The 52,268-nt window shown below is 52.3% G+C and carries 69 protein-coding genes and 1 pseudogene (1 of these 70 running past the window's edge); 46 read left to right on the top strand and 24 right to left on the bottom strand.

Annotation, left to right across the window (positions count from 1 at the left end; translation table 11 throughout):
- The 22 genes from rpsC to rplQ form a co-directional block, all read left to right on the top strand.
- A protein-coding gene (gene rpsC, locus ACEYDX_RS03735) for a 30S ribosomal protein S3 (RefSeq protein ID WP_373740688.1) crosses the window boundary here: on the top strand, nucleotides 1-597 show its 3' portion. 99 nt of this gene lie to the left of the window's left edge; only the last 597 of its 696 coding nucleotides appear in the window; its start codon lies off the left edge, out of view; the stop codon is at nucleotides 595-597.
- A complete protein-coding gene (rplP, locus tag ACEYDX_RS03730) occupies nucleotides 581-997 on the top strand; it encodes a 50S ribosomal protein L16 (protein ID WP_373740687.1) in 417 nt (138 codons plus the stop codon). Before rpsC ends, rplP begins: the two co-directional genes overlap by 17 nt.
- Nucleotides 997-1,188 (top strand): 50S ribosomal protein L29, encoded by a 192-nt coding sequence (gene rpmC / locus ACEYDX_RS03725; RefSeq protein ID WP_373740686.1) that lies wholly within the window; start codon nucleotides 997-999, stop codon nucleotides 1,186-1,188. The genes rplP and rpmC overlap by 1 nt, the downstream gene beginning before the upstream one ends.
- Nucleotides 1,188-1,451 carry a 30S ribosomal protein S17 gene (rpsQ, locus tag ACEYDX_RS03720; RefSeq protein ID WP_373740685.1) on the top strand — a complete coding sequence of 88 codons (264 nt, stop codon included), beginning with the start codon at nucleotides 1,188-1,190 and terminating at the stop codon, nucleotides 1,449-1,451. The genes rpmC and rpsQ overlap by 1 nt, the downstream gene beginning before the upstream one ends.
- A 218-nt stretch (nucleotides 1,452-1,669) precedes the next feature.
- Nucleotides 1,670-2,038, top strand: coding sequence for a 50S ribosomal protein L14 (gene rplN, locus ACEYDX_RS03715; RefSeq protein ID WP_373740684.1), 369 nt, complete (start codon nucleotides 1,670-1,672; stop codon nucleotides 2,036-2,038).
- Nucleotides 2,039-2,050: 12 nt separating this feature from the next.
- The gene (rplX, locus tag ACEYDX_RS03710; protein WP_373740683.1) at nucleotides 2,051-2,374 is read left to right on the top strand and encodes a 50S ribosomal protein L24; all 324 of its coding nucleotides are present in this window, start codon (nucleotides 2,051-2,053) and stop codon (nucleotides 2,372-2,374) included.
- A 12-nt stretch (nucleotides 2,375-2,386) separates the two neighbouring features.
- Nucleotides 2,387-2,926, top strand: a complete 540-nt coding sequence (gene rplE, locus ACEYDX_RS03705; RefSeq protein WP_373740719.1) for a 50S ribosomal protein L5 — start codon at nucleotides 2,387-2,389, stop codon at nucleotides 2,924-2,926.
- 2 nt (nucleotides 2,927-2,928) lie between these two features.
- Nucleotides 2,929-3,234 (top strand): 30S ribosomal protein S14, encoded by a 306-nt coding sequence (gene rpsN / locus ACEYDX_RS03700; RefSeq protein ID WP_373740682.1) that lies wholly within the window; start codon nucleotides 2,929-2,931, stop codon nucleotides 3,232-3,234.
- Between the two features lie 15 nt (nucleotides 3,235-3,249).
- Nucleotides 3,250-3,642, top strand: coding sequence for a 30S ribosomal protein S8 (gene rpsH / locus ACEYDX_RS03695; RefSeq protein ID WP_373740681.1), 393 nt, complete (start codon nucleotides 3,250-3,252; stop codon nucleotides 3,640-3,642).
- A gap of 15 nt (nucleotides 3,643-3,657) precedes the next feature.
- A complete protein-coding gene (gene rplF / locus ACEYDX_RS03690) occupies nucleotides 3,658-4,191 on the top strand; it encodes a 50S ribosomal protein L6 (protein ID WP_373740680.1) in 534 nt (177 codons plus the stop codon).
- A 12-nt stretch (nucleotides 4,192-4,203) separates the two neighbouring features.
- Nucleotides 4,204-4,557: a 50S ribosomal protein L18 gene (gene rplR / locus ACEYDX_RS03685; RefSeq protein ID WP_373740679.1), complete on the top strand. Its 354-nt coding sequence runs from the start codon at nucleotides 4,204-4,206 to the stop codon at nucleotides 4,555-4,557.
- 17 nt (nucleotides 4,558-4,574) lie between these two features.
- Nucleotides 4,575-5,093: a 30S ribosomal protein S5 gene (gene rpsE, locus ACEYDX_RS03680; protein ID WP_373740678.1), complete on the top strand. Its 519-nt coding sequence runs from the start codon at nucleotides 4,575-4,577 to the stop codon at nucleotides 5,091-5,093.
- A complete protein-coding gene (gene rpmD, locus ACEYDX_RS03675) occupies nucleotides 5,086-5,271 on the top strand; it encodes a 50S ribosomal protein L30 (RefSeq protein WP_373740677.1) in 186 nt (61 codons plus the stop codon). Before rpsE ends, rpmD begins: the two co-directional genes overlap by 8 nt.
- A gap of 1 nt (nucleotide 5,272) precedes the next feature.
- The gene (rplO, locus tag ACEYDX_RS03670; protein ID WP_373740676.1) at nucleotides 5,273-5,704 is read left to right on the top strand and encodes a 50S ribosomal protein L15; all 432 of its coding nucleotides are present in this window, start codon (nucleotides 5,273-5,275) and stop codon (nucleotides 5,702-5,704) included.
- Between the two features lie 16 nt (nucleotides 5,705-5,720).
- Complete coding sequence (gene secY / locus ACEYDX_RS03665) at nucleotides 5,721-7,031, top strand: preprotein translocase subunit SecY (protein ID WP_373740675.1); 1,311 nt, start codon at nucleotides 5,721-5,723, stop codon at nucleotides 7,029-7,031.
- Between the two features lie 4 nt (nucleotides 7,032-7,035).
- The gene (gene infA / locus ACEYDX_RS03660; RefSeq protein ID WP_373740674.1) at nucleotides 7,036-7,254 is read left to right on the top strand and encodes a translation initiation factor IF-1; all 219 of its coding nucleotides are present in this window, start codon (nucleotides 7,036-7,038) and stop codon (nucleotides 7,252-7,254) included.
- Nucleotides 7,255-7,274: 20 nt separating this feature from the next.
- Nucleotides 7,275-7,388, top strand: a complete 114-nt coding sequence (rpmJ, locus tag ACEYDX_RS03655) for a 50S ribosomal protein L36 (protein WP_003697674.1) — start codon at nucleotides 7,275-7,277, stop codon at nucleotides 7,386-7,388.
- A 57-nt stretch (nucleotides 7,389-7,445) separates the two neighbouring features.
- Nucleotides 7,446-7,808: a 30S ribosomal protein S13 gene (gene rpsM / locus ACEYDX_RS03650; RefSeq protein WP_373740673.1), complete on the top strand. Its 363-nt coding sequence runs from the start codon at nucleotides 7,446-7,448 to the stop codon at nucleotides 7,806-7,808.
- A gap of 18 nt (nucleotides 7,809-7,826) precedes the next feature.
- Nucleotides 7,827-8,222 (top strand): 30S ribosomal protein S11, encoded by a 396-nt coding sequence (rpsK, locus tag ACEYDX_RS03645; RefSeq protein ID WP_373740672.1) that lies wholly within the window; start codon nucleotides 7,827-7,829, stop codon nucleotides 8,220-8,222.
- An 18-nt stretch (nucleotides 8,223-8,240) separates the two neighbouring features.
- The gene (rpsD, locus tag ACEYDX_RS03640) at nucleotides 8,241-8,861 is read left to right on the top strand and encodes a 30S ribosomal protein S4 (protein ID WP_373740671.1); all 621 of its coding nucleotides are present in this window, start codon (nucleotides 8,241-8,243) and stop codon (nucleotides 8,859-8,861) included.
- Nucleotides 8,862-8,886: 25 nt separating this feature from the next.
- Nucleotides 8,887-9,873, top strand: a complete 987-nt coding sequence (locus ACEYDX_RS03635; RefSeq protein WP_373740670.1) for a DNA-directed RNA polymerase subunit alpha — start codon at nucleotides 8,887-8,889, stop codon at nucleotides 9,871-9,873.
- A 24-nt stretch (nucleotides 9,874-9,897) separates the two neighbouring features.
- On the top strand, nucleotides 9,898-10,275 hold the full coding sequence (gene rplQ, locus ACEYDX_RS03630) for a 50S ribosomal protein L17 (protein WP_373740669.1): 378 nt from the start codon (nucleotides 9,898-9,900) through the stop codon (nucleotides 10,273-10,275).
- A gap of 328 nt (nucleotides 10,276-10,603) precedes the next feature.
- Here the strand turns inward: rplQ and ACEYDX_RS03625 are convergent, their stop codons facing one another.
- Together ACEYDX_RS03625 and ACEYDX_RS03620 are read right to left on the bottom strand one after the other, a co-directional pair.
- On the bottom strand, nucleotides 10,604-11,548 hold the full coding sequence (locus ACEYDX_RS03625) for an ABC transporter ATP-binding protein (RefSeq protein WP_373740718.1): 945 nt from the start codon (nucleotides 11,546-11,548) through the stop codon (nucleotides 10,604-10,606).
- An 88-nt stretch (nucleotides 11,549-11,636) separates the two neighbouring features.
- Nucleotides 11,637-12,518, bottom strand: coding sequence for an NUDIX domain-containing protein (locus tag ACEYDX_RS03620; protein ID WP_373740668.1), 882 nt, complete (start codon nucleotides 12,516-12,518; stop codon nucleotides 11,637-11,639).
- 294 nt (nucleotides 12,519-12,812) lie between these two features.
- Between ACEYDX_RS03620 and ACEYDX_RS03615 the strand changes: the two genes are divergently transcribed.
- From ACEYDX_RS03615 to rlmH, 5 genes are all read left to right on the top strand, one after another.
- Nucleotides 12,813-13,394 carry a beta-class carbonic anhydrase gene (locus ACEYDX_RS03615; RefSeq protein ID WP_373740717.1) on the top strand — a complete coding sequence of 194 codons (582 nt, stop codon included), beginning with the start codon at nucleotides 12,813-12,815 and terminating at the stop codon, nucleotides 13,392-13,394.
- On the top strand, nucleotides 13,387-13,992 hold the full coding sequence (gene nadD, locus ACEYDX_RS03610; RefSeq protein ID WP_373740667.1) for a nicotinate-nucleotide adenylyltransferase: 606 nt from the start codon (nucleotides 13,387-13,389) through the stop codon (nucleotides 13,990-13,992). The genes ACEYDX_RS03615 and nadD overlap by 8 nt, the downstream gene beginning before the upstream one ends.
- Before the next feature lie 147 nt (nucleotides 13,993-14,139).
- Nucleotides 14,140-14,529: a ribosome silencing factor gene (rsfS, locus tag ACEYDX_RS03605; RefSeq protein WP_373740666.1), complete on the top strand. Its 390-nt coding sequence runs from the start codon at nucleotides 14,140-14,142 to the stop codon at nucleotides 14,527-14,529.
- Between the two features lie 32 nt (nucleotides 14,530-14,561).
- Nucleotides 14,562-14,924, top strand: coding sequence for an MliC family protein (locus ACEYDX_RS03600; RefSeq protein WP_373740665.1), 363 nt, complete (start codon nucleotides 14,562-14,564; stop codon nucleotides 14,922-14,924).
- Between the two features lie 210 nt (nucleotides 14,925-15,134).
- Nucleotides 15,135-15,605, top strand: coding sequence for a 23S rRNA (pseudouridine(1915)-N(3))-methyltransferase RlmH (gene rlmH, locus ACEYDX_RS03595; RefSeq protein WP_373740664.1), 471 nt, complete (start codon nucleotides 15,135-15,137; stop codon nucleotides 15,603-15,605).
- Between the two features lie 834 nt (nucleotides 15,606-16,439).
- Here the strand turns inward: rlmH and ACEYDX_RS03590 are convergent.
- The 8 genes from ACEYDX_RS03590 to ACEYDX_RS03555 all read right to left on the bottom strand — a co-directional run bounded on the left by ACEYDX_RS03590 (nucleotide 16,440) and on the right by ACEYDX_RS03555 (nucleotide 23,654).
- Nucleotides 16,440-16,973: an alpha/beta hydrolase gene (locus ACEYDX_RS03590; RefSeq protein ID WP_373740716.1), complete on the bottom strand. Its 534-nt coding sequence runs from the start codon at nucleotides 16,971-16,973 to the stop codon at nucleotides 16,440-16,442.
- A 41-nt stretch (nucleotides 16,974-17,014) separates the two neighbouring features.
- Entirely contained in the window at nucleotides 17,015-17,479 is a 465-nt protein-coding gene (locus ACEYDX_RS03585) for a hypothetical protein (RefSeq protein ID WP_373740663.1), read from the bottom strand.
- Nucleotides 17,476-18,003 (bottom strand): hypothetical protein, encoded by a 528-nt coding sequence (locus ACEYDX_RS03580; protein WP_373740662.1) that lies wholly within the window; start codon nucleotides 18,001-18,003, stop codon nucleotides 17,476-17,478. The genes ACEYDX_RS03585 and ACEYDX_RS03580 overlap by 4 nt, the downstream gene beginning before the upstream one ends.
- 219 nt (nucleotides 18,004-18,222) lie before the next feature.
- Nucleotides 18,223-19,755, bottom strand: coding sequence for an aspartate aminotransferase family protein (locus ACEYDX_RS03575; RefSeq protein WP_373740661.1), 1,533 nt, complete (start codon nucleotides 19,753-19,755; stop codon nucleotides 18,223-18,225).
- A 1-nt stretch (nucleotide 19,756) separates the two neighbouring features.
- Nucleotides 19,757-21,127: a diaminobutyrate--2-oxoglutarate transaminase gene (locus ACEYDX_RS03570; protein ID WP_373740660.1), complete on the bottom strand. Its 1,371-nt coding sequence runs from the start codon at nucleotides 21,125-21,127 to the stop codon at nucleotides 19,757-19,759.
- Between the two features lie 307 nt (nucleotides 21,128-21,434).
- The gene (locus ACEYDX_RS03565) at nucleotides 21,435-21,962 is read right to left on the bottom strand and encodes a hypothetical protein (protein WP_373740659.1); all 528 of its coding nucleotides are present in this window, start codon (nucleotides 21,960-21,962) and stop codon (nucleotides 21,435-21,437) included.
- 29 nt (nucleotides 21,963-21,991) lie between these two features.
- Nucleotides 21,992-22,768 carry an exodeoxyribonuclease III gene (locus ACEYDX_RS03560; RefSeq protein WP_373740658.1) on the bottom strand — a complete coding sequence of 259 codons (777 nt, stop codon included), beginning with the start codon at nucleotides 22,766-22,768 and terminating at the stop codon, nucleotides 21,992-21,994.
- Between the two features lie 130 nt (nucleotides 22,769-22,898).
- Nucleotides 22,899-23,654, bottom strand: coding sequence for a transferrin-binding protein-like solute binding protein (locus ACEYDX_RS03555; protein ID WP_373740657.1), 756 nt, complete (start codon nucleotides 23,652-23,654; stop codon nucleotides 22,899-22,901).
- A gap of 274 nt (nucleotides 23,655-23,928) precedes the next feature.
- Here ACEYDX_RS03555 and pyrE point away from each other — a divergent pair, with 274 nt between their 5' ends.
- The 4 genes from pyrE (at nucleotide 23,929) to ACEYDX_RS03535 (ending at nucleotide 26,881) form a co-directional block, all read left to right on the top strand.
- Complete coding sequence (pyrE, locus tag ACEYDX_RS03550; RefSeq protein ID WP_373740656.1) at nucleotides 23,929-24,585, top strand: orotate phosphoribosyltransferase; 657 nt, start codon at nucleotides 23,929-23,931, stop codon at nucleotides 24,583-24,585.
- A gap of 168 nt (nucleotides 24,586-24,753) precedes the next feature.
- The gene (locus ACEYDX_RS03545) at nucleotides 24,754-25,149 is read left to right on the top strand and encodes an MJ0042-type zinc finger domain-containing protein (RefSeq protein WP_373740655.1); all 396 of its coding nucleotides are present in this window, start codon (nucleotides 24,754-24,756) and stop codon (nucleotides 25,147-25,149) included.
- Nucleotides 25,150-25,156: 7 nt separating this feature from the next.
- Nucleotides 25,157-26,470: an amino-acid N-acetyltransferase gene (gene argA, locus ACEYDX_RS03540; RefSeq protein WP_373740654.1), complete on the top strand. Its 1,314-nt coding sequence runs from the start codon at nucleotides 25,157-25,159 to the stop codon at nucleotides 26,468-26,470.
- Nucleotides 26,471-26,608: 138 nt separating this feature from the next.
- The gene (locus ACEYDX_RS03535; protein WP_373740653.1) at nucleotides 26,609-26,881 is read left to right on the top strand and encodes an oxidative damage protection protein; all 273 of its coding nucleotides are present in this window, start codon (nucleotides 26,609-26,611) and stop codon (nucleotides 26,879-26,881) included.
- Between the two features lie 770 nt (nucleotides 26,882-27,651).
- Here ACEYDX_RS03535 and ACEYDX_RS03530 read toward each other — a convergent pair.
- From ACEYDX_RS03530 to ACEYDX_RS03475, 12 genes and pseudogenes are all read right to left on the bottom strand, one after another.
- Nucleotides 27,652-28,491 (bottom strand): VacJ family lipoprotein, encoded by an 840-nt coding sequence (locus tag ACEYDX_RS03530; RefSeq protein ID WP_373740652.1) that lies wholly within the window; start codon nucleotides 28,489-28,491, stop codon nucleotides 27,652-27,654.
- Nucleotides 28,476-28,751: a lipid asymmetry maintenance protein MlaB gene (locus ACEYDX_RS03525; RefSeq protein WP_373740715.1), complete on the bottom strand. Its 276-nt coding sequence runs from the start codon at nucleotides 28,749-28,751 to the stop codon at nucleotides 28,476-28,478. The genes ACEYDX_RS03530 and ACEYDX_RS03525 overlap by 16 nt, the downstream gene beginning before the upstream one ends.
- A gap of 293 nt (nucleotides 28,752-29,044) precedes the next feature.
- A complete protein-coding gene (locus tag ACEYDX_RS03520) occupies nucleotides 29,045-29,644 on the bottom strand; it encodes a phospholipid-binding protein MlaC (RefSeq protein ID WP_373740651.1) in 600 nt (199 codons plus the stop codon).
- A gap of 68 nt (nucleotides 29,645-29,712) precedes the next feature.
- Entirely contained in the window at nucleotides 29,713-30,228 is a 516-nt protein-coding gene (gene mlaD, locus ACEYDX_RS03515; RefSeq protein WP_373740650.1) for an outer membrane lipid asymmetry maintenance protein MlaD, read from the bottom strand.
- A 16-nt stretch (nucleotides 30,229-30,244) separates the two neighbouring features.
- The gene (gene mlaE / locus ACEYDX_RS03510) at nucleotides 30,245-31,021 is read right to left on the bottom strand and encodes a lipid asymmetry maintenance ABC transporter permease subunit MlaE (protein ID WP_373740714.1); all 777 of its coding nucleotides are present in this window, start codon (nucleotides 31,019-31,021) and stop codon (nucleotides 30,245-30,247) included.
- A gap of 251 nt (nucleotides 31,022-31,272) precedes the next feature.
- Entirely contained in the window at nucleotides 31,273-31,500 is a 228-nt protein-coding gene (locus tag ACEYDX_RS03505) for a hypothetical protein (protein ID WP_373740649.1), read from the bottom strand.
- 104 nt (nucleotides 31,501-31,604) lie between these two features.
- Nucleotides 31,605-32,409: pseudogene (locus ACEYDX_RS03500) on the bottom strand (ABC transporter ATP-binding protein).
- Between the two features lie 314 nt (nucleotides 32,410-32,723).
- Nucleotides 32,724-33,656, bottom strand: a complete 933-nt coding sequence (locus ACEYDX_RS03495) for a hydrogen peroxide-inducible genes activator (RefSeq protein ID WP_373740648.1) — start codon at nucleotides 33,654-33,656, stop codon at nucleotides 32,724-32,726.
- A gap of 3 nt (nucleotides 33,657-33,659) precedes the next feature.
- Entirely contained in the window at nucleotides 33,660-33,926 is a 267-nt protein-coding gene (gene minE, locus ACEYDX_RS03490) for a cell division topological specificity factor MinE (RefSeq protein ID WP_373740647.1), read from the bottom strand.
- Between the two features lie 4 nt (nucleotides 33,927-33,930).
- On the bottom strand, nucleotides 33,931-34,740 hold the full coding sequence (minD, locus tag ACEYDX_RS03485; RefSeq protein WP_373740646.1) for a septum site-determining protein MinD: 810 nt from the start codon (nucleotides 34,738-34,740) through the stop codon (nucleotides 33,931-33,933).
- A gap of 126 nt (nucleotides 34,741-34,866) precedes the next feature.
- Nucleotides 34,867-35,577 carry a septum site-determining protein MinC gene (minC, locus tag ACEYDX_RS03480; RefSeq protein ID WP_373740645.1) on the bottom strand — a complete coding sequence of 237 codons (711 nt, stop codon included), beginning with the start codon at nucleotides 35,575-35,577 and terminating at the stop codon, nucleotides 34,867-34,869.
- Nucleotides 35,578-35,818: 241 nt separating this feature from the next.
- Nucleotides 35,819-36,448, bottom strand: coding sequence for a 5-formyltetrahydrofolate cyclo-ligase (locus tag ACEYDX_RS03475; protein ID WP_373740644.1), 630 nt, complete (start codon nucleotides 36,446-36,448; stop codon nucleotides 35,819-35,821).
- Between the two features lie 212 nt (nucleotides 36,449-36,660).
- Here ACEYDX_RS03475 and ACEYDX_RS03470 point away from each other — a divergent pair, with 212 nt between their 5' ends.
- The 4 genes from ACEYDX_RS03470 to pyrH all read left to right on the top strand — a co-directional run bounded on the left by ACEYDX_RS03470 (nucleotide 36,661) and on the right by pyrH (nucleotide 39,786).
- The gene (locus tag ACEYDX_RS03470; protein ID WP_373740643.1) at nucleotides 36,661-36,903 is read left to right on the top strand and encodes a hypothetical protein; all 243 of its coding nucleotides are present in this window, start codon (nucleotides 36,661-36,663) and stop codon (nucleotides 36,901-36,903) included.
- 135 nt (nucleotides 36,904-37,038) lie between these two features.
- Nucleotides 37,039-37,770, top strand: a complete 732-nt coding sequence (rpsB, locus tag ACEYDX_RS03465) for a 30S ribosomal protein S2 (RefSeq protein WP_373740642.1) — start codon at nucleotides 37,039-37,041, stop codon at nucleotides 37,768-37,770.
- A 124-nt stretch (nucleotides 37,771-37,894) separates the two neighbouring features.
- On the top strand, nucleotides 37,895-38,749 hold the full coding sequence (gene tsf / locus ACEYDX_RS03460) for a translation elongation factor Ts (protein ID WP_373740641.1): 855 nt from the start codon (nucleotides 37,895-37,897) through the stop codon (nucleotides 38,747-38,749).
- Nucleotides 38,750-39,066: 317 nt separating this feature from the next.
- Nucleotides 39,067-39,786 carry a UMP kinase gene (gene pyrH / locus ACEYDX_RS03455; RefSeq protein WP_373740640.1) on the top strand — a complete coding sequence of 240 codons (720 nt, stop codon included), beginning with the start codon at nucleotides 39,067-39,069 and terminating at the stop codon, nucleotides 39,784-39,786.
- Between the two features lie 63 nt (nucleotides 39,787-39,849).
- On the opposite strand, the gene ACEYDX_RS03450 is transcribed toward pyrH, so the two are convergent.
- Nucleotides 39,850-40,131, bottom strand: coding sequence for a hypothetical protein (locus ACEYDX_RS03450; RefSeq protein ID WP_373740639.1), 282 nt, complete (start codon nucleotides 40,129-40,131; stop codon nucleotides 39,850-39,852).
- A gap of 321 nt (nucleotides 40,132-40,452) precedes the next feature.
- Here ACEYDX_RS03450 and ACEYDX_RS03445 point away from each other — a divergent pair, with 321 nt between their 5' ends.
- The 11 genes from ACEYDX_RS03445 to lpxA all read left to right on the top strand — a co-directional run bounded on the left by ACEYDX_RS03445 (nucleotide 40,453) and on the right by lpxA (nucleotide 51,979).
- The gene (locus ACEYDX_RS03445; protein ID WP_373740638.1) at nucleotides 40,453-40,836 is read left to right on the top strand and encodes a helix-turn-helix domain-containing protein; all 384 of its coding nucleotides are present in this window, start codon (nucleotides 40,453-40,455) and stop codon (nucleotides 40,834-40,836) included.
- 191 nt (nucleotides 40,837-41,027) lie between these two features.
- Nucleotides 41,028-41,585, top strand: a complete 558-nt coding sequence (frr, locus tag ACEYDX_RS03440) for a ribosome recycling factor (RefSeq protein WP_373740637.1) — start codon at nucleotides 41,028-41,030, stop codon at nucleotides 41,583-41,585.
- 235 nt (nucleotides 41,586-41,820) lie between these two features.
- A complete protein-coding gene (locus ACEYDX_RS03435; RefSeq protein WP_373740636.1) occupies nucleotides 41,821-42,570 on the top strand; it encodes an isoprenyl transferase in 750 nt (249 codons plus the stop codon).
- 166 nt (nucleotides 42,571-42,736) lie between these two features.
- On the top strand, nucleotides 42,737-43,531 hold the full coding sequence (locus tag ACEYDX_RS03430) for a phosphatidate cytidylyltransferase (RefSeq protein WP_373740635.1): 795 nt from the start codon (nucleotides 42,737-42,739) through the stop codon (nucleotides 43,529-43,531).
- Between the two features lie 62 nt (nucleotides 43,532-43,593).
- On the top strand, nucleotides 43,594-44,829 hold the full coding sequence (gene ispC, locus ACEYDX_RS03425; RefSeq protein WP_373740713.1) for a 1-deoxy-D-xylulose-5-phosphate reductoisomerase: 1,236 nt from the start codon (nucleotides 43,594-43,596) through the stop codon (nucleotides 44,827-44,829).
- Nucleotides 44,830-45,109: 280 nt separating this feature from the next.
- Nucleotides 45,110-46,447, top strand: coding sequence for an RIP metalloprotease RseP (gene rseP, locus ACEYDX_RS03420; protein WP_373740634.1), 1,338 nt, complete (start codon nucleotides 45,110-45,112; stop codon nucleotides 46,445-46,447).
- Between the two features lie 3 nt (nucleotides 46,448-46,450).
- A complete protein-coding gene (gene bamA / locus ACEYDX_RS03415) occupies nucleotides 46,451-48,847 on the top strand; it encodes an outer membrane protein assembly factor BamA (protein WP_373740633.1) in 2,397 nt (798 codons plus the stop codon).
- A 154-nt stretch (nucleotides 48,848-49,001) separates the two neighbouring features.
- Nucleotides 49,002-49,514 (top strand): OmpH family outer membrane protein, encoded by a 513-nt coding sequence (locus ACEYDX_RS03410; RefSeq protein WP_373740632.1) that lies wholly within the window; start codon nucleotides 49,002-49,004, stop codon nucleotides 49,512-49,514.
- Between the two features lie 124 nt (nucleotides 49,515-49,638).
- A complete protein-coding gene (gene lpxD / locus ACEYDX_RS03405; protein WP_373740631.1) occupies nucleotides 49,639-50,682 on the top strand; it encodes a UDP-3-O-(3-hydroxymyristoyl)glucosamine N-acyltransferase in 1,044 nt (347 codons plus the stop codon).
- A gap of 12 nt (nucleotides 50,683-50,694) precedes the next feature.
- Nucleotides 50,695-51,153 carry a 3-hydroxyacyl-ACP dehydratase FabZ gene (gene fabZ, locus ACEYDX_RS03400; RefSeq protein ID WP_373740630.1) on the top strand — a complete coding sequence of 153 codons (459 nt, stop codon included), beginning with the start codon at nucleotides 50,695-50,697 and terminating at the stop codon, nucleotides 51,151-51,153.
- Nucleotides 51,154-51,199: 46 nt separating this feature from the next.
- On the top strand, nucleotides 51,200-51,979 hold the full coding sequence (gene lpxA / locus ACEYDX_RS03395; protein WP_373740629.1) for an acyl-ACP--UDP-N-acetylglucosamine O-acyltransferase: 780 nt from the start codon (nucleotides 51,200-51,202) through the stop codon (nucleotides 51,977-51,979).
- 163 nt (nucleotides 51,980-52,142) lie between these two features.
- On the opposite strand, the gene ACEYDX_RS03390 is transcribed toward lpxA, so the two are convergent.
- The coding region (locus ACEYDX_RS03390) for a transposase (RefSeq protein ID WP_373740712.1) at nucleotides 52,143-52,268 on the bottom strand (126 nt) is incomplete at its 5' end.

The raw sequence follows: 52,268 nt of genomic DNA, 5'->3' as shown, positions 1-52,268 counted from the left end.
AAACAAGATATTGATGTTCGCAATTATTTGCGCAAGCGTTTGGCTGGTGCGTCTGTAGGACGTGTTGTTATTGAACGTCCTGCAAAATCAGCTCGCATCACAATTCATTCTGCCCGTCCTGGAGTAGTAATTGGTCGTAAGGGTGAAGATATTGAAATTCTGAAACGTGACTTGCAAGCTCTAATGGGTGTGCCGGTTCATGTAAATATTGAAGAAATCCGTAAGCCTGAGTTAGATGCACAAATCATTGCTGATGGTATCGCTCAACAACTTGAAAAACGTGTTCAATTTCGCCGAGCTATGAAGCGGGCCATGCAAAACGCAATGCGTGTGGGTGCTAAAGGTATTAAAATCATGACCTCCGGCCGTCTGAATGGTGCTGATATTGCGCGTAGCGAATGGTATCGTGAAGGGCGTGTACCGTTGCATACCTTACGTGCTAATGTTGATTATGCGACTAGTGAGGCACATACAACGTATGGTGTATTGGGGTTGAAGGTTTGGGTGTATACAGAGGGTAACGAGAAGTCTTCTGCAAAGCCTGAACAAGAAAAGAAACAAAGAAAGGTAGGTGGTCGTCATGCTGCAACCAACTAGACTGAAATACCGTAAGCAGCATAAAGGCCGCAATACTGGTATTGCTACTCGTGGCAATAAAGTAAGTTTTGGTGAGTTTGGTTTAAAAGCTGTTGGTCGTGGTCGTTTGACTGCTCGCCAGATTGAGGCTGCTCGTCGTACAATGACTCGTCATATTAAACGTGGTGGCCGAATTTGGATTCGAGTGTTCCCTGATAAGCCGATTACCGAAAAGCCTATTCAAGTTCGTATGGGTGGTGGTAAAGGTTCCGTGGAATATTACGTTGCTGAAGTTAGGCCTGGTAAAGTACTTTATGAAATGGATGGTGTTCCTGAGTCATTGGCTCGGGAGGCATTTGAACTGGCCGCTGCCAAGTTACCTATCCCAACAGTTTTTGTAGTTAGACAGGTAGGTCAATAATGAAAGCAAATGAATTAAAAGATAAGTCAGTTGAGCAGTTAAATGCAGATCTGCTTGATTTGCTGAAAACCCAGTTTGGCCTTCGTATGCAAAATGCAACAGGGCAATTGGGGAAAACCAGTGAATTGAAGCGAGTGCGTCGTGATATTTCCCGAATTAAAACTGTTTTAACGGAAAAAGGTGCTAAGTGATGAACGAAACTAAAAATATTCGTACTTTGCAAGGCAAGGTGGTAAGCGATAAAATGGATAAAACCGTAACTGTTTTAGTTGAAAGAAAAGTAAAACATCCGCTTTATGGTAAAATTATCCGCCGTTCAACTAAGATTCATGCTCATGATGAACAAAATCGATACTGCATCGGTGATATAGTTGTCATTGCTGAAGCTCGGCCTTTGTCAAAAACCAAATCTTGGGTAGTACAAGAACTGGTAGAGCAAGCCCATTCTATTTAAATAATTTGGTAAAATATAGAAGCGAGGTATTGCAAGTATTAAAAAAAACTTGTATGCTTCGTTTCTTAATATTTTTCAATTTCTCTGAAAGTTTCTTCCCTTCGGGATCCAAGACTGGTTTACTAGAACCAAATATGGTTTCAGAATTTCATTGCTTAAGATTGTAGTTGAGATATCTGAAAAAGGTAAATTAAGTTGGTGTTTTTTAAGGTAAAAATATGATTCAAATGCAGACCATCTTAGATGTGGCTGATAACTCTGGTGCGCGTCGAGTGATGTGCATAAAGGTGTTGGGTGGATCTAAGCGTCGCTATGCTTTGGTAGGCGACATTATTAAAGTTGCAGTTAAGGATGCAGCACCGCGTGGCCGTGTGAAAAAGGGTGATGTATATAGTGCTGTTGTGGTGCGTACTGCAAAAGGTGTTCGCCGACCGGATGGGGCGTTGATTAAATTTGATAATAATGCAGCGGTATTATTAAATAATAAATTGGAGCCGCTGGGGACTCGTATTTTTGGTCCTGTAACGCGTGAGTTGCGTACTGAGCGCTTTATGAAAATTGTATCACTTGCGCCTGAGGTGTTATAAGGAAGATTGAATATGAATAAAATTATGAAAGGCGATCAGGTTGTTATTATTGCTGGTAAGGATAAAGGTAAGCGTGGTCAAGTAGTCCGTATTCTGGGTGATAAGATCATTGTTGATGGGGTTAATGTTGTAAAACGTCATCAAAAGCCTAATCCTATGCGTGGAATCGAAGGTGGTATCATTTTGAAAAATATGCCTTTAGCTGTTTCGAATGTTGCTATCTTTAACCCTGATAGTCAAAAAGCAGATCGTGTTGGTATTAAATTGGTTGAAGTTGAAGGTAAGATTAGGCGCGTTCGTATTTTCAAATCTACGGGTGCTGAGATTGGTGCTTAAGGAGTTTCGATGATGACACGTTTAAAAGAATTTTATGTTGAAACAGTTGTTCCTGAGCTGATAAAACAATTTGGTTATAAGTCCGTTATGGAAGTGCCTCGTATTGAGAAAATCACCCTTAATATGGGAGTTGGCGAGGCTGTTGCAGATAAAAAAGTAATGGATCATGCTGTTGCAGATTTGGAAAAAATTTCAGGTCAGAAGCCTGTAATTACGGTAGCTCGTAAATCCATTGCTGGCTTTAAAATCCGTGATAATTATCCTGTTGGGTGCAAAGTTACCTTAAGGCGCGAGCGGATGTTTGAGTTTTTTGATCGTTTGGTAACAATTGCATTGCCTCGTGTCCGTGATTTTCGTGGAGTAAATGGAAAATCATTTGATGGGCGCGGCAATTACAACATGGGAATACGTGAACAGATCATTTTCCCAGAAATTGAATATGATAAAATTGATACTTTGCGTGGTCTGAATATTACAATTACTACAACTGCTAAAACAGATGAGGAAGCAAAAGCTTTATTGTCATTGTTTAAGTTTCCCTTTAAAGGATAGTCATGGCTAAAAAAGCACTTATTAATCGTGAATTGAAACGAATTGCTCTAGCAAAAAAATATGCTGTAAAGCGTGACGCTATTTTTGCTATTATCAATGATTCTAATGCTACTGATGAAGAACGTTTTGAAGCTCGTTTGAAGTTTCAATCCATTCCACGAAATGCAGCTCCAGTCCGTCAGCGGCGGCGTTGTGCACTCACTGGTCGTCCTCGTGGGACTTTCAGGAAGTTTGGTTTGGGTCGTATTAAAATCCGTGAAATCGCTATGCGTGGTGAGATTCCGGGTGTTGTTAAAGCTAGCTGGTAATAGGGGTTGAAATAAATGAGTATGCATGATCCTATTTCCGATATGTTAACTCGTATCCGAAATGCCCAACGTGCTAATAAAGCTTCGGTTATGATGCCTTCCTCAAAGTTAAAATGTGCAATTGCAAAAGTTTTAAAAGAAGAAGGTTACATTGAAGATTTTGCTGTTACTTTGGATACTAAATCAATTTTAGATATTCAATTAAAATATTATGCTGGCCGTCCTGTTATTGAAAAGATTCAGCGGATATCGCGTCCTGGTCTCCGTATTTATAAGGCATCTGATAAGATTCCGAGTGTTATGAATGGCTTGGGAATTGCTATCGTAAGTACGTCTAAAGGTGTGATGACTGATCGAAAAGCCCGTGCTGAAGGTGTTGGTGGCGAGCTGTTGTGCATCGTTGCTTAAGTGGTGGAGATTAATATGTCACGTGTAGCAAAAAATCCAGTAACCGTTCCTGCTGGGGTTGAAGTTAAATTTGGAACTGACTCTATAATGGTTAAAGGCAAAAATGGTGAGCTCATTTTGCCATTAGTTGACGATGTTAAAATTGAATTTGTTGATGGAAATTTGACTTTTGTACCAGTTAATACCTCTAAACAAGCAAATGCTATGTCTGGTACCCTTCGTGCCTTGGTCAATAATATGGTTAAAGGGGTTTCAGAGGGATTTGAGAGAAGGCTGCAGTTGATAGGTGTAGGTTATCGCGCGCAAGCGCAGGGTAAAATTTTAAATCTTTCTTTAGGTTTTTCTCATCCAATTGTCTATGAAATGCCAAATGGGATTTCTGTTCAGACACCTAGTCAAACTGAAATTGTATTAACTGGGGCTGATAAACAAATGATTGGTCAGGTTGCTGCTGAAATTCGAGCATTCCGTTCCCCTGAGCCATATAAGGGTAAAGGTGTTCGTTATGTTGGAGAGGTGGTAGTAATGAAAGAAGCCAAGAAAAAATAATTGAGGTTTTGAATGAATAAGCATGCAATTCGACTGCGTAGAGCACGTAAAACTCGTCTACGTATTGCAGATTTAAAAATGGTTAGACTTTGTGTATTTCGCACTAACAATCATATTTATGCCCAAATTATTAGTCCGGAGGGTGATAAGGTATTAGCGCAAGCATCTACTCTTGAGTTGGATGTGCGTACAACTGTTAAATCTGGTGGTAATATTGGAGCAGCAGCTTTGATTGGTCAGCGCATAGCTGAAAAAGCAAAAGCTGTTGGTGTAAATAAAGTTGCTTTTGACCGTTCTGGTTTTCAATATCATGGTCGTGTAAAAGCTTTGGCTGATGCCGCTCGTGAAAATGGTTTGAGCTTTTAAGATTTTGGAGAATTTACATGGCAAAACATGAAATTGAAGAGCGTGGTGATGGTTTAATTGAGAAAATGGTTGCTGTAAATCGTGTAACCAAAGTTGTCAAAGGTGGCCGTATTATGGCTTTTTCTGCGCTAACAGTTGTTGGTGATGGAGATGGTCGAGTTGGTATGGGTAAGGGTAAATCTAAAGAGGTGCCTGTTGCTGTCCAAAAGGCAATGGATCAGGCTCGTCGTTCTATGATTAAAGTACCCTTAAAAAATGGTACCATTCATCATCAAGTAATTGGTAAACATGGAGCAACTCGTGTTTTTATGCAACCTGCTAAAGAAGGTAGCGGTGTTAAAGCAGGTGGTCCTATGCGTTTAGTGTTTGATGTGTTGGGAGTACATAATATTTCCGCAAAAGTGCATGGTTCGACTAACCCTTATAATATTGTTCGTGCAACTTTGGATGGATTATCTAAATTGTATACCCCTTCTGATGTGGCTGCAAAGCGTGGTTTAACAGTTGAGGAAATTTTAGGAGTTCAGCATGACTGAGCATAAAAAAATTAAAGTTACTTTAGTTAAAAGCTTAATTGGTACTGTGAAAGCTCATCGTGCTTGTGCTTATGGTCTTGGGTTACGTCATAGACAGCATACTGTTGAAGTGGTTGATACACCTGAAAACCGCGGGATGATTAATAAAATTAATTACCTTTTAAAAGTGGAGTTGTAATATGTTTTTGAATACTATTCAGCCTGCTGATGGGGCAATGCATCAATCAAAACGTCTAGGGCGTGGTATTGGAAGTGGCTTAGGAAAAACTGGTGGTCGTGGACACAAAGGTCAAAAAAGCCGTTCTGGTGGTTTTCACAAAGTTGGCTTTGAGGGTGGACAGATGCCTCTTCAGCGTCGTTTACCTAAGCGTGGTTTTAAATCTATTACGGCTACTGTTAGTGCAGAAGTTCGCTTAAGTGAATTAGTATCTGTATCTTTGGATGAAATAGATTTATTTGTATTAAAACAAGTTGGATTGGTTCAGCCAAAAGTAAGTTTTGTGAAAGTAATTGCTTCAGGAGAAATTTCCAAACCAATAGTTTTAAAAGGTATTAAAGTTACAAAAGGTGCCTTAGCTGCCATTGAGGCTGCTGGTGGCCGTGTTGAGTAATTAAGGTGTTGATGTTGTGGCTAGTCAACAAAAACCGTCAAATGCATTTAAGTTTGCTGATTTAAAAAAGCGATTATTCTTCTTACTTGGAGCCTTAGTTGTTTTTCGTATTGGGGCTCATATCCCAGTACCAGGTGTTGATGCAGTTGCACTGGCTAAGCTATATGAAAGCGCTGGAAGTGGAATTCTCGGCATGTTGAACATGTTTTCAGGTGGTTCACTTGAGCGCTTTAGTATATTTGCGATTGGTATTATGCCTTATATTTCAGCATCAATTATTATACAATTGGCTTCTGAAATAATTCCTTCTTTAAAGGCTTTGAAAAAAGAAGGGGAAGTGGGTAGAAAGATCATTACGAAATATACAAGGTATGCTACTGTTCTGTTGGCCGTATTTCAGAGCTTAGGAGTTGCTACGTTTGTTTTTCAACAAAATATTGTAGTTGCTAATAAGTTTGAGTTTTATACCTCGACTGTTATCTGTTTAGTTACTGGAACAATGTTTCTTATGTGGCTTGGTGAGCAAATTACGGAGAGAGGAATAGGAAATGGTATATCTTTAATTATTACTGCTGGTATTAGTGCTAGTATTCCATCAGGGATTATGCAGTTATGGACATTAGTCAATAATGCTTCTATGCATATGTTAACAGCAATTTCAATAGTACTTGGAACATTGTTGTTGGTTTATGTCGTTGTTTATTTTGAAAGTGCACAACGTAAGATTCCAGTTCATTATGCAAAGCGTCAATTTGGTGGGCTTGGTCATACTCAGAATACTCATATGCCTTTTAAGTTAAATATGGCTGGTGTCATTCCTCCGATTTTTGCATCAAGTATTATATTATTTCCATCTACGTTGTTAAGTTGGTTTGGTTCTGGTAATACAGAAAGTTGGTTGCACCAAATTGCTGGTTGGTTACAACATGGAAAACCAATATATATTATTCTATTTGCGGCAACTATTGTTTTCTTCTGTTATTTTTATACGGCTCTTGTTTTCAGTCCAAAAGAAATGGCAGAAAATCTTAAAAAAAGTGGTGCTTTTGTGCCGAGTATTCGTCCAGGGGAGAAGACATCTAAGTATTTGGAAGGTGTTGTTTTACGTTTAACATTGTTTGGGGCGCTTTATATAACAGTTATATGTCTGATTCCTGAGCTATTAACGACTGTGTTTAATATCCCATTTTATTTGGGCGGGACATCCCTATTAATTATGGTGGTTGTAACAATGGATTTTCATACTCAGGTTAATTCATATAGGATGGCACAACAATATGAAAGTTTAACAATGTATCGTGATATGAAATCACTAACGCGTAAATAAAACTATGGCTAAAGAAGATATTATTCAAATGCAGGGTGAAATTTTAGAAACTTTGCCTAATGCAACTTTTAAAGTTAAGCTCGAAAATGATCATGTTGTTTTAGGGTATATATCAGGTAAGATGCGTATGCACTATATTCGTATTTCTCCAGGTGATAAAGTTACAGTTGAATTAACGCCATATGATTTAACTCGTGCCCGTATTGTCTTCAGAGCAAGATAAATTTGATAAAGGAAAATAAAATGCGTGTACAACCTTCAGTAAAAAAGATTTGTCGTAACTGTAAGATTATTCGTCGTAATCGTGTTGTTCGAGTAATTTGTACTGATCCCCGTCATAAGCAACGCCAAGGTTGATTTTTTGATTGTATTTTGTATTGTAGTGACAAACTTTTGCCCGTTTAAGGAAAAATTATGGCTCGTATTGCAGGGGTAAATATCCCTAATAATGCCCATATCGTAATTGGTCTTCAGGCTATTTACGGTATTGGTACTACTCGTGCTAAATTGATTTGTGAAGCAGCAGGTATTGTGCTGAGTACCAAAGTAAAAGATTTAGACGAATCACAACTTGAAGCTTTGCGTGAGCAAGTTTCTAAATATGAAGTAGAAGGCGATTTGCGTCGCGAAGTGACAATGAGCATTAAACGATTGATGGATATGGGTTGTTATCGTGGCTTCCGTCATCGTCGTGGTTTGCCGTGCCGTGGGCAGCGTACCCGTACTAATGCTCGTACTCGTAAAGGTCCGCGTAAAGCAATTGCCGGTAAGAAATAATTTTTAAGGATTTGATTAATGGCTAAAGCAAACACAGCTTCGCGTGTACGCAAAAAAGTTCGCAAGACCGTAAGTGAAGGTATTGTTCATGTTCATGCATCGTTTAATAATACCATCATTACCATTACGGACCGTCAAGGCAATGCATTATCTTGGGCTACCTCTGGCGGTGCTGGTTTTAAAGGTTCGCGTAAAAGTACACCATTTGCTGCGCAGGTAGCAGCAGAAACAGCTGGCAAAGTTGCCCAAGAGTATGGCGTTAAAAATTTAGAAGTTCGCATAAAAGGACCTGGTCCTGGTCGTGAATCTTCTGTTCGTGCGCTCAACGCTCTTGGTTTTAAGATTACCAGCATTACCGACGTTACTCCGTTGCCTCATAACGGTTGCCGTCCGCCTAAGAAACGTCGTATTTAACTTGGAGTGATTTGAAACATGGCACGTTATATTGGCCCTAAATGTAAATTGGCACGCCGCGAAGGTACGGATTTGTTTTTGAAGAGTGCCAGACGCTCTTTAGAATCGAAATGTAAAATGGAGTCTGCACCAGGTCAGCATGGTGCTAAAAAACCGCGTTTGTCAGACTATGGTTTACAACTGCGTGAAAAACAGAAAATCCGCCGTATTTATGGTGTATTGGAGCGTCAATTCCGTCGTTATTTTGCAGAAGCGGACCGCAGAAAAGGTTCTACTGGAGAATTGTTACTTCAGTTGTTAGAATCCCGATTGGATAATGTGGTATATCGTATGGGATTCGGTTCTACCCGTGCAGAAGCCCGTCAATTGGTATCTCATAAGGCTATTACGGTTAATGGGCAAGTAGTCAATATCCCTTCTTTTCAAGTTAGAGCAGGTGATGTTGTAGCTGTTCGGGAAAAGGCTAAAAAACAGGTACGTATCCAGGAAGCTTTGAATTTAGCAACTCAAATAGGATTGCCGGGATGGGTTTCTGTTGATACTGCAAAATTGGAAGGTATATTTAAAAATATGCCAGATCGTTCAGAATTATCTGGCGATATTAATGAACAGCTGGTGGTAGAGTTCTACTCTAAATAATGCTAGCTCAATGAGGGACAGTTAAATGCAAAATAGCACTTCCGAATTTTTGAAACCTCGTCAAATTGATGTAGACACTTTGTCTACTACTCGTGCAAAAGTTTCAATGCAGCCTTTTGAACGTGGTTTCGGTCATACATTGGGTAATGCTTTGCGTCGTATCTTACTGTCGTCCATGACTGGCTTTGCTCCTACTGAAGTAGTAATTAGTGGTGTTCTGCATGAATATTCTACCGTTGATGGTGTTCAAGAGGATGTCGTAGACATTCTCTTGAATATTAAAGGTATCGTATTTAAGATGCATGGTCGAAGTCAAGTTCAATTGACTTTGAAAAAAACAGGTTCTGGGGTAGTTGTTGCCGGTGATATTGAGTTGCCGCACGATGTTGAGATTGTTAATCCCGATTATGTTATTTGCCATCTGTCCGAAAATGGACATATTGAGATGGAAATCAAAGTAGAGCAAGGTCGTGGTTATCAATCTGTGTCAGGACGTCGCGTACTGCGTGATGACCATAAACAGATTGGTGCCATTCAGTTGGATGCGAGCTTTTCGCCCATCAGCCGCGTTAGTTTTGATGTTGAACCTGCGCGCGTAGAGCAGCGTACGGATTTAGATAAGTTGGTTTTGGATATTGAAACTGATGGTTCTATTGATCCTGAAGAAGCTGTCCGTAGTGCTGCCCGTATTTTGATTGACCAGATGTCTATTTTTGCTGATTTGCAAGGTACGCCTGTTGAGGAAGTTGAGGAAAAAGCCCCTCCAATTGATCCAATTTTGTTGCGTCCGGTAGATGATTTGGAATTGACTGTACGTTCGGCGAATTGTTTGAAAGCTGAAGATATTTACTATATCGGCGATTTGATTCAGCGTACTGAAACTGAGCTTCTCAAAACACCGAACTTAGGGCGTAAGTCTTTAAATGAAATTAAAGAAGTCTTGGCCTCTAAAGGTTTGACACTGGGTTCTAAGTTGGAAGCTTGGCCGCCTGTGGGCTTGGAAAAGCCATAAGTTTGAAGATTAAAGGATAATGACATGCGTCATCGTAATGGTAACCGAAAATTAAACCGTACAAGCAGTCATCGTGCTGCGATGTTGCGTAATATGGCTAATTCGCTGTTGACTCACGAGACTATCGTGACTACTTTGCCGAAGGCTAAAGAATTGCGCCGTGTGGTTGAGCCCTTGATTACTTTGGGTAAAAAACCTTCTTTGGCTAACCGTCGTTTGGCTTTTAACCGTACCCGTGATCGTGATGTGGTTGTAAAGCTGTTTGACGAACTTGGTCCGCGTTTTACTGCGCGTAACGGTGGTTATATCCGTATTCTTAAATACGGTTTCCGCAAAGGCGACAATGCACCTTTGGCATTGGTTGAATTGGTTGAAAAAGCCACTGTAGTCGAAGCTGAATAATTTATAACTGAATAATTTATAAATTGTTTGTATGCTAAAACCGTTAGAGGATTCTCTAACGGTTTTTTTGCTGATTTGTTACTTTATTAAGATCAAGAATGGTAAACGCAGGCCGTCTGAAACAATTATTTGGCTGGTTATGTGTGGGAAAATTGATGCAAGCCGTTGTTGCTTGAATGTAAGTGTTTGTATGATGTTAGGGTAATCCTAATCAGCTGGACATTATCTAATTTAAATAGAACTTCCTTTGAGAAAGAATGACGGTTGTTGAGCTTGAAATCCCTGTATTCTGTCAGTTAATCATTTGGTAGATTCTGGCTTTTCTATTTTAAAACCATACGATTTCCGTTTCATTAAGCCATATATTCAGCGCGGTTTGCTTATTGAGCTGTGTGAACATCGGATTGTGCAGATCTGTACGGATAATGATGGAGCCGTACTTAGGGTGCTGCACAGTGATTTTGCTGCCATGGGTTTGTTGTTCGGTATGTAACAGGGGAAGAGGAAGGGAGTTGTCGTGGTTGAATACGATTGCCTTTTGAGGGATGTAGCGCTCTGCGGTTGTATTATCCAAACCTAAGAGTTCGGCGACACGGAGACTTGAAGGGTGGCTTACTATTTCTGCCGGCGAACCGCATTGCAGAATACGTCCCTCGTGCATAAGTGCAATCGAATCGGCGGCTGACAGAGCTTCTTCGGCATCATGTGTAACCATTAATGCCGGAATATTCAGTTGTCGGATGCGTGTGATTGTTTGATTGCGTAAAAGATGCCGCAGGTGCATATCGAGGCCGGAAAATGCTTCGTCGAGCAATAACAGGTTTGGATTGGTAATCAGGGCGCGGGCAAGGGCGGTACGCTGCTGTTCTCCGCCTGAAAGTTTTTCGGGACGGCGGTGGCTTTCGTTTTGCAGCCCGACTTCCGCCAATGCCTGTTCCGCCCGCTGCATGGCTTCGGCTCGAGGAATGCCGCGCAGTTTCAGCCCGAACGCAACATTCTCTGCAGCGGTAAGGTGCGGAAACAGGGCATAGTCTTGAAACATCAGTGAAATGTTGCGCTTTTCAGGCGGCATGCGCGTGATGTCGAGACCGTTTAGCGTAATGCTGCCGCTGTCTGGTGTTTCCAGTCCGGCAATCATTTTCAGAAGTGTGGATTTGCCGCAACCGGATTGGCCGAGCACGGCCAAAATGCGGCCGGATTCGAGGTGGAAACTGATGTTGTCCGCAACGGTTTTGCCGGAAAACGATTTGCAGAGTTCGGTGATTCGGAGCATGGCGTTCGGATTCGTTGGATAGGGGTTGTAGCGGAGCAGCATTTTCAGACGGCCTGAACAAGCGGTCAGGCCGTCTGAAAAACAGGTTTTATTTCCAAGCCAATCCGTGCAGCCACCCGGCCAACGGATGTGCGGCATCAATCAGACCGAAGCGCAGCATGGCGTTGAGCGTGGCCATTTGCGCATCGTCCATCAGTTTGCCCGCGCACATGGCCGCGGCGAGCGTGTCCAAATCCATCAGCTCGAAGCCCGCCACTTCGCCGTCTTGGTTTTCAGGGCGGATGCCCGCGGGGATTTCGATGTCGAAAACGTGCAGCACTTCGTAATGCAGGCCGCGTGATACGGCACGGCAGCTCAACAGGCGGCATTGCTCCTGTGCGTGCCGCATCAGGTTTTCGTCCAAGCCCGCTTCTTCGGCACTTTCGCGCAGCATGGCCGTCTGAACGCTTTCGCCCGCAGTGATGCCGCCGCCGACCAGATTGTCGAGTTTGTCGGGATCGACGGCTTTGAACGGGCTGCGGCGGCCGATCCAGAATTTCCATGTTCCGCCGTCGCAGGTCAGGCCGTTGACGTGGATGGCGCGGCTCATCAGTCCGAGCGGACGGAAAGCGGCGCGTTCGAGTGCAAACAGCACACCGCCGCCGCCATCGCGCACGTCGAACCGCTCGTCGCGCCAACCTTTGAGCAGGCCGAGTTCCTGCCACCGCCGCGCCATGTTTTGCAGGCTGTCGCCGAGCGCGAGCCAGCCGTCGGCGGACAGATGCAGGCCGTCTGAATCTTCCGACAGGGTTTCCGTCCAATCCTGCTGCACGCGTTGCGCCCATGTTTCGTTCAGACGGCCCAGACGCAGGCCGTTGAGCCAAAGCGGCAGCCATGTCTGCCGCTGCCAGTCGGAATAAGAATGCGCCCACGGCAGCAGCAGGTCGAGTTCTGCGGCGGTGAGCGTGCGGTGGAATGACGGTGTGAACATAGGGCCGCCGTGCGGTAATGGGACGTTTGGATTGTATCGCCGCGGCCGAGGTTTGAAAACAGGGCCGCCGCGCCGCCCAAACTGCCGGCCATGCTGCTTGTGCAACGGCAATGCCAAGGTTTTCAGACGGCATCGGGCCGTCCGAATGCCGTTGTAGCCGTATGGGGAAACACATGCACCGACAGGCCGTCTGAAAATCTTTTCAGACGGCCTGTGCAGATGTGGTCCGAAACATCCCACACCCGCCGCAGCAAACGCTATAATCGGGCAAACCCAATACCGGAGCCTTCCCGCATGAGCGAATTGAGCAGCATCCTCAGCCACAACGAACAGTTCGTCGAAACCGGCGAATACGCCAAATATTTCACCGACAAATTCCCCGGCCGCGGGCTGGCGATTCTGTCGTGCATGGACACGCGCATGGTCGAGCTGCTGCCCGCCGCGCTCGGCCTGAAAAACGGCGATGTCAAACTCATCAAAAACGCAGGCGCCGTCGTTACCCACCCGTGGGGGTCGGTCATGCGCAGCCTGCTGGTGTCGGTGTTTGAGCTGAAAGTGAAGGAAATCATGGTGATTGCCCACCACGACTGCGGCATGCGCGGGCTGAACGCCGAGCAGTTCCTCGAAAAAACCCATGAAAAAGGCATCCCCGACGACCGCATCGAAACCCTGCGCAACGCCGGCATCGACCTCGACGGCTGGCTGACCGGATTCGACAACGTCGAAGACAGCGTGCGCCACACCGTCGGCCTGATCCGCCGCCATCCCCTGATGCCCGCCAACGTTGCCGTGCACGGCCTGGTCATCCATCCCACCACCGGCAAACTCAACCTTATCGTGGACGGCACCGTTCCCGATTCAGACGGCCATGAATAAAATCGGACTTTTCGGCGGCACATTCGACCCGCCCCATCTCGGCCACACCCACATCGCCCGCGCCTTTGCCGACGAAGCGGGGCTGGATACCGTCGTCTTCCTGCCTGCGGGCGAACCGTACCACAAAGACACCGCGCAAACCGCCGCCGGACACCGTTTGGCCATGACCGAAGCCGCCGCCGGCGCGTATGCCCGCTTTGCCGTCAGCGATTGCGACATCGTGCGCGAAGGCGCAACCTACACTTTCGACACCGTGCAGATTTTCCGCCAGCAGTTTCCTGCCGCCGAACTGTGGTGGCTGATGGGCATGGACAGCCTGCTGAAACTCCACACTTGGAAAAAATGGCAGACGCTCGTGCGCCAAACCCGCATCGCCGTTGCCGCCCGCCAAGGCCAGAATTTGGCCGCCGCGCCGAAAGAGCTGCACGGCTGGCTCGGCGAAGCCCTGCAGAACGGCACGCTGCGCCTGCTGGAAGCACCGCTGAGCAACATCAGTTCCACCGACATCAGAGGCCGTCTGAAAAACGGCGGGGATACCGACGGCCTGCTCGACCCGCAGGTTGCCGCCTACATCCGCCGCCACGGACTTTACCGCTGAACGGCGGGCTTGCGGCGGTTTGCCGCAGCGGTCCAACCCCGCTGTCCGAAAACCCTTGTGTACGGAAAACGCCGTTCAGACGGCCTGCGCCCCGCCTCGCTTCGGGTATAATGCCGTCTGAAAAAACCTTTTAAAACAGGAAACACCATGAACGAACAAGAACTCGCCGACCTGCAGAAAATGGTCGAAATCTCCGTCAGCGCCTTGGAAGACATCAAAGCCAAAGACATCGCCGTACTCGAAACATCCGCCAAAACCTCCCTGTTTGCCCGCATGATTATCGCCAGCGGCGACAGCAGCCGCCAAGTGAAAGCCTTGGCCAACAATGTGGCCGTCGAGCTGAAAAGCGCGGGTTTCGAGCTGCTCGGCAGCGAAGGTCAGGATTCGGGCGAATGGGCGCTGGTGGACGCGGGCGACTTGGTCGTTCACGTTATGCTGCCCGCCGTGCGCGACTATTACGACATCGACACCCTGTGGGGCGGCGAAAAACCCTCGTTCCACGCAGGTGCGAGCAAGCCGTGGCACGCCGCCGATTGATTTTCCCCGTCTTTTATCGAATGTAGACAACCGTGAACATCCGATTTACCGCCGTACTCTTTGCATCGGCACTCGCCGCCTGCCACTCGGATAGGCCGCAAACCCCTGCAGCGCAGTCCGTTCCCGCTCCTGCCGCGCAGGCCGCCGAAACCTTCCAGTGCGACAACGGCATCACCGTAACCGTGCAGCAGCTCGACACCGACCGCATCCGCCTGAGCGCAACGGGCGGCGAAACCACCGTGCTCACCATTGCTCGTGCGGGTTCGGGCGAACGTTACGTTGCCGAAGGCGGCGTGTTCGGCAAGGGCGGCGAATGGCACCGCAAAGGCCGCGAAGCCCGCTTCGGTTACGGCAAAGTCCACGGCGGACAGGCCGCCACGACCTGCCGCATTTAAACAACCGTAGCGAAGGCCGTCTGAAAAAGGTTTTTCAGACGGCCTTGATTCATTCTCGATAAAAGGTCGTGTTCGGATATTGCGTTGACGGCATATTAGCAATCCGAATTTTGCCAACTCCCGTCATTCCCGCGAAGGCGGGAATCCGTGTTTGAAATCCAAACCAAGTGTCAACATAATATCCAAACACAGCCCGATAAAAAGGAAACCATGAACATCACCGTATTGGCCGTCGGCACCAAAATGCCCAAATGGGTGGACGACGCGGTAAACGAATACGCCAAACGTTTCGGCCGCGACGTGCAGTACACGCTCAAAGAAATCAAACCCGAAAAGCGCGGCGCAGGCGTGAACGCCGCGCAAGGCATGGCGGCGGAAGAAAAACGCATCCTTGAAGCCGTGCCGCAGGGCGCGTATCTGGTGGTGCTCGACGAACGCGGCAAAGCTCCGACTTCGGTCGAATTGGCCGAATACCTGAAAAACTGGCAGCAAAACGGCGAACACGTCTGCTTCGTGATCGGCGGTGCAGACGGCATGACCGACCGTCTCAAACAGCAGGCGCGTCTGATGCTGCGCCTGTCCAGCCTGACCCTGCCGCACGGCATGGTACGCGTGCTGCTGACCGAGCAGCTCTACCGCGCCGTGTCGATTCTGCACAACCATCCGTACCATCGGGAATAGGTGTGCCATGCCGCATGATGTTGGCAATACGATAAGGCCGCCCGCCAACATACCGCAGCCGAACCACAGTAAACATTGCGGTACAGGCAGACAGGCCGTCTGAAACCTTCGCGTCATCAGCTTACGCAAGTCCGTTACGCTTCCCCGCGCGTAGAGAGGAATCCACGGTAAAAAATAAGCTGCGTTGGCTGTTCGGATGGGCATCAGGATGGATTGCGGCATCTGTTCGGAAACATTGTTGGCTGAACATTGCAGGTCTGGATTCCCGCCTGCGCGGGAATGACGGTGCGGTACGAAATGCCGCATGATGTTTGAAACAGGATAAGGCCGTCTGCCAACGTACCGCAGCCGAACCACGGTAAACATTGCGGTACAGGCAGACAGGCCGTCTGAAACCTTCACCCGTCATTAGCTTACGCAAGTCCGCTACGCTCCCCCGCGCGTAGGCAGGAATCCACGGTAAAAAATAAGCTGCGTTGGCTGTTCGGATGGGCATCAGGATGGATTGCGGCATCTGTTCGGAAACATTGTTGGCCGAACATTGCAGGCTTGGATTCCGGCCTGCGCTGGGGAGAGCGTAGCGGACGTGCGTAAGCTAATGACGGATGGTATGCGCCGACGGTGTGTATCAGGGTTCATAGATCTGGACTTCCGCCGACGTGGGAATAACGGGGGGTACGGTTTGGTACATCGTGGAGGGCACTCATACATAGGTAATGATGGGCGCGATCTCGGAATAACGGGGGTGGCCCGACAAATCATCCGCCCGACTTAAAGGCCGTCTGAAAAGTTTTTCAGACGGCCTTTAAGTCGGGCGGTTTTATGCACGGTTTTTCAAGACAACAACATTTCCTGCATCAGTTTCATGCCCCACTGCCAGCCGCCGAGCGCGCCGTTCAGACGGCCTTGCTGCGGCGCAACCAGCAGCCGTGCGTTCCACAAATCCGCTTTTTCCTGCGCCCACGGCTGCGGGCATTGGCCGTCGTTTTCCCCGACCACCAGCGCGGTACGGCAATGGCAGCGCACGCGTTGCAGCGTGTGCACGGCATCGTCGGGGAACGCGTCTTGCAGCGGCGACACCAGAATCATGTTGCGGATCCGTTTTTGCGCGTTGATGTCGGCGGTGTACAGCCAGGCCAGCCAACCCGAAACGCCCGCGCCGTGGGCGACTACGGCAATATTGCGGTTCGGGATGCCGTCGAAGGCCGTCTGAACCGTGCGCTGCCATGCGGCAATGTCCTGCCGCGCGGATACTTCGGCCAGGCGCACGGTCGGGTAGCTGACCGCCCAGCGGTCTATCCACATTTCGGGTTCGTCGGCATCGCGGATTAAAAATAAAGTCAGGTCTTCGAGTTCGTGGGTTTGCATGGTGTCGGTTCGGATGGGTTCGGTAGGGTTTTCAGACGGCCTTATGCTTTTTTGCCGCATTTGCCGAATCTGCCTGCCGCCGTGCGCAGACCGTGGCGGGACAAGGATTCGGCAGGGATGAGGCGGTAAGGATAGAGCGTGTCGGCATTGTGGTATGTATCGTAATCATCGCCAGCCGCGCTGCCTTGCGGTTTGATGCGGCGGTAGGTGTTGTCGGCGGCGTTGAAGCGGTAGTCGGCGGGGTTAATCGGTAAACCGGGAATAATATCTTCTATTTCCTCTTCGGCTTGCTGTGCGGTTGTCCGGTTTGTTTGGTTCCAACGAAAATAGTTGCCTGCGGCATTGAACAGGATATTTGGGGGTGTTTCCGGCCAACCTGAAGCATCGATGCTGTCGATAAACTGTTCCTCTTCAGGATTGCCTTCTCCCTGGGCGCGTTGCAGCATACCCAAATTGTCTCTGTCGTATCGGTTTTCTTGGCGGAGGCCTTTGGCGGTAATAATCATCCGCCATTCCGGATAATGGCGTGCTGATAATGGACAACCAAATCATTGGCTTGTCCGGTATCGAAACGGTATGCGGCTTTCGGTTTCGCAGAGCTTTCCAGTTCGTCATCGGTTGCGGCCAACAGCAGCGTATCGGTTTTTTTATGCAGGATGGTGTTGTCGGGGCAACGGTCGTCTCCGTATGGATACATGGCACCGAGATTACTGCCGATCAGTAAGCCTCTCAAATCGCCTGTAAACCGCAATCGGGCTTCTTTTTTAAGGGACGGATCGGTACGGCCGTACACGGAAAACTGCGGGAGGTTGTGGGGGCGCAGAATCAGGTATCTGCCTTGCTGCTCCCATTTGCCGACAATCAGCGTGGCATAAGCGCCGATGATGAATTTTCCGTTCGGGCGGATGTGGAGCGACGTCGAACCCGAGTTGGGATCTTTGGATTCTCCATCGTATCTGCCGACGGGGGAGGGTGCGGCAAGGGCGGCGGAAGTGTACAGGCACAGCAGGGTCAGGATGGTTTTTTTCATGGTGTTCCGGTTGGGTTTGTGGGTGTCTGGGCCGTACTGCCCGAGATTCGGCACGGATGCCGGCGGCCGGGCTTGGTTCGGTGGTAGGGCGGATTTGTACCACTGCCCGGGTTTATCCGTTACGGGTACTCCGCATTTTTGACAGTATACGTTAAAAGGCCGTCTGAAAAGGTTTTCAGACGGCCTTTTACGGCACTTTTATATTCCGGTCAATGCGTTTCAATCAATCGGCGGCACATACGTTCCCGCCGCAATCGCATCTTTAATCCGCTCCGCCTCGGCCAGTACGGCATCCAGCAGGGTTTGCACGCTTTCCGGCGTGGCAATCGGGCTGAGGGTGGTCATTTTCAGCGACTGTATGCCGCGCACTTTGGTTACGCCGATGTTGGCTTCGCCGCGGGCGAACAGTTCGTCGGCGACGTTCTGGTTCAGGCTGTCGACGAACTGCGGCGGGTAGCCCTGCGGGTTGACGCGGAACAGTACCGATGCGAACTGCGGTTCGACCAGCAGTTCCAAACCTTCGGTGTTTTTGATGTGCTGCGCCACTTGGCGCGTGAGGTGCACGCCGTGGTCTATCATCGCGCCGTACTGTTTTTCGCCGAGCGCTTCGATGGTGAGCCAGAGTTTCAGCGCGTCGAAGCGGCGGGTGGTCTGCAGCGATTTGGATACCAGGTTCGGCACGCCGTGTTCGGCGTCGTAGGCGGAGTTGAGGTATTCGGCTTCGTAGTGCATGAAGCGGTAGTCGGCTTCGTTTTTGAGCAGGAATGCGCCGCAGGAAATGCTTTGGAAAAAGTGTTTGTGGAAATCGAGCGTTATCGAGTCGGCGGATTCGATGCCGTTTATCATGTGGCGGAACCCGTTCGACAGCAGCAGGGCGCCGCCCCATGCGGCATCCAGATGCAGCCATGCGCCGAAGCGGTCGGCCAGTTTGCGGATTTCGGGCAGGGGGTCGATGGCGCCGGCATCGGTTGTTCCCGCGGTGGCGACGATGCAGGCGGCGAGTTTGTCCTGCGCGGCCAAACCGGCCAGCGTTTTTTCCAGCGCGGCAACGTCCATCTGTTCGTCTGCATCGACGGGCACGGTAACGACGGATTGGAAACCCATGCCCAGCATGGCCATGTTTTTCTGCACCGAGAAATGCGCGTTTTCCGAGCAGACGATTTTCACTTTTTGCAGCGCATCGGGCGGCAGGCCGTCGCGCTGCACGCTCCATTCGAGGCCGTCTGAATTTTTCCAGTGTTTGGCGATGCAGGCGTCGCGCGCGAGCAGCAGCCCCATCAGGTTGGACTGCGTGCCGCCCGATGTGAACACGCCCGCCGCGCCTTTGCCGTAGCCTGCTTTCTGCCGCAGCCATTCAATCATCTGCACCTCCATCAGCGAACCGGCGGGGCTTTGGTCCCACGAGTCCATCGACTGGTTGGCGGCGTTAATCAGCACTTCCGCCGCCTGCGAAGCGACCATCGTCGGGCAATGCAGGTGCGCCAGCGAATGCGGGTGGTGCACCTTCAGGCTGTTGGCGAGAAACAGCCCGACCAAACGCGTCAAGGCCGTCTGAAGCCCCATGCCGTTTTCAGACGGCATGAAGGCGATTTTGGCGCGCAAATCTTTGATGCTGCCGCCCGTGTACATTTTTTCGCTGCGCAGCCAATCGGAAACGGCTTTCACCGCGCTGTCCATCGCCACCTGATAATCGGCGACCGACTGCACATCATTGCAGAGCAGCGCGCGTTTGTGTTCGGGAAAATCAACCATATCAGCCCCTTACCGTTTTCAGCGCATCGGCTACGGATAAGCGGAAGCGTTTGATAAATTCCGCGCACTCGTCTTCCGTAATAATCAGCGGCGCGAGGATACGCACGACGGTGCCGTTGCGGCCGCCGCGCTCCAGCAATAATTTATTGGAGAAACAGGCTTTTTGGATTTCCGCCGCCAACACGGCATCGGCCGGCAGAGAACCCATGCGGTCGGCGGGCAGGCGTTCATCGACGATTTCGATGCCGATCATCAGGCCGCGGCCGCGCACGTTGCCGATGCAGGGGAATTCCTGCGCCAGCTTTTTCAGTTCGGCTTGGATAAAGTCGCCGCGCGCTTTCGCATTGCCCGCCAAATCCTGTTCGCGCATCACGCGCAGGGAGGCCAATCCCGCAGCCATCGCCAACTGGTTGCCGCGGAACGTGCCGGTATGCCCCGCAGGTTGCCATGCGTCGAATTCTTTCTTAATCGCCAACACTGCCAGCGGCAGGCTGCCGCCGACCGCTTTCGACATAATCACGATGTCCGGATCGATGTCCGCGTGTTGGAAGGCGAACATTCTGCCCGAACGGCAGAAGCCTGCCTGAACTTCATCCACAATCATCACGATGCCGTGTTTGGCGGTAACTTCGCGGATTTTTTGCAGCCATTTGGCCGGGCCGGCCACCACGCCGCCTTCGCCCTGAATCGCTTCCAAAATCACGGCAGCAGGTTTGACCACGCCGCTTTCCACGTCTTCGATGAAGTTTTCAAAATAATAAGTCAGCGCGTCAACGCCCGCCTCGCCGCCGATGCCCAGCGGACAGCGGTATTCGTGCGGATACGGCAGAAACTGCACGCCCGGCATCATATTCTGCACCGCGTTTTTCGCGCCCAGATTGCCCGTGAGCGCCAGCGCACCCTGCGTCATGCCGTGGTAGCCGCCGGAAAAACTGATGACGTTGCCGCGTCCGGTGAATGTTTTCGCCAGTTTGACCGCCGCTTCGGTCGCGTCCGCTCCGGTCGGGCCGGTGAACTGCAGGCGGTAGTTTTCTTTGCCGCCCGGAAAATGCGCCAGCAGGGCTTCGGAAAACGCGTCTTTCAACGGCGTGGTGATGTCTAAAGTGTGCAGAGGCAGGCCGCTGGCCAAAGTGTCTTGAAGCGCGCGGATAACGGCTGGGTGGTTGTGTCCCAAAGCCAATGTACCTGCACCGGCCAGACAGTCGAGGTATTCGTTGCCCTCGACATCGGTTATCCAACATCCCTGCGCTTTGGCAATCGCCAAAGGCAGCTTGCGCGGATAACTGCGCACGTTGGATTCCATCTCGTTCTGACGGGTTAAGTAATGCTCGTTGGTTGCATTGGGAATGGGATTTACAGGAGTAACGCTCATATCGGATTACCATCTCGGATAAGGGTTAGCGGGTTGCGTGAAAGAAAAAAAGAAAGGGAAAAGCAACCCTGAAGAACAGGTTTCGCCCTCGGCAAAACCCCCACAACGGGTGCTAACAGCACAAAGCTGCGCACCCCATGCAGTACGCGGTCTTAGAAAAGAAAGAACGCCCGGAATCGGAAAACCGACCCGTAGCGTACTGGCAAGAGAGCGCATGATACTCTTTTTTTTAAAAAAGGAAAGTATTTTTCAAGTTATTACTCGATTTTTTCCCTATCGGTTTTCAGACGGCCTGCGCTGTGGTGCGCTATTGTTTCAAACGGAAGGGTTGGCGGTTTCCCTGCTTTTTAGGCGGATGAGCAGTTTCCACGGCAAGCAGATGAATCATGCCCAATACCCATTGCGGAAACGAGGCAACAAAAAATAATCCTGCCATTGAAACCATGTTGCCCACTATCCCCGTTTCGCCTGAAGTTGCAAGAAAAAACACGCCACCTGCAATCAAGGCAACGGCAAACTGCACTACCGGCAGCATCATGATTTTCAGTGGACTTCCGGCCCAACGGCGCCAAACAATCACGGCGCAACTGATCAGCGTCGGCACGATAACGCTTGCCGCCATACCGCCGAATACCTGCCGCGACATCGGAAACCCTTCCTGTGCCATCTGTTCGCATTCGTCGGCGGGTCTGCCGCTGTTGAGCGCACCGCAGCCCAAGTTGTCCATCACTGTGCCGCCCCAAGCCATCAGCAGTCCGAATAAAACCGCATATGCCAGCGAAAAAACCATGATGCGGACAACAGCACGGCGGTAAGAAAAGGTTTCGGCAGTCATCGAACGTTTCCAATATTTTTCAGACGGCCTCAAACTCTATAATCATATTCCGCTACCAAAGGCGCGTGGTCGGAGAATTTTTCGTCTTTGTAAACATGCGCGGACACGGCTTTGGTGGCCAAATCGGGCGTCACCATTTGATAGTCAATCCGCCACCCCACGTCTTTTGCATAGGCCTGGCCGCGGTTGCTCCACCAAGTGTAGCCCGCGATTTCGGGGTAAAGCGTGCGCCACAAATCCACCCAACCCAATTCGTTGATGACTTTGCCTATCCACGCGCGTTCTTCGGGCAGAAAGCCCGAATTTTTTTGGTTGCCTTTCCAGTTTTTGATGTCGATGTTTTGGTGGGCAATATTCCAGTCGCCGCACACCACAATATCGCGGCCTTCGGCTTTCATCGCGTCCAGCATGGGGTAAAACGCGTCGAGAAAACGGTATTTCAATTCCTGACGTTCCGGTGCGCTGGTGCCGCTGGGCAGGTACAGCGAAATCACGCTCAGATTACCGAAATCGCAGCGCACGAAACGTCCCTCGCGGTCGAATTCTTCGATGCCCATACCGTATTGCACATTGTCGGGCTTTTGCCTGCTGTACACCGCCACGCCGCTGTAACCGCGTTTTTCCGCGCAATGCCAATGCCCGTGCATACCGTGTGGGTTTTTCATGGTGTCGTCCAAATCAGCTTCCTGCGCCTTCAATTCCTGCACGCAGACAATGTCCGCGCCCGAAGCGGCGATGTATTCGAGAAATCCTTTTTTATAGGCGGAACGGATGCCGTTGACGTTGGCAGAGATGATTTTGAGCATGGTGTGTGATTAGAAAAAAGAAAACGCGATTGTAGCAGAAGTTGAAAGGCTTCGATTTTCCTGAAAAACAGGCCGTCTGAAACCTTTCAGACGGCCTGTTCCTGTTTTAAAAAACGGTTTACGGCAAATATTATTGTTTGCCTGCAAACGCACCCACGGTGTCGCCCGCTTTGAAAATACCGCCGATTTCGGCTGCATTTTTGCCGAAAAAGCCGCCTTCGACTTGTGTTGCCGCACCTGCGGCGGAAGCGAATTTGCTGCCGCTGATGTCGGCGTTGATGGCAATGTTGCCGCCGTAATGGGCATCACGCGAAATATCGGCGGTTACTTTTTTCGCACCGAAATCGGCAGTAAACCGGCTGCTGCCCAAAGTTTGGCTGCCAACGCCGTTAAACTGCACGACACCGGCGTTATACACGGCCTGGCCTGATGCAGGCATTTCGGCGGCATCGGTAAATTTACCGTTGTAGAACGCATGGTTGTTACCATCTCGGGTTAACACGCCTGCAGCCAGATTGTCGGATTGGTTATATACCAGCCAAGCACTTACACCGGCAGGAGCGTTGGCGTTGCCGGAACGGATGCCGCCGAAATTGCCGCTCCAATCATTGTTGAAAGAGCCGCCGCCGATGGTTGCCAAGTCGATATCCACGCCATCGACTTTGATTTTTTTGATGTTGCTGCTGTCGAAGGTTACGGCATCGGCCTTGCTGTCCTTCCAGCTGTAAAACTGTTTGCCCGAAGTGTTTTGCGGTGTGGCCGTATTGGATGAACTTTGATTGGACGGGTTGGTCGGTGTCGACTGTGTTGCCGGCGCACTGCTGCCGCCTCCGCTGCCACAGGCAGCCAATACCGCTACACACACTAATGCCAAATAAGGTTTCATTTTGTTCCTTTATGTTTGTTTTAAAATAAAACGGACATCGATTGAAATAATAAACATCCGATTTCTATACCGTTATTTATTATCTGATAAATTCCATAGGCATAATAAAAATCATGATATTCGGTTATTATTTAAGATAAACGGTATGATAAAACAGTTTGTTCGTCGATACCCAAGGCCGTCTGAAAAAAGTGTTTTCAGACGGCCTTGGGGTTTTCTCCGGCTATCCTTTATAATCTCCTTTTTAAATCAATGTGTTTTGAAAGCCTGTGTTATGTCTGATTTCCGCCAAGATTTTCTCAAATTCGCGCTCGAACAAAATGTGTTGAAGTTCGGCGAGTTCACCACCAAAGCAGGGCGGCAGTCGCCTTATTTTTTCAATGCCGGCCTGTTTAACGACGGCGCGTCCACTTTGCAGCTTGCCAGGTTTTACGCGCAGGCCATCATTGAGAGCAAAATCGAGTTCGACATGCTGTTCGGCCCGGCCTACAAAGGCATTATTCTGGCGGCGGCCACGGCGATGATGCTGGCCGAAAAAGGCGTGAACGTGCCGTTTGCCTACAACCGCAAGGAAGCGAAAGACCACGGCGAGGGCGGCGTGTTGGTGGGCGCACCGCTCAAAGGCCGCGTGCTGATTATCGACGACGTGATTTCCGCAGGCACTTCGGTGCGCGAATCGGTAAGGCTGATCGAAGCCGAAGGCGCAACGCCCGCCGCCGTCGCCATTGCGCTCGACCGTATGGAAAAAGGCACGGGGGAACTGAGCGCGGTGCAGGAAGTGGAACGGCAATACGGTTTGCCCGTGGTGGCGATTGCCAATCTGGACGATTTGTTCACGCTGTTGCAGAACAATGCCGAATTCGGCGGTTTTCTGGAGCCGGTCAAAGCCTACCGCGAGCGTTACGGGGTAAGTGCAGACGATTCCCGCTGATGCGGATTTCCGACAAAAATATACATTCGGGCGTAAGGTGTTATTGTGTGAACGGTAAACTGCTGTAAAATATCTGTAAATTTGTAAACGCAGTCAGGCCGTCTGAAAAAAGGTTTTCAGACGACCTGCCAAACCCGATACCACAATACATTACACGGATTACACATTATGCCAGCCTGTTCCTGCCCGCACTGCAAAACCCGCCTGTGGGTGAAAGACAACCAGCTTAACATTGCTCAGGGTTTTGTGGTTTGCAGTCATTGCGAAGGGCTGTTCAAAGCCAAAGACCATGTGGTAAAAAACGGCGACCGTTTCCAAAGCGCCACGTTACCCAATGCCGTAACCGACGTGCGCTTGGTGCACGATATGGGCAAGGCGGTGCGCGAGCGCAATGTTTTAAGCCGCCACGAAATCGCCGATTTGCTCGATAACGGCAGTAAGGTTGCCGCGCTCAAGGCCCAAGTGCAGCAGAAAAAGCAGGGCGGTTTCAACTGGACGGTTGCCAGCTTCGTCGCCATGGGCGTGTTGGTGATGCAGCTTTTCTATATCATTCTGATGTCTTAAGAGGTTTATGGACGCCGATAACGGTTTTGTCAGCGACTTCCGCGAAGCCGCACCCTATATCAACTATCTGCGCGGCAAAACGCTGGTGGTCGGCGTGTCCGGCAGCCTGCTCGAAGGTGCGGCGCTGAACAATCTGGCCGCCGATTTGAACCTGCTCGCCAGCTTGGGTGTGCGCATTGTATTGGTGCACGGTTCGCGCAGTAAAATCAACGCATTGGCCGAAGCCGCCGGTGCCGAATGCCGTTACCACAACGGGCGGCGCATTACCGACGAAACCGCGCTTAATTTTGTCAAACAGGCGGCCGGCATGGTGCGCTGCGATATCGAAGCCGCCCTGTGCAGCAGCATTCCCGCCGCCGCGCCGCGCAGCAAGCCGCTCAGCACCGCCGCCGGCAATTTCGTTTCCGCCCGTCCGCTTGGCATCATCGACGGTATCGATATGGGCTATACCGGCGTGGTGCGGAAAATCGATGCCGAAGCCGTACTCAACCGTCTCGACAGCGGCGCGCTGGTAATCATCAGCCCCGTCGGGCATTCGCTCAGCGGCAAAACGTTCAACCTGCGCATGGGCGACATCGCCGAAGCCGCCGCCGTTGCCCTGAAAGCCGAAAAACTGGTTTATCTTATCGGGCAAAAAGGCATCATCGATGCTGAAGGCCGTCTGAAAAGCACGCTTTCCGCCGCTGAAGCACGCGAAATGCTTGACAGCGGCAACGCCCATCCCGAACAGCGCCGCCTGCTCCAATATGCCGTCAACGCCGTCGAAAAAGGTGTCGAGCGTACCCACATTCTCAACGGCTTGGCCGACGGCAGCCTGATCCGCGAACTGTTTACCCGCAAGGGGGCGGGCACATCGCTGGCCCGCGATCCGTTCGTCAGCATCCGCGAAGCCCGAAGCCGCGATATTCCCGCCATCATGGCTTTGGTGCGCCCGCTCGAAGAACAGGGCATCCTGCGCAGCCGCAGCCGCGATTATCTCGAAAACCACATCCACAGCTTTTCCGTGCTCGAACACGACCGCAACATCTACGGCTGTGCCGCCCTGAAAACCTTTGCCGACCCCGAAGCGGCCGAAATCGCCAGCCTTGCCGTTTCCCCGCAGTCGCGCGACGGCGGTTACGGCGAAATGCTGCTCGAACACCTGCTGCAAAAAGCCCGCAACATCGGCATCAAAACCCTGTTTGCCCTGTCTACCCATACGGGTGATTGGTTTGCCGAGCGCGGTTTTCAGACGGCCTCTCCCGATGATTTGCCCGAAGAGCGCCGCCGCGAATATCATGAAAACGGCCGCAATTCGCTGGTGTTTGTGTACCGGCTTTAATCTGCCGCCGAAGTCCGCAATCTAAACAAGGCCGTCTGAAAACAGGGTTCGGACGGCCTGAAATCTAGCTCCGATATACAAGCCTGCCGCCCTTGGGCTACAATACAGGCCGTCTGAAAACCAACCAAGGAAACCGCCATGACCCGTATGGTTCACTGCGTGAAACTCGGCAAAGAAGCCGAAGGCATGAAATTCCCGCCGCTGCCCAATGCCTTGGGCAAGCGCATTTTTGAAAACGTATCCCAAGAAGCATGGACGGCATGGACGCGCCACCAAACCATGCTCATCAACGAAAACCGCCTGAGTCTGGCCGATCCGCGCGCACGCGAATACCTTGCCCAGCAGATGGAACAATACTTTTTCGGCGACGGAGCCGATCAAGTGCAAGGCTACACGCCGCCGGAAGCCTGATTGTTTGGATTGTTTGACCGGTATGTAAAGGCCGTCTGAAATTTTCAGACGGCCTTTGTGTGTCGGTACGGCACAATTTTGGTCGGCCTGACTTGCCGAAACGGGTGCAAATCATGCAGACGTATATTCTGCCTGTTCCCGCGTTCTGAATTTCCGTATGGACAGCTTACCGGATTGGAAAAGGCTGTGTGGATATTGTGTTGATTGGCAACCGGCAAGGCCGACTTCTCCAACTTCCTGTCATTCCCGCGCAGACGGGAATCCATGTTTGGAGTCAGGTATCTTTGTCATGTGAGACAAGCATTTGTAAATATCCAAGCCATATTTCCGTCTGTTCGGGAATGGTGAAAACCAAAGTATCGGCACAATATCCAAACACAGCCAACCGTTTCAGACGACCTTTGCCGTGAAACGGATCAATTGTCGGGATTGTCGCTCAAGCTTGCCGATTCGGGATGTGTCAGACATGGGACTGTTCCCGATTGTGCCGGTATTTTGCGTATTACTGATGAGAAATTATGAGAAAGGGCTGCATGCTGGCCAATGTGTGATGGGACAGAGGCTGTAGGCGGTTTTGCCGGCATACGTCCTGCTCGTTGCGGAGTCGGGCAGGGCAGGGTGCGGCCTGGCGTATTTGTTTTGACGGAGAACGATAAACGGATGCCTGTCTGAAACTGCTGAAAGGCAGGGTTTTACAGGCAAACATTGAACGAACGTTAGGATTGGGATAAACATCAGGCCGTCTGAAAAATTTCAGACGGCCTGATGTTTTACTGAGCGGATGACTGTATCGGCACCCATACTTCCGCTGCATTGCTTTCGGTGGCGGGAGCGGGGGCATTTTCCTGTATCGGAGCATTGGTTGCGGGTTCGCCGCTGTCGACCAGTTCGTCGATGTCGATGTTTTCGTCGGCACCTTGCGGCAGCCGTCCGCCGGTTTGGGCGGCACGCATCCGCATGTAGATGTCGCGGGTGTAGGCGTATTTGTCGATGGCGGCACCTTCGAGACTGTCGGTCAGGTCAAGCAGTTCTTCGCGGGTCTGGACGGCACCGACGGCAGTGCTGCCCCAGCGTCCTGCTGTGGTTTCGAATACGGCGTTTTTAACGGGAAATGCGGTGGTTACGGCGGTGCCGACGCCGTCGCGTACGGTGGACGGGCCGGTCAGGGGCATGACGAAATAGTTGCTGTTTTTCCAGCCCCATGATGCGAAGGTATCGCCCAACGTGTTTTTGTTGTTGGGCACGCCGCCGGCATCGGCGATGTTGATGAGGCCGCCGAGGCCGAACGTAGTGTTGATGCCGACGCGTACGAAATCTTCGCTGGCGCGTTTGGCATCAAGCCGCAATACGTTGCTGCCGAAGCTGACCACGTCGCGCAGGTTGTTGAAAAAATTGCCGATGCCGGTGCGCACGGGTTTGGGGGTAACCTTGCGGTAGCCGCGGGCAACGGGTGCCATGACGTAGCGGTCGGCGGTGTCGTTGACCTTGAACATGACGCGGTTGTAGCGTTCGTAGGGGTCGGCAGGGTTGCGTTCGGCCAGAGCCGGTTGGGCGGCGAGCAGGCCTGCGGTCAGGATGATGGCGGCGGATGTTTTCATGGTTTGACCCATTCGTCGATTTCGTATAAATCGGCCAGTTTGGTTACGGATTCGGGCAGGTTTTGCAGGCGGATGCCGCTGTTTTGGCGCAATGCGGCCAAGAGCAGCGAGACGCAGGCCGAATCGGCGCGGGACACGCCCGACAAATCGAGGGCGGCGGTGTCTTTCAGACGGCATTGCTGCTCAAATTGCCTGAACAGCGGCGGGGTAACGGTTTTGACGGTAATGTCGCCGCTGAGAAACAGGGTTTGGTTGCGGGTTTCGCTGTGCATGGCGTTTTCTGTGGCGCGGAATTCGGCTGTTTGGAAAATCATGCCGGATTTTCGGGCGGGCAGTTTGGTTTGCAGGATTCGGACGGACATGGCAACGGACAAGAAACCGTATGACCGTTCCGGCCGGATATTTCCGGATATTCTCGAAAGCATCGGATTGGCGGTGCCGTAACGGTGTCCGGCCTAAATCGTTGGTTGGCTATCCGTTTTGCGGTGTCAGTGTGGCCGTTTTCAAGCCGGTCGCACGGCAACCGCAGGCCGTCTGAAAAAGTTTCAGACGGCCTGCGGGCGGCTTATTTGCTGCCGTTTTTGGCTTTCAAATCGGCAATCAGACCGTCGATGCCTTTGGCTTTCACGGTTTCGCCGAATTGGTTGCGGTACACGGTTACCAGGCTGGCACCTTCCACGGTTACGTTATACACGCGGTATTTGCTGCCGCTTTGGTAGGTGGTGAAGTCCATTTTGACGGGTTTGCCGTCGCTGCCGGTTACGTCGACGCCGACGATGACTTCTTTACCGCCGTTACGCACGACCGGGTTGTCTTTCACATTGACTTTGGCGTTTTTGAATTTCAGCATGGTGCCGGAATAGGTGCGGATGAGTAGGGCTTGGAACTCTTTGGTCAGAGCCTGTTTCTGTTCCGCGGAGGCCTGTTTCCACGGTGCGCCCACGGCCAGTGCGGTCATGCGCTGGAAGTCGAAATACGGAACGGCATAGTTTTCCGCTTTGCGGCGCACGGCTGCGTCGTTGCTGCCTTTGGCTTCTTTCAGGATGTCGAGCACCTGTACGGAATTCTGGCGGATTTGGCTGACGGCGTCGGCGGGTGATGCGGCGGCCAGGCCGATGCTCAAAATACCGATGGACAATGCGCTCAATAATGCAGATTTTTTCATGGTTTTCCTTAGTTCCTAAATAAGGGATAAAAACGGATGAGGTTTTCAGACGGCCGTCTGAAAACGGGTTAAGGTTTGGGGGCTTCGGGTTCGGCGGGTTGCGGAGCAGAACCGTCACCTGCGTTTTTCTCGGCAAAACTGGTCATGAATTTGCCGATAAGGTTTTCCAGCACCATGGCCGAGCTGGTTACGGAAATGGTGTCGCCCGCGGCCAGTTCCTGCTCGTCGCCGCCCTGTTGCAGGCCGATGTATTGTTCGCCCAGCAGGCCGGAGGTCAGGATTTGCGCGGAAACGTCGCTGCTGAATTTGTATTGGCTGTTCAGATTCAGACTCACTTTTGCCTGATAAGTTTTCGGGTCGAGCTGAATCGTGCCGACACGGCCGACCAAAACGCCTGCCGCTTTCACGGGCGCATTCGCTTTCAGGCCGCCGATGTCGGAAAATTCTGCGGTAACGGTGTAGGTCTGCCCCGAACCGCCGCCCACGGATGAACCGCCTGCGGCGCGGAAAGCCAAAAAGCCGACGGCACACGCGCCCAACAGCACGAACAGGCCGACCCAAAATTCCAAAACACTTCTTTTCATGTCCACAATCTCACAATCACTCGGTAAACATCCAAGCGGTTAATACAAAATCCAATGCCAGCACGGTGAGGGCCGACGATACCACAGTGCGCGTACTGGCGCGCAGGATTCCTTCGGAAGTCGGCACGCAGTGGAAACCCTGATGCACGGCAATCAGCGTTACCGCCACGCCGAATACGGCCGATTTAATCAAACCGTTGACGACATCATAGCTGATGGTGATGTTGTTCTGCATCTGCGACCAAAACACGCCGCTGTCCAACCCCAGCCACTCCACGCCGACCAGATAGCCGCCGTAAATCCCCGCCGCGTTGAAAATCGAAGCCAAGAGCGGCATCGAAAATACGCCCGCCCAAAAGCGCGGCGCAACCACGCGGGCAACGGGATCCACCGCCATCACGTTCATCGCTTCAAGCTGTTCGGTGGTTTTCATCAGGCCGATTTCGCTGGTCATCGCACCGCCCGCGCTGCTGGCAAACAGAATCGCCGCCAGCACGGGGCCGAGTTCGCGCAGTAGCGAAGCGGCCACCATAAAGCCGAGCACGTCGGCGGATTTGAATTTGGCCAACTGGGTGTAGCCCTGCAAACCCAATACCATACCGACAAATAATCCGGACACGGCGATAATCAATACCGACATCACGCCGGAAAAATACACCTGTCGTATGCTCAGGCGGATGCGCCCGAAAGCCGTACCCGATTTGGCGAGAATCCGCAGTAAAAACAGAAACACGCTGCCGAGCGATTGGATAAAGTTCAGGGTATTCGCCCCGACGGTTCGGATAAAGTTCATGTGGTTCAATAAAAGGTTTTTCGGTTTCAGACGGCCTGCGTTGGAACAGGCCGTCTGAAAAACGGGTATTTTAAAAAGCGCTGCCGGATACGGGGGCGGATTGCCGTTTTTAATCATTTGGTTTGCAGGTATCTGCAGTATTCCGGACTATCGGCTGCATCACGGATGCCGGGCCATATCGGTATGGCGGGGGGTGTTTCTTTTCCAAAACGGTTTTTGAATCAGGGCCAACCAGCACGCCGTTGCTGTTTTCAGACGGCCGGAACGGTCAGGTATTTGCTTAAAGACACGACGTCTCCGCTGATAATCCAATGCTGCGCTTCTGCGGTAGCAAGGAGAAAAAATGGTTGGCGACAAAGTAGGATGACATCGCATACAAATGCCGTCAGACGGTGTGTACGGGATACAGGCGCAAGGTCGGGGTTGCAGGCCATGTTGCGGTATGCTTGTAGGGATGCACAGGCAGATTCTTCACTCATGGCTTTTCTCCTGTCGGTTTTTTCAGACGGCCTGAATGGCATAGATACCGTCTGAAAACCAGTTGTCCCTTTGTGCGGCGGGATTTGCCTGCCGTTTGTTGTGTTTACGCGCCCAACAAGTCCTGCCGTAAATCCGTTTGCGCAGGATAGCGGAATGCCACGGGGCCGTCGGCCAGCCCGCCGACGAACTGTTTAACCCAAGGCGAGTCAAGTTGTTTCATTTCAGACGGCGTACCGCTGAACATGATTTCGCCGTGCGCGAGAAAAATCACTTGGTCGACGATGGATAGCGATTTTTCGATGTCGTGCGTTACCATGATGCTGGTGGAACGCAGGGCTTTGTTGACGCGGCTGATGAGGTGTGCAATCACACCCAGCGAAATCGGGTCGAGACCGGTAAACGGTTCGTCATAAAGCATGATTTCCGGGTCGAGCGCGATGGTGCGCGCCAGCGCCACCCGCCGGGCCATCCCGCCGGATAATTCCGAGGGCATCAGTTTTTTCTACGCCGCGTAGTCCGACGGCATTCAGTTTCAAAATGACCAAATCGCGGATAACGGCTTCGGGCAGTTTGGTCAGTTCGCGCATGGGGAAGGCGATGTTGTCGAACACGGACAAATCGGTAAACAGCGCACCGTGTTGGAACAAAACCCCCATGCGGCGGCGGTGTTCGTAGAGTTCGTCGGCGGAGAGTGCGGCCAGATTCTTTCCGTCCACCAAAACTTCTCCCTGTTGCGGATGGATTTGGCCGGTAATCAGGCGCATCAGCGTGGTTTTGCCGCTGCCCGAACCGCCCATGATGGCGGCGAACGCACCTTGTTCGATGCTGAAATTGATGTTGTTCAGAATCGGACGGTCGCCGTAGGCGAAGGCGACATTGTTCATTTGGATGAAGGGCGTGTGGTTCATGGCGACGGTGGAGATTTCAAATGCCTTGTATTTTAAAGGTTTGCAAGGGGGCGGGCAATTTTTCAGACGGCCTGAATGTGCAACGCTTTGTAAGGCGGTGTTAAAAGTCATGCTGCTTCGGCTTTGTGCAATGCGGCGGTTTGGGTGGAGGTTGTAGGATAATTTCAACAAACGGCGGGTTATCGGTTTTGGAATATGATAAAAATGTAGATTCAGGCTGTATAAGCGGTAGCAGGCAGATTGGTATATTTCGCGGAACAAGAAGGCCGTCTGAATTTTCAGACGGCCTTGATTGGTTTGGCAACCGGTTCGGTTTATTCGGCATTTTCGCTTTTGACAAACGTTACCCCGCTCAGCTGGGAGTTCAGCACTGCGCTGCGGATGGCAGACAGGGCTTTGGGGCGGACGAAGTTGCGGCGATAGGCCAGAAGCACGCGGCGTTGCGGCGCTTTTCCTTCGAACGGGATGATGCTGAAGAGCATGTGGTCGTTTTCGGTGAGCGCGGTGGCGGGCAAAACGCTGATGGAAAGTCCGCTGGCAACCATGTGGCGGATGGTGTTGATGGAACTTCCCTGCAGAGTGTTGGTCAGCCCTTGGATTTTCTGTTTGGCGGCAAGGTCGGAACAGCTGGATAAAACCTGGTCGCGCATACAGTTGCCTTCGGTCAGCAGCAGCACTTGTTCTTCTGCCAGCATCTGCGGCGTAACGGCGTCGAGTTCTTCGAAATGGTGGCCTTTGGGGACGATTACGAAGAAAGGTTCGTCGTAGAGCGGTTCGCTGATGATGCCGGGTTCGTGGAAAGGTTCGGCCACAATCATGGCATCCAAATCGCCGCGTTTGAGCGATTCGGTCAGCGTATAGGTGTAGTTTTCCTCGAGCATCAGCGGCATTTTCGGCGCGCTGTCGCGCAGCGCCATAATCAGTTTGGGCAGCAGGTAGGGGGCTACGGTGAAAATCAGGCCGAGTTTGAATGCGCCTTCGAGTTCGTTTTGCTCTTCGTTTGCCAAGTGTTTGATTAAATCGGCTTCTTCCAGCACGCGGCGGGCTTGGGCAACGATGCGTTCGCCTGCTTCGGTGGTGATGATGTCGTTGCTGCTGCGGTCAAACAGGGGGACGGCCAGCTCTTCTTCCAGCTTTTTGATGGCGATGGACAGGGTGGGCTGGCTGACGAAGCAGCGCCGTGCGGCACGGCCGAAATGACGCTCTTGTGCGACGGCAACGATGTAACGCAGTTCGGTCAGCGTCATCGATTACACCTTTTTGGATTCCGGCAGTGTGATGTTCAGTTCCAAAACGTCCATGCCGTCTTGTTTTTCTTGGGAAATGCGGATGTCGTCGAGCGATACTTTCACGTATTTCGACAGCACTTCCAAAAGTTCCTTGCGCAGGGTGGGCAGGTAGTCGGGAGTGGAAGCGGAACCTTGCGCGCGCTCCTGTGCAATGATGATTTGCAGGCGGTCGCGGGCGACGGTGGCGGTTTTATCTTTTTTGCCGAAAAGCAGTTCCATTAAAGACATCGAATCAGCCTCCGAACAGTCGTTTGAAGAAGCCTTTTTTCTCGGCTGCCAAGAAGCGCATTTCGCGGGTCTCTCCCAGCAGTCGTGCGATAACGTCTTTGTAGGCTTCGGCGGCTACCGCATCCTGTTGGTGGATGACGGGCGAACCTGAGTTGGATGCCTGCAGAACATTTTGAGATTCGGGAATCACGCCGATAAGCGGAATGCGCAGGATGTCGCAGATGTCCTGAACCGACAGCATCTCGCCTTTTTCCACGCGCTCGGGTGCATAACGGGTAATCAGCAGGTGTTCTTTGACGGTGCTGCCCTGTTCGGCATGGCGGGATTTGCTCTGCAGGATGCCGAGAATGCGGTCGGAGTCGCGTACGCTGGATACTTCGGGATTGGTGGTAATGATGGCTTCGTCGGCAAAATAAAGTGCCATCAGCGCGCCTTGCTCGATACCGGCGGGCGAGTCGCAGATAATGTATTCGAAGCCCATTTCGGCCAAATCTTTCATCACTTTTTCCACGCCGTCGCGGTTGAGTGCGTCTTTATCGCGGGTTTGAGAGGCGGGCAGGATGAAGAGATTGTCGCAGTGTTTGTCTTTGATCAGTGCCTGATTGAGCGTGGCTTCGCCCTGAATAACGTTAATCAGGTCGTACACCACGCGGCGTTCGCAGCCCATAATCAGGTCGAGGTTGCGCAAGCCTACGTCGAAGTCGATAACGGCGGTTTTATGGCCGCGCAGAGCCAGGCCGGTTGCGATGCTGGCGCTGGTGGTGGTCTTGCCGACACCGCCTTTGCCTGAAGTTACTACAATGATTTTTGCCACGGTATTTCCTTTTTGTTTTGGGTACTTGCGTACCGTTATTTGAAACTTTGGTTTGAAACGGTAAATTGCGGGCGGAACATCATGGGTAGGTGCTGCCCGAAGCCGTTTCAGACGGCCTGTATTCCTTTAGTTGCCGTCGATTGGGGTAATGACCAAACGGTCGTCCTGCAGCAGAATCTGCACGGTTTTTTTGTGCAGGTGTTCCGGCAGCTCGTGTTCGAAATTACGGTAAATGCCGGCCACCGAAACCAGTTCGGCCTGCATCGAATAGATAAAAATCCGCGCACTGCGGTTGCCGCTCGCGCCGGCCAATGCGCGGCCGCGCATCGGGGCGTAAACGTGGATGTTGCCGTCGGCAATGATTTCCGCGCCGTGGTTGACCATGCCGGTAACAATCAAATCGGCGTTTTCCGCATATACCTGCTGGCCTGTGCGGATGGGGGTGTTCACAATCACGGTCGGGTTGCTTGTGCCTGCGGATGAGGAGGGGACGAACTGCGTTTCTTCAAGGGCAGGGCGGTTTTCGACGGGAATGCTTTCGCTCAGCGAAAACACCAGGTGGTATCGCGAAGCGGTGGGCGCCCAAGTTTCGCTCGGGTGGCGCAGACCCAGTATCTGCATGCCGTAGCGGGCGAATACGGAAATCACCGCACCTACGTCGAATGATTCGGGATGGTCGAAATCCTGCACGTCGAGCACGAACGGCATGACTTGGAACTCACGGTATTGACCTGCCCGCTGGCGTAAAAATTCTTCTAATTCGGTTAAATCTGCGGTGTGCAGATGGATGGCGAGCACATCCATTCGGGATGACTTCACATCAAAAGCAGTTTTCATGTTGTGTTTGGAGTTATAAAAAAATTCAATGGTGGAAGTTTACCTTGTTAAACTTGGCTATTCAATCGCTTTGCACGGTTTGGACTGAAAAAAAGTTCTGCAAAGTCTGTAAAGAAGTTTTTATTCTTTTGGAATTTGCTGTTTTGGCATTTTTCAGGATGAAGTTGCGGATGCGGCTGTGTTTGTTGCGCAACAGGAGGTGGGCCGTCTGAAAAGTCGTGTATGTTTCGGAAAGGCGGCATTATTCTGTTCTGGAACCGGGTTCGGAAAACGATGCCGTCTGTACCTTTTTGAAACGTAGTGTGCCGTTTTCGCAGATAAATCCGTCAAGCTGCATATCGTGTACTTCGTGCGGCAGGCTGTCGGTAAGCTGGCAGGCGAAACCCGCGCCGATCAGTTTCGGTTTCAGACGGCCTTTGAGTGCGGCCAGCGATACGTCGTAATAACCGCCGCCCTGTCCCAAACGGAAGCCCTGCCGGTCGATGCCGACCAACGGTATGATTAAAATGTGCAGACGGTGGGCGCGGATTTTCCGTCCGGCAAACTGCGGGATGTGCAGTTTCGATGTGCTGCGTTTGCGTTCGGCGTTTGCGTTGCCGGTTGGAAAGGGGGTGAACCACAGCCTGAGCGAGCGCGGTTCGATATAGGGCAGGTAAAGGCGTGCGCCGCGTTTTAAGGCCGTCTGAACAAATCCGTCGAGCCGCAGTTCGCTGCCCATTGGCCAGTAAACGCCGATGTTTTTACCGCGTTTGGCCAGCGGTTTCAGACGGTGGTTTGCGGATTGTTCGGCGGTTCGGCGTTCCTGTTTGGTCAGGCGGCTGCGTGTCCGCCGCAGTTCGCGCCGCAAGGCGGATTTTTCAAGAAGGGGCATGTTCGGACGGCCTTTCGGTGGCGTGATGTTTGGATTATATAATTAACTCAATGCCATCCAAACTGACGGCAGAATGTGCTTTAAATAATGTACTTTAAATAAAGTGAATTTAGTCAAGAATCACAGAGAGCGTTAAAAATGCGGATGTGGTTGGACTAAAATGCGGCTAGGCAATGCGGCCAGGCTGTCTGAAACAGAAAGGATTGCAAACCATGTGGCACATCGTCGCCATCGGCTATATTTTCGTTACCGTGATGTTTTCCGCAGCGCAGCCGACTGTGGCGCGCGGGCTGATTTATTTTGTGTTTTGGACGGTGTTGCCGTGCCTGTTTGTATTTTGGGTGGTCAAAACCCGTCGGCGTAACCGTTTGATGAAACTGGAGGAAAAGCAGTCGGGGCCGTCTGAAAAAGATGGCGGAGATAAAGACGGCCAACCCTTTTCAGACGGCCTGTAATCCGATATAATCGCGCGGTTTTCCGTTTCGGAAACATTTTTTATTTTATCCAACGCCGCACGTCGCGCCGAAGGGTGCCCGTTTGCAACGGGTTCTATGCGCAGGCGTGTTTGCACTAACCCTTTAAGGAATATTATGTCTCAAGTTACCATGCGCCAGATGATTGAAGCCGGTGTCCACTTCGGCCACCAAACCCGTTATTGGAATCCGAAAATGGAGCAATACATTTTTGGTGCGCGCAACAAAATCCATATTGTCAATCTGGAAAAAACCCTGCCGCTGTTCCAAGAAGCGCAAGAAGCCGTGCGCCGTCTGGTTGCAAACAAAGGCAACGTGCTGTTTGTCGGTACCAAACGCCAGGCCCGCGAAATCATCCGCGAAGAAGCCGTCCGTGCCGGTATGCCTTTCGTTGACCACCGCTGGTTGGGCGGTATGCTGACCAACTTCAAAACCGTGAAGCAGTCCATCAAACGCTTGGAAGAAAAAACGGCTGCGCTGGAAAATGCCGCCGAAAGCGGTTTCAGCAAAAAAGAAATTCTCGAAATGCAGCGCGATGTTGAAAAACTGGAGCGTTCGCTCGGCGGCATCAAAAACATGAAAGGCCTGCCCGATGCGATTTTCGTCATCGATACCGGCTACCAAAAAGGCACGCTGGTCGAAGCGGAAAAACTGGGCATCCCCGTGATTGCCGTGGTGGATACCAACAACAGCCCCGACGGCGTGAAATACGTTATCCCTGGCAACGACGACTCCGCCAAAGCCATCCGCCTGTACTGCCGCGGCATCGCCGATGCGGTTCTGGAAGGCAAAAACCAGGCGCTGCAAGAAACCGTAGCAGCCGTTCAGGAAGCTGCCGCAGCCGAGTAATGCCGGCCTGTACCCAGCCCCGTTAGGCCGTCTGAAAGTCTGATCAGGTTTTTTCAGACGGCCTTTCAAGATTCTTATTCAATGCGTTTGCCGCATTGTTTTCCCGATTTTTAGGAGATTCAAAATGGCAGAAATTACTGCAAAAATGGTTGCCGATTTGCGCGCCGCTACCGGTCTGGGCATGATGGAGTGCAAAAAAGCACTGGTTGAAGCCGAAGGCAATATGGAAAAAGCCGAAGAAATCCTGCGCATCAAATCAGGTGCCAAAGCAGGCAAACTCGCAGGCCGTACCGCGGCCGAAGGCGTGCTGGCTTATGCCGTCAACGGCAAGGTGGGCGCTTTGGTCGAAGTGAACTGCGAAACAGACTTTGTTGCCAAAGACGCAGGCTTCGTTGCTTTCGCCAATTCCGTTGCCAAAACCGCCGCAGAGAAAAAACCGGCTACCGTTGAAGAACTGAGCGCGTTGGTGGAAGACGAACGCAAAGCCATCATCGCCAAGTTGGGCGAAAATATGTCTGTGCGCCGTTTCCAGGTTATCGATACCGCCGACAGCCTGACTGCCTATATTCATGGCGCGCTGGCGACCGAAGGTGTTTTGGTGGAATTCAAAGGTTCCGAAGATATTGCCCGCAAAGTGGGTATGCACATCGTTGCCGCCAAACCGCAATGTGTTTCCGAAGCCGAAGTAGATGCCGAAACCGTTGAAAAAGAACGCCACATCTACACCCAGCAGGCCATTGAGTCAGGCAAGCCCGCCGACATCGCCGCCAAAATGGTTGAAGGCCGTATCAAAAAATTCCTGGCCGAAATCACTCTGAACGGTCAGCAGTTTGTGATGAACCCCGACCAAACCGTTGCCCAATTCCTGAAAGAGAACGGTACGGAAGTCGTTTCCTTTGTCCGCTACAAAGTGGGCGACGGCATCGAAAAAGCCGTGGTGGACTACGCAGCCGAAGTAGCCGCAGCCGCCAAGGTATAAAGCGTGATGAAAGAAAAGCACTCAGGTTCGTTGTTGAATCGGGGTGCTTTTTTTTGAAACGGCTCATGTTGCAAACACGGCATGATTCAAATAAACCTAAACCGGTTTTACCGTTTTGCCCGCATGAAGAAAACATTGAAAACCGCCGCCTACAGGTAAAAAGATAAATTTCAGTCGTTTCGCTGCAAACGGTTTGAACCGCCGCAGCAAACACTCTAAAATGTCCAAACGGCAATATTCCCGCAGCAAAGGCCGTCTGAAAATCCTTTTTCAGACGGCCTGCACCGAAATCCCTCCGAAAGAAAGCAAGGTATCCCATGACTCAAGCAACCAAATACAAACGCATCTTACTGAAACTCTCCGGCGAAGCCCTGATGGGGCAGGACGCATTCGGCATCAACCGCGATACCATTATGAAAATCGTCGGGCAGGTTAAAGAAGTCGTGGACATGGGCGTACAGGTTGCCGTCGTGATCGGCGGCGGCAACATCTTCCGCGGCGTGGCCACTCAAGCCAAAGGCATGGACAGAGCCACCGCCGACTACATGGGCATGATGGCCACCGTCATGAATGCGCTCGCCCTGAAAGACGCATTCGAATCGCTCGGCGTAAAAGCCCGCGTACAGTCCGCGCTTTCCATGCAGCAAATCGCCGAAACCTACACCCGTCCCAAAGCCATCCAATACCTTGAAGAAGGCAAAGTCGTTATCTTTGCAGCCGGTACCGGCAATCCGTTTTTCACCACCGACACCGCCGCAGCCCTCCGCGGTGCCGAAATGAACTGCGACATCATGATGAAAGCCACCAATGTCGACGGCGTTTACACCGCAGACCCGAAAAAAGACCCGTCGGCCACCCGCTACCAAACCCTCACGTTCGACGAAGCCATCGTGAAAAACCTGAAAGTGATGGATGCCACCGCATTCGCCCTCTGCCGCGAACAGAAGCTCAACATCGTCGTGTTCGGCATCGCCAAAGAAGGCGCACTCAAACGTGTGATTGCAGGGCAGGATGAAGGAACGCTGGTGCATTGCTGATTTGAGTTTGAGTGTAATAAAGGCCGTCTGAAAAGTTTTCAGACGGCCTTCTCTCTAAGAGCATTAATTAGCTTGCGTTACTGGTTTCTGGCAACGAATTATCATACTGATGGTACGAAAATCGGGAGCACTGGTATTGTGGGTAAAATATCCAGCAGGGCAAATTTCTTGGGCTTTGTGTATCGCCATTCGTTCACATGAAATACTGCAATTGTTGCCTGTAATCTGGATTAAATTTCCTTTGGTTTCATCCGCTTCGATTAAGTTTGATGAAATGGTTGGAGTATGGACAACACAGCCTTGCAAAATAAACGATGTCAAAGAAAGCAGAATAAGCTTTTTCATTTTTTGCCACCGCCTGAAGGGGGATTGTTTCCGCGCCCGCCGCCTGAAGGGTTGCCTGTTTTGCTTGGCCAGTTGGGGTTGGTGTTGCCTGTTTTGCTCGGCCAATTAGGGTTGGGACTGCCTGTCCGGTTGGTTGCCATAATGTTTTCCTTGTTGTAAAAATAAAAGGTGTTTGCCAAGAATCGGCAGTCGGGATAATATCCGTTGGAATTTAGCAATTCCATTATGAAAATCGGTTTTAAATCCCTTTTTTCAGTATTTAAAGTCGATATTCGGTGAGTGGGGTATTAGGTTATGGCAGTCAACGACAAGGTACGCGCTTTGCACGAATTGAATAATTGGTCGCAGGAAGAAATGGCAGAGAGGATGAATATTTCGGAAAGCAGCTATTCGCGTTTGGAGCGTGGAGAAAGCAGGTTGGATTTAGCCAAGTTGGAAAAGCTGGCCGCAATTTTTAAAGTGGACATCGGCGAGTTAGTTACTTCTGATGGAAAAAGTTTGATTTGTCTGAACGGTGAGAACAGTGGCAACCATGCCAGTTACTATATCAATACCACTTCTGAAAATCTGGTTTCTGAACTCGAAAAAGTAAAACTCGAATTGGAACACGCCCGCGAAGTGGCGGGTTATAAAGATCAAATCATCGAGCAGAAAGACAACGAAATCGCCGCATTGAAATCGTTGCTGGCCGCATTGCAGAAGTAAGCCGAAGGCCGTCTGAAAATGTTTTTTCAGACGGCCTTTGCTTTGCCGCCCATTGCCGGGCCGTGCAAGCGGTGCGGCAAATTCCCTGCAAACCGCGTTTGCCCTTATAATAGCGCCACATCTTTTCAGACGGCCTGATGCCGTCTGAAGCCTGCCAATCTTTTCCGACAATATCATCCGAAAGCAGAAATATGATTAACGACATCCAAAAACAGGCCGAGGGCAAGATGCAGCGTTCGCTCGAGGTCTTGAAAGAAAACCTTGCCAAAGTGCGCACCGGCCGCGCCCATGCCGGCCTGCTCGACCAGGTGGAGGTGGAATACTACGGCAGCCAGGTTCCTGTGAGCCAGGTGGCCAACGTTACCTTGATTGATGCGCGCACCATCGGCGTGAAAGTTTATGAGAGCAATATGGCTGCGGCGGTGGAAAAAGCCATCCGCGATTCAAATCTGGGCCTGAATCCGGCAGCGATGGGCGACGTTATCCGCGTGCCGATGCCGATGCTGACCGAAGAGCGACGCAAAGACCTGATTAAAGTGGTGCGTGCGGAAGCCGAAGACGGCCGCGTGTCCATCCGCAATGTGCGCCGCGATGCCAACGAACACATCAAGAAACTTTTGAAAGACAAGGAAGTTTCCGAAGACGAGGCCCGTCGCGGCGAGGAGCAGATTCAGAAACTGACGGACAAGTTTATTGCGGAAGCCGACAAGCTGCTGGCTGTGAAGGAAGAGGATTTGATGGCGATTTGAGCCGTCTTTGCGTGAATATGAGGCCGTCTGAAAACCGTTATTCAGACGGCCTTTTGCTGTGCCGCGCGTTTGTGCGCACGGGATTTGAGCGGGAATGTTTCGTGCGGCCGACTGCGGCCGATGCGGACGGGTAAACGGCGGATGCCGTCTGAAAACGCTTGCCAAACATTACGCGACGCGCGCTTTGTTTCTGCTAAAATGCCGCCAGACAACTCCGAAACAGAAAGCCGCCGCCATGAAGATCAGCAGCACGCAAACCATTCCCGAGCATACGCAGATTCCGCGCCACGTCGCTGTGATTATGGACGGCAACGGCCGTTGGGCGAAAAAGCGTTTCCTGCCCCGCGTGATGGGACATAAAAAAGGCTTGGACGCGCTGGAAAACATGGTGAAGCACTGCGCGGAAATGGGTGTGGAATACCTGACCGTGTTTGCGTTTTCCACCGAAAACTGGCGCAGGCCGCAGGATGAAGTGTCGTTTCTGATGGGTTTGTTTTTGCAGGCTTTGCAGAAACAGGTGCGGCGGATGCATGAAAACAATATGCGCGTGCGCGTTATCGGCAACCGCAGCCGTTTCAACGACGACATCAGGAAAGGCATCGAAGACGCGGAGTCGCTCACGGCGGGCAATACCGGCCTTACCCTGACCGTTGCGGCCGACTACGGCGGCCGTTGGGATATTCTGCAGGCCGCCAACAAACTGTTGGCGGAAGGCGTGTCGGAAATTACCGAAGAAGCGGTTACCCGCCACCTGATGCTGGGCGATGCGCCCGAACCGGATCTGTTTATCCGCACCGGCGGCGAAACCCGCATCAGCAATTTCCTGCTCTGGCAGATGGCCTACGCCGAGCTGTATTTTACCGACACGTTGTGGCCGGACTTCGACAAAGCCGCGCTGGAAGCGGCCGTGGCTTCGTTCAGAAAGCGGGAGCGGCGTTTCGGGCGGACATCGGAGCAACTGCCTGCCGAACAGCAGCGGGGATAAAGGCCGTCTGAAACGCCCGTTCCAAACGCGAGAAACTCCTGTTTCGTAAACGGCAGTCCGATTTCATCAACCATATCAAACCGCAGGCCGTCTGAAAAAACAGCACCGATATGTTCAGACGGCCTGTCGCAATCGTTTGCAACACCAAAACCAAAAGGGAATTTCCATGCTCAAACAACGAATCATCACCGCTCTGTGGCTGCTGCCGCTGATGCTCGGCATGCTGTTTTATGCGCCAAACTGGCTGTGGGCGGCCTTTTCGGGGCTGATTGCCGTCGTTGCCCTGTGGGAATACGCCCGCATGAGCGGTTTGGACAAAATGAAAACCAACCACTACCTTGCCGCCACGCTGCTGTTCGTCATCACGGCCTATACGGGCGGTTGGCAGCTTCCCGGCTGGATTTGGTGGCTGGTGTCCGCATTCTGGTTCGTACTCGCCCCGCTGTGGCTGCGTAAAAAATGGAAGCTGAACGGCGGCTGGCAGGCCTATGCCGCAGGCTGGATGCTGGTGGTGCCGTTCTGGTTCGCACTCGTTTCCCTGCGTACCGCGCCTGAGCAGGCTTTGCCGCTGCTGGCCGTGATGGGCCTAGTTTGGGTGGCCGACATCGCCGCCTATTTCTGCGGCAAAGCGTTCGGTAAAAACAAACTTGCCCCCGCCATCAGCCCCGGTAAAAGTTGGGAAGGTGCCGTCGGCGGAGCCGTGTGCGCCGCCGTGTATCTGCTGGTCGTGCGGCAGGCGGGCTGGCTCGGTTTTGATGCCGGTTTCTTCGGCACGGTGTTTATCAGCTTTGTGCTGACCGCCGTCAGCATCGGCGGCGACCTGCTCGAAAGCTGGTTCAAACGTTCGGCGGGCATCAAAGACAGCAGCAGCCTGCTGCCGGGACACGGCGGCGTATTCGACCGCGTGGACAGCCTGATTGCCGTCGTCAGCGTGTATGCGGCGATACAGGCGGTTTGGTAGGCCGTCTGAATAATTCATGCTTTGAACCCTGTGCAGCATCCGCATCAAACCTCAACATCACCATGCCGTCTGAAAACCTTTTTTCGGACGGCCTTTACCCAAAAGCAATCATGACCCGACACACCCTTACCGTTCTCGGCAGTACCGGCAGCATCGGCGTTTCCACGCTGGACGTTGTTGCCCGCCATCCCGAAAAATTCAAGATTTTCGCACTCGCAGGCCATACGCAGACGGTGAAACTGGCCGAACAGTGCGCCGCGTTCTGCCCCGAATATGCGGTGGTGGCCGATGCTGTGCATGCCGCCGAACTCGAACGGCTGCTGGCCGCAAAAAACTGCCAAACCGAAGTGCTGTACGGCGCGCAGGCCTTGATTGACATCGCATCGGCCGACGCGGTGGACGGCGTGATGTGTGCCGTGGTCGGCGCGGCGGGGCTGCCGAGTGCGCTGGCGGCGGCGCAAAAGGGCAAAACCATTTATCTGGCCAACAAAGAAACGCTGGTCGTTTCCGGTGCGCTGTTTATGGAAACGGCGGCGGCCAACGGTGCGCGGGTGTTGCCGGTGGACAGCGAACACAACGCCGTTTTCCAAGTGTTGCCGCAGGGTTTCCAAAGAGGCCGTCTGAACGATTACGGCATCGACAGCATCGTGCTGACCGCATCGGGCGGGCCGTTTCTCGATACCGATTTGGCCTCGTTCGACGGCATCACGCCCGCACAGGCCGTGAAGCACCCGAATTGGAGCATGGGGCGGAAAATTTCCGTCGATTCCGCCACCATGATGAACAAAGGTTTGGAACTGATTGAGGCGCACTGGCTGTTCGGTTGCCCGCCCGAACGGCTCGAAACCGTGATTCACCCGCAATCCGTGATTCACAGCATGGTGCGTTACCGCGACGGTTCGGTGCTGGCGCAGATGGGCAATCCCGATATGCGCACGCCGATTGCCTATTGTCTCGGCCTGCCCGAGCGCATCGAATCGGGCGTGTGCGCGCTCGATTTCGGCAAACTTTCCGCGCTCACGTTCCGCGAACCCGACTTCAACCGCTTTCCGTGCCTGAAACTCGCTTACGATGCGATGCACGCGGGCGGCAGCGCACCATGCGTTTTGAACGCCGCCAACGAAGAAGCCGTGGCCGCGTTTCTCGACGGCAAAATCCGCTACACCGACATCGCCCGCGTGGTGGCGCATTGTTTGGAGCAGGGCTTTTCAGACGGCCTGAACGATGTGGAAAGCCTGCTGATTTTGGATAAAGAAACGCGCGAAGCGGCACGGCAACGGATTGCCAAGGCCGTCTGAAAATCAGGCGGTGCGTGGAAATTTCGGCAAATCACGGGTTGGTGCGGCGGAATAAAGGCAGGATGTCGGTTTGCAATGCCTGCCGATGGCCGGTTGGCACACAGGCCGTCTGAAAAACCGGTTTTCAGACGGCCTGTGCGGTTATTAAGCGCTGTTGATCTGTAAACCGCAACCCGCTTTTGTAAATGCCGGCGGTGTCTATCTATCACTTGCCTTATTTTTCAGACGGCCTTAAGCTAACCGATTTGTTAAAACCAACAAAAATATTTGGGGAACCCTAGTGAATACAATTCTGGCATTTCTTGTCGCCATTCTGATTCTGGTCAGCCTGCACGAATTCGGGCATTACATCGTTGCGCGTTGGTGCGGCGTGAAGGTGCTGCGTTTTTCCGTGGGCTTCGGCAAGCCGTTTCTGAAAAAGAAACGCGGGGATACGGAATGGTGTCTGGCACCGATTCCGCTGGGCGGTTACGTCAAAATGGTCGATACGCGCGAAGGCAATGTGGCACCTGAAGATCTGCCCTACGCTTTCGATAAACAGCATCCGGCCAAGAAAATCGCGATTGTGGCCGCAGGGCCGCTGACCAATCTGATATTGGCGGTGCTGTTTTACGGCCTGAGTTTCTCGTTCGGCGTGACCGAAATCCGTCCGTTTGCAGGTACGGTCGAGCCGGCCAGCATTGCCGCCAAGGCGGGCTTCCAGTCGGGCGACAAAATCCGTTCGGTCAACGGTAAGGCCGTGAAAGACTGGGGCGATACGCACACGGAAATCATACTGAATATGGAATCGGGCAAGGTAGATGTTGCCGTTCAGACGGCATCGGGCGCGGATGCCGTGCGCACGATTGACGTTGCCGGAACGCCCGAGGCGGGTAAAGTTGCGAAAAATCACGGCAATATCGGTTTGTCGCCGTTCAGAAATACCATGCAGGTGGCCGAAGTGTCCAAAGGCGGCGCAGCGGAAAAGGCCGGTTTGAAAGCGGGCGATACGCTGGTGGCTGCCAACGGCAAGCCGCTCTCGGGTTGGGCCGACTGGGTGGTGCTGGTGCGGGCCAGTGCGGATAAAGACATCGCGCTCGAGTATCTGCGCGGCGGTGTGCGCCAAACGGCAACCGTGCGCCCGACGGCAGAGATTGCAGGCGGCCAAACTTTCGGCAAAGTCGGTTTGGCGGCGCAGCCCGACCAGGCTTGGAACGACGGCGTGCGTTACCGCTTCGTCCCCTCGGTCGGCGAGGCATTTGCAATGGGATGGGATAAGATGGCAGAATATTCCCGCCTGACGTTGGAATTTTTCGGCAAGCTTTTGACCGGGCAGGCTTCGCTGTCCCATATTTCCGGCCCGCTGACGATTGCCGACGTGGCCGGTAAAACAGCCGAGCAGGGCTGGCAGAGTTATGTGGAGTTTCTCGCGCTGGTCAGCGTGAGCCTCGGCATCATGAACCTTCTGCCCGTGCCTGTTTTGGACGGCGGGCACTTGGTGTATTATAGTGTCGAATGGATTATGAGAAGGCCGCTGGGAGAGCGCGTGCAGCAGATGGGCATGCGCATCGGTTTGGCGTTGATGCTGATGCTGATGACGCTGGCTTTCTATAACGATATCAACCGTTTGTTTGGATAAACTATGAAATTGAACAAGATTGCTTCCACCTTAATGCTGTTAGGTCTGTCGCCGTTGGCCGCAGCCTTTACCATTCAGGACATCCGTGTCGAAGGTCTGCAACGCACCGAGCCCAGCACGGTGTTCAACTACCTGCCGGTGAAAGTCGGTGATAATTTTTCCGACGACATGGGCGAAGAAATCATCAAAACCCTTTATGCGACGGGCTTTTTCGATGATGTGCGCGTGGAAACGATGGGCAATCAGGTGCTGCTTACCGTGGTCGAGCGTCCCACCATTAGTAACGTCAACGTAACCGGAGCCAAAGTGCTGCCGGCCGATGCCATCAAGAAAAACCTGACAACCATGGGGTTGGCGCAATCGCAGCCGTTCAGCCAAGCCACGCTCAACCAAGTGGTTGAGAGCCTGCGTCAGGAATATTTGAACCGCGGCAGACAGTCGGTCAAAATCACACCCACCGTTACCAAACTTGCGCGTAACCGCGTGGATGTGAACATTGCCGTCGAAGAAGGCAAACCCACCAAAATCGTCGATATCGAATTCGAAGGCAACCAGCGTTTTTCCGACCGCCGTCTGATGCGTCAAATGCGTTTGAGCGAAGGCAATATGCTGTCTTGGCTGACCAAGTCCAACCGTTTCGAAGAAGAAAAATTCGCTCAGGATATGGAGCGTGTTACCGATTTCTACCACAACCGCGGCTATTTCGGTTTCCGCATCCTGAATACCGATATCCAAACCAACGAAGACAAAACCAAGCAAACCATCAAGGTAACCGTCGAAGAAGGCGAACGCTACCGTTGGGGTAAGGTCGCCATTGCCGGCGATACCCGCGAAGTGCCGATGGAAAGCCTGCAAAAACATCTGGATATGAAAGAAGGCCGCTGGTATGAGCGCCAGAAAATGATGGATGCGCTGCAGGCGATGCAGAATACCATGGGCAGCGCGGGTTATGCGTTCAGCGAAATCAATGTCGAACCGCGCCCGAACCCGCAAACCCAAACCGTGGATTTCGTGCTGCACGTCAATCCCGGCCGCAAGGTATATGTCAACGAAATCAACATTACCGGCAACAACAAAACCCGCGACGAAGTTGTCCGCCGCGAGCTGCGCCAGATGGAAGCCGCGCCCTATGACACTTCCAAACTGCAACGTTCCAAAGAACGCGTCGAATTGCTGGGCTATTTCGATGATGTGAAATTCGATGCCCAGCCGGTGCCGAACACGCCCGACCAAGTCGATTTGAACATGAGCGTCAAAGAACGTTCGACAGGTTCGCTCGATTTGAGTGCAGGCTGGGTGCAGGATACCGGTTTGGTGATGTCGGCCGGCGTGTCGCAGGATAACCTGTTCGGCACGGGCAAATCCGCATCTGCCCGCGTATCGCGCAGTAAAACCACCCAAAACGCATCTCTGTCGTTTACCGATCCCTATTTTACGCCCGACGGCGTGAGCTTGGGTTACGACCTTTACGGTAAGGTTTACGATCCGCGCAAATCGTCTTCCAGCACACAGGAATACAAAACCACTACTGCGGGCGCAGGCATCCGCATGGGTGTGCCGGTAACGGAATACGACCGTGTGAACTTCGGTTTGGGTGCGGAACACATGACCGTGCGCACCTTCGACGGCGCGCCGAAACGCTACCGCGAATTCATTACCCAACACGGCGGTCCGCAAGACGGCATTGGCCGCTTCAAAGGCTGGATTTACAAAGGCAACGTTGGCTGGGGACGCAACAAAACCGACAATGCCCTGTGGCCGACGCGCGGTTATACCACCAACGTCAATGCCGAAATCGGTTTGCCCGGCAGCAAGCTGAAATACTATACGTTAACCCACAACCAAAACTGGTTCTTCCCGCTCTCGAAAAACTTCACCCTGATGCTGGGCGGCGAAGTGGGTTACGGTAACGGCTACGGCAAAGAAAAAACCATGCCGTTCTTTGAAAACTTCTACGGCGGCGGTTTGGGTTCGGTACGTGGCTTCGAAAGCGGCACGCTCGGTCCCAAAGTGTATGACCAATACGGAGATGTGGTCAGCTACGGCGGTAATAAAAAAGCCAACGCCACCGCAGAACTGTTGTTCCCCTTCCCGGGCGTGAAAGACTCGCGTACCGTGCGCCTGAGCGTGTTCGCCGATGCAGGCAGTGTGTGGGACGGCAAAACTTATGATGACAGCAGCAGCGACCGTCTCCGCGACGGCGGCGGCGTACAGAATGTTTACGGACAAGGCACAACGCATAAATCGACCTTCAAGGAAGAGCTGCGCTACTCCACTGGTGCAGCCGTTACATGGCTCTCGCCGCTGGGGCCGATGAAGTTCAGTTACGCGCATCCGCTGAAGAAAAAACACGGCGACGAAATCCAGCGTTTCCAATTCCAGTTGGGCACCACGTTCTAATTGGCGGCAGTCCGACCGTTAGGCCGTCTGAAAAGGTTTTTCAGACGGCCTGAAGCCTTAGTTGGCACGGGAAGAAACTTCTGGCGGGCAGGATGCCTGCAAACCGTTGGAAAACAGGTGGTTAAGAAACATCGAAACACAATAAGGAAAAATCATGAAAAAAATCCCGACGGCGTTCGGCTGGTGTATGGCCGCTGTGTTGGGTTTGGGGCCGGTTACCCAAGCGCAGGCGGCGGAAGCCGTGCAGAAACTCGGCTTCATCAATACCGAACGCGTGTATCAGGAAGTGAAACAGGCGCAAAACATTCAGAAAACGCTGGACAAAGAGTTTGGCAAACGCCAGAAAGAGCTGCAAAAAATCCAACAGGAAGGCATGGAGCTCGAGAAAAAACTTGCTTCCGGCAAACTGCACGGCGCGGAACGCGACAAAGTCGGCAAGAAATGGGCTGATTTGGTGAAAACCTTCCGCGACCGCCAAGCCGCGTTTGCCGAAGAATACAGCCTGCGCCGCAACGAAGAATTCGCCGCGCTCCAACAAAACGCCAACCGCGTGATTGTGGAATTGGCCAAGCGTGAAGGCTACGACCTGATTCTGAAAGACGTTATCTATGTCAACAGAAAATACGACATCACAGACAGCGTAATCAAAGCCATGAATGCCCGCTGATGTTTTCAGACGGCCTTACGGCAGCAGTTGCGTTTCCGTTGGCCGCGATGAAAAGCAGGCGGGCATCCGCCGTTTCAGTAAAACTCCGGGCCGTCTGAATCAGCATCCAAATCCGGTTTACCCTATGACCAAGCAAACCTACACTTTATCCCGCATCGTCGCCGAACTCGGCGGCGAAATGCGCGGCAGCGACATCGAAATCGCCGCAGTCAAGCCGCTGGCCGAAGCCCGGGCGGAACACATCGGCTTTTTGGCCAACCCGAAATACAAAAGCGAAGTGCATGACAGTAAAGCGGGCGCGGTGATTGTGTCGCCGAAAGCGGCAGATGAATTTTCCGGCCGCAACCTGATTGTCGCAGCAGACCCCTATCTCTATTTTGCCAAAGTCGCGCGGCTGTTTTCCCCGATTCAGACGGCCTCTGCGGGCGTGCATCCCACCGCCGTTGTCGAACCTTCCGCCACCGTGCCGGCAAGTTGCGAAATCGGCGCAAACGCCTATATCGGTGCGGATACCGTGCTGGGCGAAGGCTGCCGCATTCTGGCCAATGCCGTGGTGGAACACGGCTGTACATTGGGCGACGAAACCGTCATTCATCCCAACGCCGTGATTTACCACGGCTGCACGCTCGGCAAACGCGTCGAAATCCATTCCGGCGCAGTCATCGGTGCCGACGGCTTCGGACTGGCCTTTGCCGGCGATTCGTGGTTCAAAATCCCGCAAACCGGCGCGGTAACGCTTGGCGACGATGTGGAAATCGGCTCCAACAGCAATATCGACCGCGGTGCGATGAGCGACACCACCGTCGGCAACGGCACCAAAATCGACAACCAGGTACAAATCGGCCACAACTGCAAAATCGGCAGCCATACCGTCATCGCCGCCAAAACAGGCATTTCCGGCAGCGTGACCATCGGCAGCTACTGCATCATCGGCGGCGGTGTCGGCACGGTCGGCCACATCGAAATCGCCGACAAAACCACCATCGGCGGCGGCACGTCCGTTACCCACAGCATCAAGGAAAGCGGGCAGCACATCGCCGGCCCGTTCCCGATGCAGCCTTACAAAGAGTGGGCGAAAAACACCGCCCATATCCGCCACCTGAGCGAAATGAACAGGCGCATCAAAGAGCTTGAAAAAACATTAAATATCCAATCTATTGAAAAATAACAAGGAATATTCATGGAAATCCAACTCCCCATCGAATCCAAAGACATCTGCAAAATCCTGCCCCACCGTTATCCCTTCCTGCTGATTGACCGCGTTACCGCCGTCGAACCGGGTAAAACGCTCGACGGCTACAAAAACGTTACTTTCGACGAACATTTCTTCCAAGGCCATTTCCCCGAACATCCCGTGATGCCCGGCGTGCTGATTATCGAAGCCATGGCGCAGGCCTGCGGCGTGCTGGCCGTGTTCACACAGGGCAACAGCGAACGGCGCGAAAACGAAATCACCCTGTTCGCAGGCTTGGACAACGTGCGCTTCAAACGTCAGGTCATTCCCGGCGACCGTCTCGATTTCCATGTGGAACTGCTGAACTACAAACGCGGCATCGGCAAATTCCAAGCCACCGCCACCGTTGACGGCCAGCTTGCCGCCGAAGCCGTGATTATGTGCGCCCAAAGGATTGTCGAGTAATAAAAGGCCGTCTGAACAATTCAGACGGCCCCAACAGGAAGAACGAATGACCCTTATCCATCCCACCGCCGTGATTGATCCCAAAGCCGAACTGGACAGCAGCGTCAAAGTCGGCGCGTACACCGTTATCGGCGGGAATGCACAGATCGGCGCGGGCACCGAAATCGGCCCGCACGCCGTGATCGAAGGCCATACCGTCATCGGCGAAAACAACCGCATTTTCCAGTTTGCCAGTCTCGGCGCACAGCCGCAGGACAAAAAATGGAAAGGCGAACCGACCCGCCTGATTATCGGCAACGGCAACACCATCCGCGAATTCACCACCTTCAACACCGGTACGGTAACCGGCATCGGCGAAACCCGCGTCGGCGACGACAACTGGATCATGGCCTACTGCCACCTTGCCCACGACTGTGTGGTCGGCAGCCACACCATTTTCGCCAACAACGCATCGCTGGCCGGCCACGTTACCATCGGCGATTACGTCGTACTCGGCGGCTACACGCTGGTGTTCCAGTTCTGCACCATCGGCAATTACGCCATGACCGCCTTTTCCGCCGGCGTACACAAAGACGTGCCGCCGTACTTCATGGCCGCGGGCTACCGCGCCGAACCGGCAGGCATCAACAGCGAAGGCATGCGCCGCAACGGTTTTACCGCCGAGCAAATCGCCAATGTCAAAGACGTTTACAAAACCGTTTACCTGCGCGATTTGCCGTTTGAAGAAGCCAAAGCCGATATTCTCAAACGTGCCGAAACGCTGCCGGAACTGGCGGTGTTCAAAGAATTCTTCGAACATTCTTCATCGCGCGGCATTATCCGCTAGCGGTTGCAATTGGAAAGCAGGCCGTCTGAAAAGTTTTCAGACGGCCTGCTTTGTTTGTCGGTTTCCAGATGTGGGAAACGGCAGAATGTTATATCTCAGACGGCATGATTGAGTGCCGTCATTCCTGCCTATACGGGAATGACGAAAGGTATAGCAAATAAACTTATTTATCGATACACACCTGAAACAGCCAATCCACATCCGTAATTCGCAGCCGATTCCTAACACCTTTAATCCAAGCCCACTTTTTCTCTATCTGATTCAGATCGGGGCTATAAGGTGGAAGCCA

This window comes from Neisseria sp., assembly GCF_041804105.1.
GTDB lineage: Bacteria > Pseudomonadota > Gammaproteobacteria > Burkholderiales > Neisseriaceae > Neisseria.
Note: the sequence above shows the minus strand (reverse complement) of the source record. Positions and strands in the feature narration are given on the sequence as shown.

What these genes read in the sequence shown, in the direction of transcription:
- rplP (WP_373740687.1), top strand. Translation starts at nt 581, where the DNA reads ATGCTGCAACCAACTAGACTGAAATACCGTAAGCAGCATAAAGGCCGC.
- rpmC (WP_373740686.1), top strand. Translation starts at nt 997, where the DNA reads ATGAAAGCAAATGAATTAAAAGATAAGTCAGTTGAGCAGTTAAATGCA.
- rpsQ (WP_373740685.1), top strand. Translation starts at nt 1,188, where the DNA reads ATGAACGAAACTAAAAATATTCGTACTTTGCAAGGCAAGGTGGTAAGC.
- rplN (WP_373740684.1), top strand. Translation starts at nt 1,670, where the DNA reads ATGATTCAAATGCAGACCATCTTAGATGTGGCTGATAACTCTGGTGCG.
- rplX (WP_373740683.1), top strand. Translation starts at nt 2,051, where the DNA reads ATGAATAAAATTATGAAAGGCGATCAGGTTGTTATTATTGCTGGTAAG.
- rplE (WP_373740719.1), top strand. Translation starts at nt 2,387, where the DNA reads ATGACACGTTTAAAAGAATTTTATGTTGAAACAGTTGTTCCTGAGCTG.
- rpsN (WP_373740682.1), top strand. Translation starts at nt 2,929, where the DNA reads ATGGCTAAAAAAGCACTTATTAATCGTGAATTGAAACGAATTGCTCTA.
- rpsH (WP_373740681.1), top strand. Translation starts at nt 3,250, where the DNA reads ATGAGTATGCATGATCCTATTTCCGATATGTTAACTCGTATCCGAAAT.
- rplF (WP_373740680.1), top strand. Translation starts at nt 3,658, where the DNA reads ATGTCACGTGTAGCAAAAAATCCAGTAACCGTTCCTGCTGGGGTTGAA.
- rplR (WP_373740679.1), top strand. Translation starts at nt 4,204, where the DNA reads ATGAATAAGCATGCAATTCGACTGCGTAGAGCACGTAAAACTCGTCTA.
- rpsE (WP_373740678.1), top strand. Translation starts at nt 4,575, where the DNA reads ATGGCAAAACATGAAATTGAAGAGCGTGGTGATGGTTTAATTGAGAAA.
- rpmD (WP_373740677.1), top strand. Translation starts at nt 5,086, where the DNA reads ATGACTGAGCATAAAAAAATTAAAGTTACTTTAGTTAAAAGCTTAATT.
- rplO (WP_373740676.1), top strand. Translation starts at nt 5,273, where the DNA reads ATGTTTTTGAATACTATTCAGCCTGCTGATGGGGCAATGCATCAATCA.
- infA (WP_373740674.1), top strand. Translation starts at nt 7,036, where the DNA reads ATGGCTAAAGAAGATATTATTCAAATGCAGGGTGAAATTTTAGAAACT.
- rpmJ (WP_003697674.1), top strand. Translation starts at nt 7,275, where the DNA reads ATGCGTGTACAACCTTCAGTAAAAAAGATTTGTCGTAACTGTAAGATT.
- rpsM (WP_373740673.1), top strand. Translation starts at nt 7,446, where the DNA reads ATGGCTCGTATTGCAGGGGTAAATATCCCTAATAATGCCCATATCGTA.
- rpsK (WP_373740672.1), top strand. Translation starts at nt 7,827, where the DNA reads ATGGCTAAAGCAAACACAGCTTCGCGTGTACGCAAAAAAGTTCGCAAG.
- rpsD (WP_373740671.1), top strand. Translation starts at nt 8,241, where the DNA reads ATGGCACGTTATATTGGCCCTAAATGTAAATTGGCACGCCGCGAAGGT.
- ACEYDX_RS03635 (WP_373740670.1), top strand. Translation starts at nt 8,887, where the DNA reads ATGCAAAATAGCACTTCCGAATTTTTGAAACCTCGTCAAATTGATGTA.
- rplQ (WP_373740669.1), top strand. Translation starts at nt 9,898, where the DNA reads ATGCGTCATCGTAATGGTAACCGAAAATTAAACCGTACAAGCAGTCAT.
- ACEYDX_RS03625 (WP_373740718.1), bottom strand. Translation starts at nt 11,548, where the DNA reads ATGCTCCGAATCACCGAACTCTGCAAATCGTTTTCCGGCAAAACCGTT.
- ACEYDX_RS03620 (WP_373740668.1), bottom strand. Translation starts at nt 12,518, where the DNA reads ATGTTCACACCGTCATTCCACCGCACGCTCACCGCCGCAGAACTCGAC.
- ACEYDX_RS03615 (WP_373740717.1), top strand. Translation starts at nt 12,813, where the DNA reads ATGAGCGAATTGAGCAGCATCCTCAGCCACAACGAACAGTTCGTCGAA.
- nadD (WP_373740667.1), top strand. Translation starts at nt 13,387, where the DNA reads ATGAATAAAATCGGACTTTTCGGCGGCACATTCGACCCGCCCCATCTC.
- rsfS (WP_373740666.1), top strand. Translation starts at nt 14,140, where the DNA reads ATGAACGAACAAGAACTCGCCGACCTGCAGAAAATGGTCGAAATCTCC.
- rlmH (WP_373740664.1), top strand. Translation starts at nt 15,135, where the DNA reads ATGAACATCACCGTATTGGCCGTCGGCACCAAAATGCCCAAATGGGTG.
- ACEYDX_RS03590 (WP_373740716.1), bottom strand. Translation starts at nt 16,973, where the DNA reads ATGCAAACCCACGAACTCGAAGACCTGACTTTATTTTTAATCCGCGAT.
- ACEYDX_RS03585 (WP_373740663.1), bottom strand. Translation starts at nt 17,479, where the DNA reads ATGATTATTACCGCCAAAGGCCTCCGCCAAGAAAACCGATACGACAGA.
- ACEYDX_RS03580 (WP_373740662.1), bottom strand. Translation starts at nt 18,003, where the DNA reads ATGAAAAAAACCATCCTGACCCTGCTGTGCCTGTACACTTCCGCCGCC.
- ACEYDX_RS03575 (WP_373740661.1), bottom strand. Translation starts at nt 19,755, where the DNA reads ATGGTTGATTTTCCCGAACACAAACGCGCGCTGCTCTGCAATGATGTG.
- ACEYDX_RS03570 (WP_373740660.1), bottom strand. Translation starts at nt 21,127, where the DNA reads ATGAGCGTTACTCCTGTAAATCCCATTCCCAATGCAACCAACGAGCAT.
- ACEYDX_RS03565 (WP_373740659.1), bottom strand. Translation starts at nt 21,962, where the DNA reads ATGACTGCCGAAACCTTTTCTTACCGCCGTGCTGTTGTCCGCATCATG.
- ACEYDX_RS03560 (WP_373740658.1), bottom strand. Translation starts at nt 22,768, where the DNA reads ATGCTCAAAATCATCTCTGCCAACGTCAACGGCATCCGTTCCGCCTAT.
- ACEYDX_RS03555 (WP_373740657.1), bottom strand. Translation starts at nt 23,654, where the DNA reads ATGAAACCTTATTTGGCATTAGTGTGTGTAGCGGTATTGGCTGCCTGT.
- pyrE (WP_373740656.1), top strand. Translation starts at nt 23,929, where the DNA reads ATGTCTGATTTCCGCCAAGATTTTCTCAAATTCGCGCTCGAACAAAAT.
- ACEYDX_RS03545 (WP_373740655.1), top strand. Translation starts at nt 24,754, where the DNA reads ATGCCAGCCTGTTCCTGCCCGCACTGCAAAACCCGCCTGTGGGTGAAA.
- argA (WP_373740654.1), top strand. Translation starts at nt 25,157, where the DNA reads ATGGACGCCGATAACGGTTTTGTCAGCGACTTCCGCGAAGCCGCACCC.
- ACEYDX_RS03535 (WP_373740653.1), top strand. Translation starts at nt 26,609, where the DNA reads ATGACCCGTATGGTTCACTGCGTGAAACTCGGCAAAGAAGCCGAAGGC.
- ACEYDX_RS03530 (WP_373740652.1), bottom strand. Translation starts at nt 28,491, where the DNA reads ATGGGTCAAACCATGAAAACATCCGCCGCCATCATCCTGACCGCAGGC.
- ACEYDX_RS03525 (WP_373740715.1), bottom strand. Translation starts at nt 28,751, where the DNA reads ATGCACAGCGAAACCCGCAACCAAACCCTGTTTCTCAGCGGCGACATT.
- ACEYDX_RS03520 (WP_373740651.1), bottom strand. Translation starts at nt 29,644, where the DNA reads ATGAAAAAATCTGCATTATTGAGCGCATTGTCCATCGGTATTTTGAGC.
- mlaD (WP_373740650.1), bottom strand. Translation starts at nt 30,228, where the DNA reads ATGAAAAGAAGTGTTTTGGAATTTTGGGTCGGCCTGTTCGTGCTGTTG.
- mlaE (WP_373740714.1), bottom strand. Translation starts at nt 31,021, where the DNA reads ATGAACTTTATCCGAACCGTCGGGGCGAATACCCTGAACTTTATCCAA.
- ACEYDX_RS03505 (WP_373740649.1), bottom strand. Translation starts at nt 31,500, where the DNA reads ATGAGTGAAGAATCTGCCTGTGCATCCCTACAAGCATACCGCAACATG.
- ACEYDX_RS03495 (WP_373740648.1), bottom strand. Translation starts at nt 33,656, where the DNA reads ATGACGCTGACCGAACTGCGTTACATCGTTGCCGTCGCACAAGAGCGT.
- minE (WP_373740647.1), bottom strand. Translation starts at nt 33,926, where the DNA reads ATGTCTTTAATGGAACTGCTTTTCGGCAAAAAAGATAAAACCGCCACC.
- minC (WP_373740645.1), bottom strand. Translation starts at nt 35,577, where the DNA reads ATGAAAACTGCTTTTGATGTGAAGTCATCCCGAATGGATGTGCTCGCC.
- ACEYDX_RS03475 (WP_373740644.1), bottom strand. Translation starts at nt 36,448, where the DNA reads ATGCCCCTTCTTGAAAAATCCGCCTTGCGGCGCGAACTGCGGCGGACA.
- ACEYDX_RS03470 (WP_373740643.1), top strand. Translation starts at nt 36,661, where the DNA reads ATGTGGCACATCGTCGCCATCGGCTATATTTTCGTTACCGTGATGTTT.
- rpsB (WP_373740642.1), top strand. Translation starts at nt 37,039, where the DNA reads ATGTCTCAAGTTACCATGCGCCAGATGATTGAAGCCGGTGTCCACTTC.
- tsf (WP_373740641.1), top strand. Translation starts at nt 37,895, where the DNA reads ATGGCAGAAATTACTGCAAAAATGGTTGCCGATTTGCGCGCCGCTACC.
- pyrH (WP_373740640.1), top strand. Translation starts at nt 39,067, where the DNA reads ATGACTCAAGCAACCAAATACAAACGCATCTTACTGAAACTCTCCGGC.
- ACEYDX_RS03450 (WP_373740639.1), bottom strand. Translation starts at nt 40,131, where the DNA reads ATGAAAAAGCTTATTCTGCTTTCTTTGACATCGTTTATTTTGCAAGGC.
- frr (WP_373740637.1), top strand. Translation starts at nt 41,028, where the DNA reads ATGATTAACGACATCCAAAAACAGGCCGAGGGCAAGATGCAGCGTTCG.
- ACEYDX_RS03435 (WP_373740636.1), top strand. Translation starts at nt 41,821, where the DNA reads ATGAAGATCAGCAGCACGCAAACCATTCCCGAGCATACGCAGATTCCG.
- ACEYDX_RS03430 (WP_373740635.1), top strand. Translation starts at nt 42,737, where the DNA reads ATGCTCAAACAACGAATCATCACCGCTCTGTGGCTGCTGCCGCTGATG.
- ispC (WP_373740713.1), top strand. Translation starts at nt 43,594, where the DNA reads ATGCCGTCTGAAAACCTTTTTTCGGACGGCCTTTACCCAAAAGCAATC.
- bamA (WP_373740633.1), top strand. Translation starts at nt 46,451, where the DNA reads ATGAAATTGAACAAGATTGCTTCCACCTTAATGCTGTTAGGTCTGTCG.
- ACEYDX_RS03410 (WP_373740632.1), top strand. Translation starts at nt 49,002, where the DNA reads ATGAAAAAAATCCCGACGGCGTTCGGCTGGTGTATGGCCGCTGTGTTG.
- lpxD (WP_373740631.1), top strand. Translation starts at nt 49,639, where the DNA reads ATGACCAAGCAAACCTACACTTTATCCCGCATCGTCGCCGAACTCGGC.
- fabZ (WP_373740630.1), top strand. Translation starts at nt 50,695, where the DNA reads ATGGAAATCCAACTCCCCATCGAATCCAAAGACATCTGCAAAATCCTG.
- lpxA (WP_373740629.1), top strand. Translation starts at nt 51,200, where the DNA reads ATGACCCTTATCCATCCCACCGCCGTGATTGATCCCAAAGCCGAACTG.